This window comes from Fibrivirga algicola (genome assembly GCF_011742925.1).
Lineage (GTDB): Bacteria > Bacteroidota > Bacteroidia > Cytophagales > Spirosomataceae > Fibrella > Fibrella algicola.
In genome coordinates this window covers 1-57671 of sequence record NZ_WAEL01000006.1, presented here as the reverse complement: position 1 = coordinate 57671, position 57671 = coordinate 1, and the positions used below count along the sequence as shown (strand labels likewise).

The window sequence follows — 57671 nt, the reverse complement described above, 5'->3', positions numbered from 1 at the left end:
ACGACGGCAGCCGCGATCAGACAGCCGAGGTGCTGGCCACGCTTCAGCGGCAAAACCCGGCGCAAATTGATGTGCTCAATCTGGCGCAAAATCAGGGTAAGGCCGGGGCCGTTCGGGCAGGGATGCTTCACTCTGTACAGAAGGGGCACGACTACCTGGGTTATTTCGATGCAGACCTGGCCACGCCACTAGCCGCCATAAACGACCTGCGTCTGGTACTCGACAACCATCCCGACTGTGTGTTTGTCATGGGTTCGCGCATCAAACACCTGGGCGTAAACATCCAGCGAAACGCGTTCAGGCATTACGTGGGGCGCATCATTGCCACCATTATCAGCCTCATTCTGAAACTACCGGTCTATGACACCCAATGCGGGGCCAAGCTGCTCCGCCGCGAGGTAATCGGCACTATTTTCCGCGACCCGTTTATCAGCCCGTGGCTGTTCGATGTTGAGTTGTTGGCCCGGTTAGTGGGCTTGTTTGGTCGACCAAACCTGACGGGAAAACTGCTGGAAGAGCCCCTGCAGGAGTGGATCGAACAGGCTGACTCTCGCCTTAGCCCGACGTATATGTTCCGCATGTGGACCGAACTCTATCGCATCTACCGTACCTACAGCCATTTGCGTTAATTGTCCATGATCGCTTCGTTACAGCACCGTTCTCCGTGGCTGGCCTGGTTACTGATTGCCTTGCCTACCCTTCTTTTTGCCGGAATTGCCCTTCGCTTCGTTGAGAACATTCCCTGGTACGACGATGTAGAAATGTTCATCGTCTTCATCCAGGATTTCTACACCGTTGATACGCTTCGGGAGAAGGTGTACTGGCTGCTGGAACCCAACAATGAACACCGCATTCTGTTTGCCAAACTAGCCGCGCTCTTTACCTACATCACCACCGGACATATGAATTTCCGGGGCATGACGCTGATTGGTAACCTGTTTCTGCTCTTTCTGCTCGGCCTGCTATTCACCGTTTTCCGGTCTATGCGTCTCTCAATCTGGGCGTTTGTGCCGGTGCCGTTTATCCTGTTGCATCCGCAGTATTTCATGACCATCAGCTGGAGCATTACCAGCCTGCAACATCCAGTAGTGCTGTTTCTGTCGTGTGCTGTCATGTACCTCCTCTCGCGCAGTGGTCGTAACTGGTTTATCTGGGCCATTCCGCTTCAGATTTTTGCGTCTCTTTCCATGAGCAACGCCCTTTTTGGGTGGCTTAGTGGCGCGATCGTTCTCTGGCGGCAGGGTCACTATCGCCGGTTGGTGCTCTGGGGCGTTCTGGGCGTGGTAACCATGGTACTGTACGTGCAGGGATTCGACAATGCGCAGGGCCACGGCCATAGTCTCGAGTTTCTGTTACAACAGCCACACATGGTTATTATTGGCTTTCTGTCATTTATCGGCGGTTCGTTCGATCTACTGCCGCTGTTACCCTATCAGTGGCGGGGTGTTCTACCCACCCTTGGTGGCCTATTGATGGTTGTTACCGCGCTGTGGTTAGTTAGCCGGATGAGCTGGCCTTTCCGCCGTCGGGCTATCGCCACCGACAACAAGTCGGTTCAGGCCATGAACGAAAACTTCTTTCTGGGCTGCTACGGCGTATTGCTCATCAACGCGGTAGCGGTAGGGCTGCTACGGATGCGCTACGGGTACGGGGTGATGCTGGTGAGTAACTACATGATCTACCCCGCCCTGCTGATCTGTTTGCTGTACCTCAATGGGTTGCTGGAAGTTGGCCAACGATACCGGGCTGTATGGCAACGCGCCGGGCTGGGACTGGGCTTGTTAATCTGGTCGGTATCGTACTTCTGGCACCTGCCCGAAATGCTCTTCCGCCACAAATTCGTGCTGGCCGCCGCTTACAACCAGGAGCATAATGAAATTGGTCTGGGCGGACAGGTAGGTACGTTCCTGGAAGGGTATATCAGAGACGCCCTGGCCGGAGCTGTTAAAAACGGCTATTACGTATTCCCGCCGAATCCGGTTGCTGATTATCCGGTTAGTACTGAGCCGTTGCCTGCTACAGTGCGCGTGGTCAATGAATCGTATGTAATCGAAAGTCCCGGCCTGCCCGAGCCGATCGGTCAGGCATATGCTATTTTCCAATCTGACGAGCGAACGTACCTGGCTCCTACCAAAACTCCCTACCGGCTGGCTACCTTTTGGCTACGCCGCCCTTCACCCGCTCTACAGGCCGAGCTACGTGCCAGTGATCTACGCGCCGGCCTTTACCGAATTGGCTGGGCTCGTTCGTCATCGGCAGGAAAGAGCATTCAGTTCTCCGACAAAGTCATCAACGTAAAATAGTCATTATGCTGCGCCAGTCGTAACAACTGCCAGCGCCTCATAATGACTATTTGGTACCCTGGGTGAACCAGACGATTTACAATAACTCGCCTCCCTTAAAGATATTTTCTTCCTGCGGAATCAACGGGTTCTTAAATACGTCTGCGTTATTGTATGAGTAACGCTCAGGCTCTTTACTGGCTTCTGAACGGTGATGTTTGTAGGCTGTCTGCGACGAGTAATGGCATACGTACGATTTACGCGTCTGGCTTTCGTTCCGGATCGCATCGCCGCCGTGGGCCAGCGCAGCATGCCAGATCAGCAGATCGCCTTTCTTGATCAGCAGTGTTTCACGCGCTAATCCCTTTTCCTGACAGGCCTTATCCAGATAATTGGCAAAATCGTTCGGGTCATTGGTCGACTGGCCATTGAAGAAGATGCCATTGCCAAAGTCAAATTTCCGGATTGTGTGCGAGCCCGGATAGTAGAATAACGGACCAGAATCTGGCTTCACATCTTCAAGTGCAATCCAGGCCGCCGCCAGGTGACTCGGAATTTCAGACACCACGTAGGCAAAATCCTGGTGGGTGGGCTGCTGGCTGCCATATTTGAAGAGCAGGCTTTGCATCGCTACTACCCGGTCGTTAAAAACCGCTTCCAGGAACGTAACAATATGCTTGTGCAGCATAATTTTCTTTCCTACCACCGAGGCATCGTGGAAATCCATGTATTTGATGTACGGGCCGTTCAGCACCGACTGAGGTACATCCTTTACCGACAGTACGGGCGTTTTGGTATACTCAGGCAGGTCGATACGTACTTGCATTTCGTACTTTTCATGCTCGTCAATTACATGTTCAACCTCACCCCAGAGCATATCAATCCACTCCGTTGGAATAGCCTGTTCGAAAATAACGTACCCGTTTTTCTTCCAGAACTCCAGTTTCTCTGCCATGTCGTAGGGAACTGAGTCACCCGGAGCAAACTGTTTGCTGAACTGCTGAATATCGGCTTCCTGCTTATCGATCCAGGGAACAGTTTGATAATCAAACTCTGTGATCTTTTTTGGTGCAGGCTTTATAGCCTCTTTTACAATACTTTTCAGGCGGTTAATAACGCTCATATATAGCCCCGGTTAACGCGTGGGTTCGCGATGTTGACATAAAAAGCTAAATCAAAGGTAAGCAACGGGCCAACGAATCTGATGAAACTATCAGCAACCAATTTTAGCACCGTACTGTTGCAAAAACGTATTGATTACTCTCCTTCGCCAACTTTATGTGGATTGTCCGGCTCGCACTTGAGAAGAAGTATACTATTGCCGTGATGGCGCTGCTCATTCTGATTATGGGTACTGTAGCCAGTCTACAGATGCCCACCGACATTTTTCCCCGCATCAATATTCCCGTTGTTACGGTGATTTGGGGGTACAGCGGCCTCTCAACCAATGAAATGGAGAAGATGGTGACCAACTTCTCTGAAACGTCACTAATCAACAATGTATCTGACATTCAGCGGGTAGAGTCACAAACGTATAATGGTACAGCGGTAATCAAGCTTTATTTTCAGCCAACGGTCAAAATTGAAGAAGCACTAGCGCAGGTGGCCGCCATATCACAGACCATCATTGTGCGCATGCCGCCCGGCACGCAGCCCCCACTGATTGTTCGTTATAATGCCACCGACGTACCCGTACTTCAACTAGGCCTCTCATCGGATAGCCTGACAGAACCCCAAATAACTGATTATTCGGCCACACGCATCCGTCCACAGATGGCGACTGTGCAGGGTAGCCGGATGTCGCAACCCTTCGGCGGACGTACCCGCCAGATTATGGTTGACCTGGAGCCGGAGCAATTGATTGCACGCGGCGTTACACCCGAAGATGTGACCAATGCCGTATCTGTACAAAATCTGACCCTGCCCAGCGGTGCCCTTCGGCTCGACGATCGGGAATACACGGTTCGCCTTAACAGCAAACCTGATGTTATTTCAACGCTTAATGACATCCCCATCAAAGTAGTTGGCGGTGCAACTGTGCACATGCGCGATGTGGCTAACGTACATGATGGATCGGCGGTGCAAACCAACGTGGTGAAGCAGGACGGAAGCCGGGGCGTATTACTGAGTGTGGTGAAAACAGGAAACGCATCGACCACCCGCGTAGTCGACGAGATCAAAAACCGTATCATTCCTACCATTCGTGCGTCGGCCCCGGCAGGTTTAAAGCTGGTTGCCCTCTTCGACCAGTCAATTTTCGTGCGGGCCTCAATCAAAGGCGTCGTGGTGGAAGGTATTATCGCAGCCCTGCTGACGGCAGCAATGATTCTCCTCTTTTTAGGTAGCTGGCGCAGTACCCTTATCGTCGCCATTTCTATCCCGCTATCTATACTTGCCTCACTGACAACACTCTATCTTCTGGGTGAGACACTTAACATCATGACCCTCGGCGGCTTGGCGCTGGCCATTGGTATTCTGGTCGACGACGCTACAGTGACGATCGAAAATATTCACCGAAATGAAGAGCTTGGCCTTCCTCTGCGCGAAGCTATTTTGGAGGGCGCCGCCCAGATTGCTACGCCCACGCTGGTTGCTACATTGACCATTTGTATTGTGTTCGTTTCGGTCCTCTTCTTGGAAGGCCCAGCCCGATTCCTGTTTGGTCCGCTAGCGATGGCTGTAGTATTCGCTATGCTGGCCTCTTACGTGTTATCGAGGACGCTGGTTCCTATGATGGCCGACCTGATGTTGCGAAGCGAACACAAAAAGCACGTGGCGGAGGGCTCAGAGCATGGAGCTGGAGGCGACGGGATTAATGCGTTAGGTGCCCCAACCCATACCCTGAATACGACGTCACCAGTTCGCCGCACGTTCTACGATCGGTTCAACGCCGGTTTTGACCGGTTTCAGGCTGGTTATATGAGCGCATTGACCTGGTCGTTGACCAATCGAAAGACGATTCTGGCTCTTTTTGCGGTGACCGTAGGCATTACCCTAGCCATGTTACCTTACATCGGTCGCGATTTCTTTCCTCGCGTAGACGCCGGGCAGATTAAACTTCACCTGCGTGCTCCGGTAGGCTCACGCATGGAAGAAACCGAACGTCTTGCGGCCGAAACAGAAGCCATTGTGCGAGAGGTTATTCCAGAACGTGAAGTAGCCTCGGTTATCAGCAACATTGGCCTAACGTCTGAGCGCTATAACTTTACATTCACCGACAATGCCGCAGCGGGTGCTGGTGACGCCGAACTGCTGATTTCACTGACCGAAGATCCTAGCCAACCTACCGAAGCCTACATTCACGAACTGCGGAACCGGTTGCGTGAAGAAATGCCTGATGTGACCTACTTCTTCCTGGCCGCCGATATTGTTGGCCAGATTCTAAACTTTGGCCTTACCTCTCCTATTGATGTACAAATCAGTGGTTTCGATCGGGGGAACAACCTGAAGATTGCTCGTGAACTACAGCAGCGTATCGCACAAATTCCCGGTGCGGTGGATGTGCACATACACCAGGTGCTCGACGCTCCCGAAATATTTCTGGAAGTAGACCGTGAACGGGCAGGGCAGTTTGGCCTGACTGAGCAACGGGTAGCCACCAACCTGAACATCTCGTTGAGCGGGACCGCTCAGGTACGTCCCAACTTCTGGCCCGACCCCGTTACTGGCTTTCCTTACCTCATCGCCGTACAAACGCCACCCTACAAACTCGACTCGTACGACAAACTGCTTCGTACACCATTGATTGCTAACCAATCAATGACACCGCAACTGCTGAGTAACGTAGCTACGGTGAAACGCAGTACTACCCCGCAGATCATTAACCGGGTAAACACGCAGCCAACCTACGATGTATACGCGGCCGTTGAACGAACGGATCTTGGTTCAGTTGCTACAGAGCTCAACAAACTGGCAAAAGAATATGAACCTCAGTTGAAGCCAGGCAATAAAATTCTAATTCGTGGTCAGGTCGAAAGCATGGAAAGCGCCTTTAGCCGATTGGGAATCGGTATTATATTCGCTGCTGTTCTCGTCTATCTGCTGATGGTGGTCAATTTTCAGTCATTCCGTTATCCGTTCATCATCATTACTGCCCTGCCCGGTGCTCTATGTGGCATGGTCTGGATGCTCTTTCTCACGCACACTACTTTCAGCATTCCATCGCTGATGGGCGCGATCATGAGTGTGGGGGTTGCCACGGCTAATAGTATTTTGATGGTGAGTTTTGCAAAAGATCACCTACCCGAAATAGGCTACAATGCCTATGAGGCGGCTTTGGAAGCGGGACGTACCCGGCTACGCCCTATTCTGATGACTGCCATTGCTATGATTATCGGTATGTTGCCTATGTCGCTTGGCCTGGGTGAAGGGGGTGAGCAAAACGCGCCATTAGGACGCGCCGTAATTGGTGGGCTCTTACTGGCCACCTTCACTACACTGCTGTTCGTACCAACCGTATTCAGTTACCTGGCCACTAAATCAACGAGTAAAAACGCCAACAAGTAGCGCACCACTCCGTCGGTGGTCTGAGATCAGGTTCTCGTTGACCAGTCATTCGCTCTTTATTCATTCGCTCATGATCTATCATATAGTTACTAAAGCTGATTGGGACCGGCAGGCTGATCAGGCACACTATGAGGCCGCCAGCTTACAAAGCGAAGGCTTTATTCATTTATCGACAAAAGAACAGGTAGCCGGGGTACTGGAACGGTATTACCAGAACGTACCTGACTTATTACTGCTTCAGGTTGATCCGAATAAGCTGGTGCACAGCCTACGCTATGAAGCGGCAACGAACAACGAACACTTTCCTCACCTGTACGGCATGCTTAACAAAGACGCCGTGGTTACGGTGGAAAAAATTAATTAGCCTGTAGCACCGAAGCTCCAGCTTCGGTAGTCAGCTCCACGTGAATTATCTACCGAAGCTGGAGCTTCGGTACTACTTTTTATGAAACGATTCCTTCTTTTCCTGATTCCACTTGGGCTGGTTGCTCTGTTTGTGTTTGTCGGCATTCTGCCTCGAATCAAAAACAATCAGGAACTTCTCGCCGACGCTGATGCCGAACGTACTCGTGAACTGATTGTCAACGCCGTGTCGCTTCAGCAAGGTATGGATTCAACCGGTCTCACCCTGCCTGGTCAGATTCGTCCATTTCTTGAATCACCCATACGTGCCCGTTCGCAGGGATTTGTCAAAAAGCGGATGGCTGATATCGGTAATACGGTGCAACAGGGGCAACTTCTAGCCACGCTCGATGTGCCTGAAATAGAACAGGATCTCGCCCGGGCCCGCGCCGACCTCGACTTGGCGCAGACCAATCTGGCCCGCGTTACCAGCGTAACCCTGGCCGGGGCTGTCTCGAGACAGGATATCGACAATCGCCGCTCGGCGGTAGCCGTAGCAGAGGCTAACTTAAGACGCTTTCAGTCGGTACGTGGCCTACAGGAAATCCGGGCTCCGTTTAGTGGCATTATTATTACTCGTGATGTGGAGGTTGGCGATTTGATTTCGCCCGGCAGCGTCAAACCAATGTATACCCTGGCGCAAATTGACCGGCTACGCGTATACGTGGATGTACCGCAGACTTACTTTCAGCAAATTAAAGTTGGCATGCCCGCTACCGTGACTATTGCTGAATTAAAAAATAGAACGTTAACAGGTACCGTTGCCCGCACATCAGGCTCACTCAATAATGACACACGAACTTTACTCACCGAAGTAGTGATCCCTAATCCCGGCCGCAGTATTCCATCCGGCTTGTTCGCTCAGGTAAAATTCGCTCCACGTGGAGCCGCGCAGGGAAGTATCATGCTTCCAGCTAATGCCTTGAAAATTACACCCAAAGGAGCGATAACTGCGGTCTTAGATGAAAACATGAAAGTTCGTTTTCAACCAATCACACTAGGCCGGGACTACGGTACGGTTATCGAAGTAACCTCTGGCCTTACGGGTAACGAACGTGTAATTACCAATCCGAATGATCGACTGAAAGAGGGCATGAAAGTCAGGCTACGTCAACAAAAAACCAAGCCAGCTCAGGCGTAAAAAGTGGTTTCATGTCCTGGTCTTCAGGCACTTCGCTTTTCAACCATCTACAGACAAAGCGCAGCATTTGACACTTGAGACTTGAAACCATTACCCCCATGAATAAACTGATCATCCTCTTCTTTCTCACTAGCTGTGCTCTGGCGCAAACCAGTCCGCCAGGTGGTGCCGTAACATTGCAACCAGGAGCAGGTACCGTTCAGCCAACGGGTGCCAATGCACCCGAGGCAGCGCCGGCACCCGGGACGTTAACGGGTAACGGCGCCACTCCTGCCGATTTAGCTGCCTCGGGCTTTCAACGATTTAACGACCCGCTACTGACTGACCTGATTCAAACAGGGCTAGCTAATAGTCCAAGCCTTCGGGCGGCTATCAGCCGAATTGAAGAGGCACGCGGCCGGGTACGTGTTGCACAATCGTTTTTACAACCGGCCGTACGGAGTAGCGCCCTGATTTCGACTCAAAGCCTATCTGAACACCGCCCCGTAGCCGTTCCCGTGGCAACAGACAAGTTGCCGCGTTTCCAGCTCAACACCTTTCAATTACTACCTGTTGACGCCAGTTGGGAACTTGACCTGTTCAAACGGATTCGGAGTGGCATTACGCTGGCACAGCAGCAAACCCTCGCCTCAGAAGCTGATTTACGGGCGTTTAGGCTTAGCCTGGCGTCTGACATTGCCCGCACGTACTACCTCATTCGAGCCAACGAATCGGAGCAGGCCGTATTCCTGCGCAACATCGCAACCCGCGATTCTACCCTCGGCATTGTCCGCGAGCGATTCAGAGTGGGCCTGGTCAACCAAATCGATGTGCAGCGTGCCGAAACCGATCTGGCTGGCCTTCGGGTACAGGTAATGGGCCTGCAGCGCTCCCGGGTCGAACTGGTCAATGCCCTGGCTCAGTTGACGGCGCAGGAACCGGCTTCGTTTGGTATTGACACAGGCGCATTACCCGGTACGTTACCCATATTCCCCTACGCAGCCATCACGCCCGACCTGCTCCGCCGCCGTCCCGACCTGCTCCAGGCCGACCGCGCCATTCAGGTTGCCGGGGCACAGGTTGTGTTGCAGCAAGCCAGCATCCAGCCGCGCGTCACACTGGTTGGGTCAGGCGGCTTGCTATCGGGCCAACTAGGCTATGTGTTCGTACCCAGCAGCGCTACCTACCTATTGGGGGTGAACGCTTCAGTCCCCCTGTATGAAGGCCGACGAAACCGCGAGAACGTGGCGTTGTCGCGGCAGCAAATCGCGACAAGCCAGCAAACGTACCTACAGGCCTTTCAAGTGGCTCAACGCGAAGCAGAAACCGCCTTCGATAACCTGACGTACCTGCGGCAGCAGCTCGATCTGCAAAATCAGACACTGGCCCTCGCCCGCCGTACTGAGCAATACAACCGTGAACTGTATATAAAGGGCCTGACAACGTACCTCGACGTACTGGACGCGCAGCGTACGGTATTGGCCAACGAACAGCAATACGTACAGTTGCGCGGTCAGGAGGTACAATACCTGGTTGCTCTGCTTCGGTCAATAGGCGGCGATTTTTAAGCAATTGAAGGCATCACGGACTTTAGGCCGTTTTTAAGCTACAGTAAAAAACGGACCAAAGTCCGTGATACGCTTGATCTGTAAGTAAAATGGGTTCGTTCCTCTCTTTCTCTGGAAACCAGTAACCTTACAATCAACCGCTATGGCTTCTCACGATCTTGATTCACTTTCGGGCGACCGCCGACGTTTTCTGAAGACGTCGGGTCTTTTTACAGGTAGTGCCCTGCTCACTAGTCTGCCGTTTGGCCTATCGGCAGCGGCTAAACCTGGTTATCATACATCTGTTGACGACACCATCAAAGTAGCGTTGATCGGGTGCGGAGGACGGGGTAGGGGAGCCGCTATGCAGGCCCTCAACACCAAGCAGAACATCAAAATTGTAGCCATCGCCGACGCGTTTCAGGACCGGGTTGATATGGCTTACAAAACGCTAACCAGCCGGCCAGACATGGCCCAGAAAATAGACCTGCCCAAAGAGCGTCAGTTTGTTGGTCTGGATGCTTACAAGAAGGCTATTCCGCTGGCCGACGTAGTCATTTTGGCTACGCCGCCAGGCTTTCGTCCGAGTCATTTCGAAGAAGCGGTCAAGCAGAACAAGCATATCTTCATGGAAAAGCCGGTTGCTACCGATGCACCGGGCATCCGGCGGGTGCTGGCAGCAGCCGAAGAGGCGAAGAAGAAGAAACTAAACGTAGTAGTGGGTCTGCAGCGTCATTACCAAAGCAACTACCGCGAGGCAATGAAGCGTATTCACGACGGAGCCATTGGCGACATCATCGGTGGCAGCGTGTACTGGATCAGCGGTGGTGTGTGGAATAATCCACGGCAGCCAAACCAGACAGAGATGGAATACCAGATGCGTAACTGGTATTATTTCAACTGGTTATGCGGCGACCACATCACGGAGCAACACGTACACAATATCGACGTAGCTAACTGGGCGAAGCGCGGCTATCCCGTATCAGCGCAGGGAACAGGCGGCCGTCAGGTACGTACCGGCAAGGAGTTTGGTGAGATTTTCGATCATCACACCGTCGATTTTGTCTATGCCGACGGCACAACGATCAACAGCCAGTGTCGCCATTATGAAGGCACCTACAGCAAAGTGGATGAGCAGTTCCAGGGCACAAAGGGTCGTATTGATTCCTTCAACGGCAACAAGACCATCCTGAAGACCTTTAAAGGGCAGCCGCTTTATGCCCATGCGAGCACTAAAACAGATATCGACCCCTATCAGGTTGAACACAATGAACTCTTCGCGGCTATCGCTAAAGGCGAGTACAAATTCGCCGATGCGGAAAACGGCGCAAAAAGCACGATGACGTCGATTATGGGCCGGATGGCGACCTACTCAGGCAACCTGGTGAAGTGGGACGACGCCATCAACTCGCAGATCGATCTCTTCCCCGATACCCTCGCCTGGGATGCCAAACCTAAACTACTCCCCAACGCCGACGGGTTCTATCCTGTAGCCGTGCCGGGCAAGACGATAACGGTATAAGAGTAAGGGAGAAACGAAGAAAGGGAGCTTTGCGCGGAACTTGAAACGTGCAAAGCTCCCTTTCTTCGTTTCTCTTTCCTTGAAGAATCATTCCCCTTCCCAGGCTGATGTCCAGTAATATTGCCGGAACAGCCAGCCCGATGCGAGCAGATTCACGACAGCCAGCACCCAGATTGGAATGCGGAACATGACGAGCAGAAAATAAGCAATCAGCATGATATACAGGTACGTCATCGTCCGATCGGGCGTACGGTGTACGCGCAGCAGCAAACCGTGTTGCAGACTAAGTAAACTCACGCCAAAGGTCCATGCACCGAGGGATTGCCACAGGGGCTGGTCAGTCGGCAAGTGATAGAGTAGGAGCAGGACTTCGGGGAGTAGAAGCAGCGCAAACTGCCCCGCGTAGTTCGCCCAGCGTTGCCAGTTAGGCATGGGCATATTACGGTAGATCGACAGCCAGCGGTGTTCGAAGCGGTAATGTTCATACACCACCGTGGCGTGGCCCAAACCAACCAGCAATGCTCCCAGACCAATCAATCGAAGGTCATAGTCGGGTGTTCGGAAGAGGTTAATCCGATAGTGGTCGGTGGCGTATAGCTTCAGAATACCGATCCAGACAAGTCCCGTACCCAGCTTAGTTCGCCAGAAGAGCGTTGCCTCCTGATTGACCAGATGTCGCAAATAAAACAGGCCATACGGCGTACGAACGTACCTACGCAGCCTGTTGCCCCAAACAGCCCACCGACTTACCGGATTTGGATGGCGCAGCGCGTATTCATACCAGAACAGACTGCCCGCCCAGATCAGTAACAAACTACCGGCGAGGAATCCAACAGCCCAGACCTGTTTTTCCTGGAGCGCAACTCGCCCTACAAATAGTGCATAAGCCAATGCTGGGCCCATTAGCATGAGTTGCGTCACGCCCAATCCTGCCCAGCGGCCAACAGCCGGAAACAGCCGCAGGTGAAGGAGCACGTCGTAGCGGCTGATCATACTAACGGCAAAACGCGTAGCCAGCAACGTGTAGGCTAGCCAGACAGCGACATACAACCCCAGCACAACAGCCGATGAAACAGCGTAGGTTGCCAGCGCAATGTGATCACTTCCCCGCATAAAGCCCCCCGCTAGCAGACCAACCATCCACAGTAATCCCGCCTGTTGCCGGTAAAAGGGATAGACCAGCGTTTTAGTCAGAACAGTGTAAACAGATCTGAATTGACTCAGCCTCATACGGTGGCGGGTGTTACAGTTTCATCAGCTACCTGCCAAATGGAGTCGATTGGTAGTTGTGCCGTTTCCATCGCCTGATGAGATGATAGCAAAAAATTCACCCCGGCAAACCGGGCTTTATGAATCAGATCGGCCACCGTTTGTGTAGCTGCCACATCAAGCGTAACCAGGGGTTCATCCAGTAAAATCAGCGTAGGCTGGCCCAGGAATGCCATAATCAGCGACGTTTTCTTGAGCATTCCGCTCGAATACGTACTCACGGGCGTATGCTGATACGTTCCTATCCCAAAAGCATCAATCAATACTTCGGCTTGGCCGGCGGGAGCCTGTTTGGCATTAGCCACCCACATAATCAACTCATGGGCAGTCAGGAAAGGCGGGAAGGTTGGTTCGGCTTCGGCGTAATTGACCTTCAACCGATACGCTACGCCATCAAGCCGACTGTCCAACTCGTTCAGTCTCACCGATCCTTCGTGAGGCAGCATACCGGCAATAGAACGAAACAGCGTAGTTTTTCCGGCTCCGTTTGGTCCTTTCAGCCAGTGAATGCCCGGTGGTAACTGCCAGTTAGGAATGGTTAGAATGGGCCGTTCCCCGTACGATTTCTGGAAATTGTGAAGATGGAGCATAGGGCGTAAAGATTGGTACGGCTTTGCTGAGGGCATTGTGAAATAGGATGAGCGGGGAAGTAGCTATAATCAGCGCTTCTTTTACTCGTACTAATGACCAAAACGCTACGTAGCTCGGTGGTAACTCTGTGTTAAAGTTTGTTTTACCCCTTTTTCTCTCTGATCCAGACTCTTGCTTCGGGAAACGTGCGCTGCAATCGCTTTCGTTGGCCGGGCCTAGCTACACTGAATACCTTCGTTAACGCATCAGCATACGTACCTGTGGGCGCCTGAACGGTGGCCTGCACAAAGTGCCGCAGCCCCAAACCTGTTTTCGGATTCATGATGTGTGAATACCGTCGACCGTTGATATCCAGATGCCGCTCTGTATCGCCGGAAGTGGTGATGGCAGCATTTTTCAGATAAATGACCGAGTCAGCCTCAGCTCTGGCGTGGCCCGCGTCGGCGTGGCTACCTTTGGGCAAGCCAATGCGCCAGCCTTCGGGCTGTGTAGGTGGTGGATCACCAACCAGAATATCGCCGCCAATATCGAGCAGGAAAACGTAGATACCGTGCTGATGAAGCACTTTCTGCGCTTCATCGATGGCGAATCCCTGCCCAATTCCACCCAGATCGAGCCGCATACCGGACTTCCGTAACCGTACTGACTGACTACCCGGATCCAGTTCAATGTAGCGCCATGAAACAGCCCGGCGCGCTTTACGACGTTGGTTTGCATCCGGAAAGGCAAACTCGCCCCGGGTACGCTGTCGCACCGCCCGTCGCCACAACTGCGACAACGGCCCAATTGTCGGGTCATATCGTCCACCGGACTGCCGGGCAATGGTTTTGGCCTTCATCAGCACGTCGAACAGCGTCGGAGAAACATGTACCCAGCGGCCCTGCCCACTCGTTTCCGACAATAAGTTCAATTCCGACCCGTCCAGGTAATCGCTCATAATCTGGTTCAGCGTATCCATACGTGCCGAAACAGCCTTGTAGGCACGTTGTGCGGTCAGGCTGTCTGGTGCATACAGCGTGACGATGAACGTCGTACCCATCAATCCACGGCGAAAGCTATACGGCTGGTTTGTCGACACGTTGGAATATCCTTGCGCCGCATTAATCGTGAGCGTCCGCTTCCGGCTCAATAGAGAATCCTGTACATAGGATTCATTTTCCGAATGTCGACCTATCAAATAGCTATTGGTCTGTGAATTGTGGTTATCCAGCGTGTATCCACCCGCCATAAATACGTGGTCCTGGCAGCCTAACAGGGGATAACCCATCGCGGCCGCCCTTACAGAGCGACCACCTAGAACAAGGTTCACCACAATTAACAGCCAAAGTTTCCCCAAAAAACGTAACGTCATAGAATCAAACCCTCCGTAAATGCGTTTTCTACTTTGCAGATGGGGCATACTTGCATGACACCAAAATTAGCCCCACTTTCGCGACCCGTTTTTTCATTAACCACGAACAAATTCTTTATGCGCTGACCGCAGGGATGAAGACGTACTACGACCTGATTGACCAGACTTTTGAATTCCCAACCTTGGAGTTCAACGTCGAGAACAACCACCTGTTGTTCAACAATGTACCCCTGATGGACATTGTAAAGCAGTATGGCACCCCGCTTAAACTGACGTACCTGCCGAAAATTTCGGAACATATTGATCAGGCTAAGTCGCTGTTTAAGAACGCGATGAAGCGCTATAATTACAAAGGCAATTACACGTATTGCTATTGCACCAAGTCGTCGCACTTCCGGTTTGTGCTCGACGAGGTGCTTAAAAACAACGTGCACCTCGAGACCTCATCGGCGTTTGATATTCCCATTATTCGGGAGTTGTACCGGAGCGGTAAGATCAACAAGAGCACATACATCATCTGCAACGGCTACAAACGGCCACTCTACACGCAGTATATCAGCGAGCTCATCAACGAAGGTTTCAACGTGTTTCCTATTCTGGATAACCTGAAGGAAATTGAAGCCTACGAAGACTCGGTAACGGCCGAATCGGTGAATCTTGGCATCCGAATTGCAACGGATGAAGAACCAAACTTCGCGTTCTATACGTCGCGGCTTGGTATTCGCTACAGCGACATCAACGAGCTGTACAAGAGCAAGATTCAGAATAGCAGCAAGTTCAAACTGAAAATGTTGCACTTCTTCATCAATACGGGCGTGAAAGACAGCGCGTATTATTGGAGTGAGCTGAGCCGGTTCATGTACAAATACTGCGAATTGCGGAAAATCTGCCCGGACCTCGACAGCATCGATATCGGCGGCGGATTACCCATCCAGACCTCGTTCCAGTTCTCGTACGACTACCAGGCCATGATCGACCAGATCGTGGAATCGATTCAGTGGATCTGCAACAAGAACAACGTACCTGTGCCGCATATCTTCACCGAGTTCGGTTCGTATACGGTAGGGGAGAGTGGCGCCGTTATATACAAGGTGATTGACCAGAAACTTCAGAACGACAAGGAGTTGTGGTACATGATCGACGGTTCGTTCATCACGCAACTGCCCGACTCGTGGGGCTTGGGACAGAAGTACATTATGCTGTCAGTGAATAACTGGGATAATCCCTACCAGAAAGTAAATTTGGGTGGGCTTACCTGCGATTCGCACGATTTTTATAATACCGAAGTACACTCGGCTGATCTTTACTTACCTATTTTCGATCAGGAAACGGAAGATCAATATGTGGGCCTGTTCCACACGGGTGCGTACCAGGAATCGCTTGGCGGATACGGCGGCATTCAGCACTGTTTGATTCCGGCACCACAACACGTCATTGTCGACAAAGACGAGGAAGGCAACCTCCGCACGCGCCTGTTTGCGCCGGAGCAGCACAGCGAGTCGATGTTGAAAATATTGGGCTACACGCCTACCAATTTACCGCAGCCAACTGAACTGGAAGCTGCACAGGCAGCTGAAGAAGCAGATGAACTCGCCGAATTACAGCCTGAATTAGTGAAAGAAGAGAATTAACCAAATCAAACTCATGAAAAAGGTAGTGATCTTAGCGAGTGCCGTACTGTTGCTCTCAATGGGTGCCTGCGCCCGCAAAGGCGTTTGCCCGGCCTACGGAAGTGCCAAGCAAGCCAAGCCCGCCGTTACACGGGCAGCGTAATAGCCGTTTACAAACGGAAAAAGGTGACTGGATCGATCCAGTCACCTTTTTCCGTTTGTAGCCTTCGTATGATATACCTTGGTTATCAGCAAAAAACAAAACTTGACTTTATTTATTTGCCCTAATTCTCTTCGGAGTAACGACTTCCACTCTATCCTTTGAAAAAGTACCATATTCCATCAAGAAGAGAGCAGTAGCTGCACTAACGAAAGTTATTAGCATTAGAAGCATGTATTTCTTCCGATTTTCCATTTCTCTTTCATTTGGTCAAACCATAAAATTAGTTTAATTCTTTCTAGAGTTCGACCAATCCAGCAAACCACTAAAGGTAATCAGTATGCATGCATACTATTTTTGAAAATTTCGTAGTTTTGTCTAACTGAACAACTAGCTGTTGGGCAGGCGACATCCGCTATGAAGAAAGAGAAAACCGTTGATTTTCACCTGAAGTGGGGTTGGCACGCCATTTCCAGGATGTACAATGCCCACGCGGCCCGGTTCGATCTGACGATGGCTACGGGGTACGTGCTACTCAACATCGACGCTGAGCAGGGTACACCCGCTACCAAGATCGGCCCGCTACTAGGCATGGAACCACGGAGCCTGGTCAGGATGCTGAAAACGCTGGAAGAACGCGGCCTGATTCGGCGCGAGACTGACAAGTCAGACAAGCGGTTCGTGCGCATTTACCTCACGGAAGAAGGCAAAATCAAACGCGAGATGGCCCGTGAAGGCGTTATCGAATTCAACAAGATGGTTCGGGAGAAAATACCGCTCGATAAGCTGGTTGTTTTCTTCGACGTCATCAAGGAAATCAACCTGATTGTGGAAGAAGAAAACATCAAACTAAAAGCCAGCAACGCCCCAATCGAAGACGTTCTATAACTATGCATTAGTACGCGGATTAAACAGATCTAAAAGGATTCGCCGAAACGGCAGGACGTACATATTTTGGCTTGAAGTGGATGCTGGCTGACGTAAGAGCAAACCAGCTTCCATCCAAAGCCGGGCAAACACTTACTGACACACGGTATCCGCGTGCCATAAACCCATATTAATCTGCCAACACCCTTCTCATGGAAGCAACACTCGAAAAACCCAAAACAACCCAGAAGAACCGTAGCATCCGGCGTGTAGCCGTGCTTGGCTCGGGCATTATGGGGTCGCGCATTGCGGCCCATTTCGCCAATATTGGCGTCGACGTTCTGCTGCTCGATATGGTTCCGCGCGAACCGAACGCTGCTGAAGCCGCCAAAGGACTGACCACTGACAGCCCAGCCGTTCGGAACCGGATGGTTAGTGATGCCTGGCAGGCCACGTTGAAAGCTACACCTGCCTCGCTCTACAGCCCCAAATTTGCCGATCGCGTGAAACTGGGCAATTTTGACGATAACCTGAAAGACATCGCCAGTTACGACTGGGTGATTGAGGTGATCGTGGAGCGACTCGATATCAAACGGTCATTGTACGAGCGCGTTGAACAGTTCCGCAAGCCAGGTACGTTGATTACCAGCAATACCTCGGGGATTCCAATGCACCTGCTGGCCGAAGGCCGTAGCGAGGATTTCCGTCGTCACTTCTGCGGTACCCACTTCTTCAACCCGCCGCGTTACCTGCGCCTGCTCGAGATCATTCCTGGCCCCGATACCGACCCCGCCATCATTGATTTCCTGATGAGCTACGGTGATCTATATCTGGGTAAAACCACGGTTCTTTGCAAAGACACACCCGGCTTCATTGCTAACCGGCTCGGCATCTACGCTATGGTGCAGACCATCCGCGTAGCCGAAGAAATGGGCCTCAGCGTGGAGGAAGTCGACAAGCTAACCGGCCCAGTGGTTGGTCGGCCTAAGTCAGGTACGTTCCGGCTGTCAGACGTAGTGGGTCTGGATACGACCGTCAACGTGGCAAGCAATCTGGTAAAACTGGAGTACGACGAGTCGCATAAGGCGTTTGAACTGCCGTCGGTGATGCAGAAGCTGAGTGATAACAAATGGCTTGGCGACAAAACCGGTCAGGGTTTCTACAAAAAGACAAAAGATGAGAAAGGAAAGACGCTTATTCTGGCGCTGAACCTAAAAACATTTGCCTACGAACCCTCGCAGAAAGTAAAGTTTGCTACGCTGGAGAGCACCAAAGCTATCGAGAGCCTGCGGAAGCGGTTTTCGGTTCTGCTGGCCGGCACCGACAAAGCGGGCGAATTCTACCGCCGCACCTTCTCCGACGCTTTTCAGTACGCCACGAACCGGATTCCCGAAGTAGCCGATGAACTGTTTAAGATCGATGAAGCCATTAAAGCGGGCTTTGGCTGGCAGATGGGCCTGTTCGAAACCTGGGACGCCATTGGGTTGCAGGCCGGTATCGATATGATGGAAAAGCTGGGCACAAAGCCTGCGCAGTGGGTCTACGACATGGCCGCCAGCGGTGCTACCAGCTTCTACAAAACTGAAAAGGGCAAGAAGCAGTATTACGACATCACAGCGAAGGCCTACAAGACCATTCCGGGCACCGAGTCGTTCATCATTCTTGAAAGCCTGAGCGACAACGTGATCTGGAAAAATGCCGGATCAGCCATTTACGATCTGGGCGACGGCATTATCAACCTCGAATTCCGGTCGAAGATGAACACCTTCGGCGCGGAAGTGATCGAGGGCCTGAACAAGGCGATTGCACTGGCCGAGAAAGACTTCCGTGGTTTGGTGATCGGTAATGAATCGACCGAGGCGTTTTCGGCGGGGGCTAATCTGGCGACGCTGTTCATGTTTGCGCTGGAGCAGGAATACGACGAGATCAACCTGATGATCTCGCAGTTCCAGCAGAGCATGATGCGGGCGCGGTACTCGTCTATTCCGGTGGTGGGTGCGCCTCACTCACTGGCCTTGGGCGGCGGTTGCGAACTGAACCTCCACTGCGATCGCGTGGTGGCACACTCAGAAACGTACATGGGTCTGGTGGAAGTGGGCGTGGGCCTGATTCCGGCAGGTGGTGGCACCAAAGAAATGGCCGCCCGCTGCTCAGACCTCTACCAAACCGGTGACCCCGAGCTCAACATCCTGCAAGCCGCCTACATGAACATAGCCACGGCGAAAGTGTCGACCTCAGCGCAGGAAGCCCGCGAGATGAATTACCTGTTGCCCTCAGCGCAGATCGTGCTGAACCGCAGCCGTCAGATCGCCGAAGCTAAGCAGGTAGCTATTGAATTGGCGGAGAATGGTTACACGCAGCCAAAACAGCGGAATGATATTCGGGTGCAGGGCAAAACCGGCATCGCGCTGTTTAAAGCAGGGATCACGGCTATGAAAATGGGCCGGTTCATATCAGAACACGATCTGAAAATTGCCGATAAGCTAGCCTACGTTATCTGCGGCGGTGACCTGAGCTCTCCGCAGAACGTAACAGAAAAGTACCTTCTCGACCTGGAGCGCGAAGCCTTCCTATCGCTAACCGGTGAAAAGAAGACGCTGGAGCGCATCCAAAGCCTGCTTCAAGGTGGTAAGCCTCTGCGGAATTAGTACGCGGCCGACGCGAAGTTAGACTTGATTTACACGAATTGTAACGAGAAATGCCGTTCCTACTTAGGAACGGCATTTCTCGTTTTTGACTCACTATTTTGCTGTCGAAGAGACTAGCGCAAAGACCTTGCATATCACCACATAGCAGGTGCGTTACTCTTTCGCACCGGTGAAGGTTATGGCGGTTTGCGGATCGTTGGCGTTGGTCTGAACGCGCAGCACAAGGGCTTGCCGCTCCATGCCGTTGGCATTGAAAGCGCGGTCGGGTTGGACGGTGCCTAGTACCTGACCTTGCTGCGACAACTGGATGCTGTTGTCGGCCATACGCTTCAGTTGCAGGTGCGTAAACGTTTGCGCTTTCGTTGCTGGGTACTTGGTCAGGTACGTGAGCGTTACAGCAGCATCGGTTTCGGGCGTCAGCGTGGCCGTGGGCATTTTGTCGGGGGGGAGCGCAATGCAGAGGTAATCCAGGAAGCCGTTGGTCAGGTACGTACCTGACACCTCGCTCGCCAACGTTGGCGCAACGTCGTTGCTCCGGCCACAGGCGGCCGTAACTAGCAGTAAGGTGCTGAAAAGTAAGGCTTGTTTCATAGAGGCGCTGCGTTCAACTACAAGACGCAAGGTACACGCCAAACGTTGTAATTGCCTTCATTTTTTTATGTAACCGACTCACCGTTAAGCCAAACGCATCTTAAAAAATGTGAATAGAGAGTCGGTACCTATTCGGCTGGTTTCATTAGAAAGGTGGCGATCTTTCCCTCTGCGTCGCGGCTGATATAGAAATCAAGCGTGGCCAGCGCGAAGGTAGCTTTGTACTTGGCAATACCTTCTTTGATACTTATCGGTTCGGCGGCGGTCCATTTGCCCAGTTGACCAGTTACCTGTGAGGCGACCTGTTTCATCATCTCAGGTGAAATCTGGCTTTTAAACGCTGTACCCATCAAGGCATACAGTGAATCAACTTTTTGTTCATTCAAAAACCGCTGAGACAGTTTCGTGAGTGAATCCAGCTTCATCATCTCGGGCGAAGGAGCCGTTTTAGCGGGCGACGTTTGAGCGCTGGCCGAAACAATCAGGCCAATTAGCAGGGCGGCAGTAGCAAAGAAGCGTTTCATAAGTTGTTTTGTGACTTGTTGGGCCGTAAAGTAGGTTGAATAGACAAACTGGCCAAACCGATAGTTCTCTAAGCGGACAGTTCACCTGATGAGCGGGGTTTTCAGGCAAGCTATCGATTGCTTGTGTACTGAACTCATGCCAGCAGTTGGCCGATGTCTCTTCGGTTCCGAAAGTCGGGACTATTGTATTTTTTCCAATCATTTCACTTACTCACGTAGTATGAAAAAGGTAATCGCTTTATGCTCAGCTATCCTGATGGGCTTTAGTGCCCAGGCACAGGAATTCAAACCATTCAAAGTAAACGTATCAATCGGTGCTGCTATTCCTAGCGGTGGTGGTGGTGTTCTGTTCGCAGTTGAGCCTAAATATGGCTTCAGCGACCAGTTTGACCTCGGTCTGCGTTTAGAAGGAGCCGGTATGGCCCGTAACGTAGTTGTAAGTGGCAACTCGACATCGGGCGACGCCAAATTTGCCGGTTCATACCTGTTAACTGGTAACTACATGCTCTCAACAGAGGGTTTCCGTCCATTTGTTGGAATTGGCGCGGGTCTGTTCGGCATTGGTAGCACAGGGGTTGTCGTAAACTCAGGTGGTCAAAACTACAACGGTACTATTTCAGCTGGTAACGTTTTCGGCGGTATGGCTCGGGTAGGTTTCAAAACCGGTCACTTCGTTCTGGGTGTTGAATACAACCTGGTGCCAAACACGAGTTCGATCGTTTATGACGACAAGGGTGTTAATAAACTGGGTACGAGCGTTGAAAGCAAAAATTCATATGTTGGCGTGAAGGTTGGCTTCGATATTGGCGGTGGCCGTCGGTAGTCAGGTACGTTCTTAACAAGAAAGCCCGTCAGATACACTCTGACGGGCTTTCTTGTTTTATGCACTGCGTTCACCGGTTCATTGTCAAGTTGCCGGCAGCATTGTAGCGTAGCTCTTCCTCGGCGAGCATCAGACGCACAGTTAGAGTCAGGTCGTTTTCGTCGGTTTTGCTGAAGTAACCAGACAATTGCCGGGGTGACACGCCTCTGTCTTGCGATAAGGTCACGTACTGACGTACCTGCTCACGTACCTGTGGGTCAGGCCCTGCTTTTTTCTTTGCTTTCAGGCAGTTGTCACACACGCCACAGGCTGCGTCTGTCTGTTCGCCAAAATAGTTTTGCAGGAGACGGGTCCGGCATTGGGTTTGGTGCCGGGCGTAGTCGACAGAGGCCTGGGCTTTAGCTATAGCATGCTGACGCCGTTTTTCTAGCCCCTGCACATCAAACGGAAGCTGCCGGGCATCTTGCCGGGGGGTCAGGTACGTTAGCTGGGGCTTGTCAGTCTGTTTTTCGTAAATGATCACCTCTCGCTCGGCCAACTGCGTCAGCAATTGGATAATCTCGTTTTCTGAGACCATGAACGCTCGTGACAGGTTCCCCTCCGAAATGGGCAGGAAGTCGGTGAAGAGTTCACCACCATACATACGCAGCAATAGCTTGATAAATGGATCGAAACGGGGATTCATGACCTGGAACTCATAGATAGCCCGGTTATCCATGTTGATCACCACCCGAGATGGCCGGAAATAGGCTTCACTCAGATCGATATAACCTGCCATTTGCAGCTGCTTCAGGGCATAGTGCGTGTCTTGCGGGGGTAGTGAATACGTTTTGGTGAACTGAGCCAGGTCGAAATCAAACGTGGCGAATTCACCACTGCCTACAGGTACCTTCGTGTAGTTGGCCAATGCCTGATAGGTACGTCGAATGAGGTCGACAGACGGGTACTGCTGTTCAGTTTGGAACAGAACATGTTCGCAATCGGCTTCGGTATAGAGCAAAACAGCGTACGCTTTCTGCCCGTCTCGTCCGGCGCGGCCTGCTTCCTGGTAGTACGCTTCCAGGGTATCGGGCGGGTCGAGGTGGATCACAACACGCACGTCGGGCTTATCGATTCCCATTCCGAAGGCGTTGGTCGAGACAATAACGCGGGTGTGGTTGTTGATCCAGTCTTCCTGTTTTTGTGAGCGTTCGGGCGTGCTGAGGCCTGCATGATAGAAATCGGCAGATATCCCCTGCCTCACCAACCAATCGGCGATGTACTGCGTTTGTCGCCGGCTGCGAACGTATACGATGCCAGTGCCGGGTACGTTAGTCAGGATCTTCAGCAGACGGGCTTCTTTACCTTCTTCCAGCATGGCTGAGTAAGACAGGTTGGCGCGCGCAAATGTTTGCCGAAATACCTGATAGCCGGCTCTGAAATCCAGTTTGTCCACAATCTCCCGTTGCACATCCGGTGTGGCCGAGGCTGTCAGGGCTACAGTAGGAATGGTCCCTGTACCCTCTTCAGAGAGCTTATCCCTAAACTCAGCGATCTGTAAATAGGGGGGACGAAAGTCATGCCCCCAAGCCGAAATACAGTGCGCCTCGTCGACGGCAAGCAGGCAAACGGTCATTTGCCTGGCCCGTTCAATCATAATTTCGGTACGTAATCGCTCGGGCGAGACATACAAAAACTTCAGATTTCCGTAAATGCAGTTATCGAGAATAGTGTCGATTTCGCGATAATGCATGCCCGAGTGGATCGCCGCCGCCGGAATGCCGCGCCGCCGAAGCTGAAACACCTGGTCCTTCATGAGGGCAATGAGGGGGGTAACCACAATACAGACCCCATCCATACCCAGGGCAGGCACCTGAAAACAGATCGATTTACCACCACCCGTAGGCATCAGTACCAGCGCGTCATGTCCATCAAGTAAGGCATTCACAATGTCTTCCTGCAATGGCCGGAAAGCCGAGTAACCCCAATACGTTTGCAACAGTTGTGGCGCAGTCATACGTATTACAAAAATAAGCGTACCTCACCGGCTTTCGGTAAGACAATTGGGTAGTGTTGTTCGTTTATGAGAATAAACCGCGGTTCGCCGGTTAGAAAAGCTCTGTACTATGGAAAAAGTTGTAAAGACCGACGAAGAGTGGCGTCAGATACTAACGCCTGAACAATTTCGGGTAGCCCGACAGAAAGGCACCGAACGGGCATTTACCGGTGCGTACTGTGAATCGAAAGAGCCGGGTACGTATGCCTGCGTTTGCTGTGGCACCCCACTCTTTGAATCGACAACCAAATTTGAATCGGGTACGGGCTGGCCGAGCTTCACCGAACCGCTTCAGGCAGATGCCATCCGGCTCGAAAAAGACTACAGCTACGGTATGTATCGGGTGGAGGTGCTTTGCAATATATGCGACGCTCACTTGGGTCACGTGTTCGACGATGGACCGCCGCCAACGGGCTTGCGCTATTGCCTTAATTCTGTATCTTTAGTATTAATCAATCCTTCTTGACTCTGACCCAATATTACGTATATGATGCATCAATACGCATTGCGTTTGCTGGTAGTGCTCTTGCTGGCTGGTAGCTCGTTAATGGCCCAACAACGGACGTCTACAGCTCGTACCAAGCCGTTGACCACTTACGAAAGTTTCGCCCTTCGAAACAGAGTCGCCAAAGCGGATCCGATCATTTGCTATTCGTCGGCCGAAAATGTCTTCACCCGCATTGGACCGCCCGCTGGTTTCAATGATGCGCGCGCTCGCCGGGCGGCCACCTCAACGTTTATTGTTCAATACATCGGGTACCCCGACAGTGCCAGAGCAGCGTTTCAGCGAGCAGTCGACATTTGGTCTACCCTGATTGTTAGCCCTGTACCAATTCGGATCAAAGCAACGTGGCGTTCACTGGGGACGGGCGTACTCGGCAGCGCCAGCCCGGCAACGTATATTGGTGCACCTGACGGTTCGCAACGGGCTACCAGCTATTACCCGATTGCGCTGGCTGAAAAAATTGCCCGCCGCAACATTAATCATCCTGACTCAGCTGATATTGTTGCTAACTTCAGTAGCACCAACACCTGGTACACAGGCCTCGACGGTAATCCCAAGTCTGGCCAGTATGATCTGGTCACCATTGTACTGCACGAACTAGGCCACGGTTTAGGCTTTACGGGTGGTATTCGGGCCAGTGCGTCAAGCCAGGAGGGAGGCATCGCGCTGCCAACTGTTTTTGACACCTACATAGAAAATCAGTTAGGTACAAAAATTCTCAATACGACTATTGCTAACAATGCATCGAGTCTTTTCACCCAGATTACCGGTCAAAACCTGTTTCTAAACGGACCAATTCTGCAGCAACGAACAGGTGGACGGGCTAAACTATACGCCCCAACTACCTACAGCACAGGGTCGAGCTTGTACCACCTCGACGAAAACACGTATCGGGCAGGTACGCCCAATGCCCTGATGACCCCTTTTGTGGCTGCTACCGAAGTAGCTCAAAATCCGGGACCTGCAGTACTGGCATTTTTCGAAGATATGGAGTGGAAAACAACCTCACTGCTTCATACACCTGTTTCTGATATTGAAACGACGACTGGCGTAACATTTACGGCCCGGGTTGTCAGCGATACCGTGCTGGGGTCAGACCCACCCAAGCTTTTTTACCGCACGGGCATCCCTACCACCGGAAACAGCGCGTATAAGCAGGTAAATATGGTCCGGCAAGGTACAACTGACACTTACGCGGTTACGTTGCCTCCCAGCGAAGTTCCGGGCCGCACAGTGTACTATATACAAACCCAGGACGCTGGTGGTCGTACGTTTACAAACCCCGGCAAAGACAATCTTGGTACAACGCAGTACTACTACTCGTTTACGGTTGGTGCCGATGTAGTGCCACCTACAATTGTTCACTCGCCTGAGCAAACCGTTTTGCTGGAAGCAGAGGTAGACACATTATTGATTTTAGCTAAAGTCACTGACGACCGTCGCCTTCTAAACGCAGCCCGCACGAAACAGGGGGTAGACACCGTGTACATCGATTACCGGATCAATGGAGTTGCCAGAACGCCTATTTCGATGACACTGGCTAACTCGGATATAGTACCCGACAGCACTTGGTTTGGCCTTATTCCAATTGCTGCCCGTTCGTTGAAAGCTGGCGACGTACTTAGCTACCGCATCATTGCCCGTGATATATCTGCTGCCCGCAACCAGGCTGTTAGTCCGGCTACTGGTTTCTACTCGGTTAGTGTAGTGGCTCCGCAGACCACAGTTAGATCGCAATACATCAATGACTTCAACTCGGCCACTGCCGGTGCCGATTTTGTGGGCGATGGGTTTAGAATTGAGCAGCCAACGAGTTTCAGCAGCGCCAGCATCAACTCCGATCACCCATACAAAAACGGAGCGAACATATTCAGTGAAAGCAATTCCACCTACACGTTGCTTGCCCCGATTCGAGTAAAAGCGAACCCTGACAGTAGTCGTATTCAGTTCGATGAGATTGTGCTGGTAGAACCAAGCGATCCGGGGTCAGTTTATGGCGATGATGGCTTCTACGACTATGTGATTGTTGAGGCCAGCAAGAACAACGGACAAACCTGGTTGCCGCTGGTAGACGGATATAATATCAATGACAAAGCGGAATGGATCACGGCCTGGAATTCGAGTTCAGCTGCCGGTTTACCCAACGAAACCAATTCAACAGCAGTTGGTCGGCCTGCGCTTTTGAAGCCACGTACTATTTTCATTCAGGCATCGGGTAATTTTGCAGCTAACGATGTTATCCTGATCCGCTTCAGGCTGTTTTCCGATCAGCTTGTACATGGCTGGGGCTGGCAGATCGACAACCTGAAAGTGCAGGTGGCTCCACCACCACCAATTCTGGCCACCGAGCCGTTGCCGCTGGCCTCCTTCTCGGTCTATCCGAATCCCGCCAACGGATCGGTCCGGGTACATGCTGAGCTATCGCAAACTGCTACCGAAGGCATCATGACACTGAGTGGCCCTAGTGGCCAAACGTTACGGCAGTTGCCTATTGCCGTGCGAAACGGCAAACAGATCAGTGAGCAACTCGACGTAAGCCAGCTGCCTGCCGGTATGTATTTCCTGCAATTGAATGCAGGCGATGCCAAACAGGTTAAAAAGATAGTAGTAACCCATTAGGGTAACCGTACCACGGACTTCAGTCTGTTTCGTCCATTTAAAAACGGACTGAAGTCCGTGGTACAGCTCAGACTATAGTGTTCAAGTACGTTTAAGCGTATTTTGACCCTATATTCTGAGCTTTTTTCGTTCTGGAACTGATGTCTCCTTATATCCTTGTTTTTCTGGGTGGTGGTTTGGGCAGTGTACTTCGCTACATGCTGGGGAAAGCTATACCTGCTGATGCGCTGGGTACGTCTTTTCCACTCAGTATCCTTACGGTTAATATTCTGGCATCGGTTGTATTAGGGGCGACAATTGGCTGGGTAGCCGGCCGTCCCGAAGCCGAACCCTGGCGCCTGCTGATCGGGGTTGGCCTATGCGGTGGGCTCAGTACGTTTTCCAGCTTCAGCCAGGATAACCTGCTATTGCTGCAACAAGGAAGGGTAGGGGTTGCCTTTATTAACATTAGCCTTAACGTAGTTGGTTGCCTGCTGGCTTCAGCAGTCGGCTGGTGGCTCACCACTAAATGAGTATGCTAGCAACTACGAAAGACGACTTGATCTGCATGCACATCATGACTATCCGTCAGGCAATAGCTGCACTAGCTTACCAATCACAGACAAGCAAACGGCCAATTCATTCCTTATTGATTTTACTTTTGTGCATGATTTCGTCGACCAATACCCAGGCCCAGGAGCTAACGAGACAGTTACACGATGCCCACGATACGTTCAAAGACTCGTCTTTTACGCACCGACGATTTAAACACCGCGACATTGTGCCGATTTTGCAGTTGCTGGGTGGCCCATTGTCGGTCAGTCAGGTAGGTACGTCACTGGAAGGTCGCAGTATTCATCAAGTGCAGGCAGGGACAGGACCAATTCCGGTGTTACTTTGGTCGCAAATGCACGGCGACGAGGCTACGGCTACTATGGCCCTGTTCGATATTTTTCGATTTCTACAGGCTTCCAACGACGGGTTCGATGAGTTTCGTCAGACCATTCTGGCCAATACGTCGCTTTATTTTGTGCCCATGCTGAATCCGGACGGAGCCGAACGATTTCAGCGACGTACCTCAGCTGATATCGACATGAATCGGGATGCGCTGCGGTTGCAATCACCCGAGTCGGTGCTGTTAAAGCGCTTGCAGCAGACGCTAAAGCCACTGGTTGGCTTTAATCTACATGATCAGAACCCGCGCTACAGCGTGGGCAACTCAGGTAAACAGGCCGTCGTTTCGTTTCTGGCAACCGCGTATGATCCCGCTCGGCACGTGAATGAGGTCAGAAAGCGGTCGATGCAGTTGATTGTGGGTATGAATCGGGTACTTCAACAATTTATTCCCGGTCAGGTAGCCCGCTACGACGATGAGTTTGAACCGCGTGCCTTCGGCGACAATATTCAGAAGTGGGGCACAACGTTAATACTCATCGAGTCGGGTGGGCAGGTTGGCGATCCCGAAAAGATGAGCATACGCCGACTCAACTTTGTGGCTATTCTTACAGCTCTGTACGCTATTGCAACCGAGTCATACATAGCCGAAACTATAACCGACTATCAGGCTATTCCTGAAAACACCCGCAGCCTGTTCGACCTGCTGATTCGCAACGCAACGGTGATTCGTAATGGAAAACCGTACACTATCGACCTAGGCATTAATCATTATGAAGTAAATACTGACTCTGCCCGCGGCTTTTACTACCGTAGTCAGATTGAGGATCTTGGCGACCTATCTACTTTTCACGGCCTGACAGAAGTCGATGCCACTAGCCTGACGTTTGCACCTGTCCGTGTACACGCTACTTCACTAGATTCGCTTGGCGACCTGCGCAAGCTGGATTTGGCGGCCCTTCGGGAAGAGGGAGTCGTTGCGTTCAGGCTACGCGGGAAGCTTAAAAAAGATACAGTACCAAAATTCCCAGTTCACGTAGTATCGGAAGGGAAATTACCAGGTCGCTCACCTCTTATTGGGCAGTTACCAACCTTCTTACTGAAGCAGGGTAGCAAAATAAAGTACGTTTTTATCAACGGGTTCAGCGACGAATTAGCTGGTAACGGTGTAGCTGAGTAAGTCTACTTCCTCGTCATAAACCAACAAAAAACCCCGCCAGAATGACTCTGACGGGGTTTTCTATAGTTAACTAAAGCGTAATTTAACGTACCGCAAAACCACCAGCGCCGATTTTGAAACCTTCGCTATACAGTTCAACGGTGTATTTACCTGGCCGGTAGGGTGTACCCCGCGTATACAACAGTTCTACATTCTTCCCATTCCGGTCATAATCCACAGTCTGTTTAACAGTGTAAACCATTTCGTCGCCACCCGACTTGAACGTACCTGAACCATTGGCCATATCAGAAATTACGGCTCCATCAGGGTCCAGCACACGGATAAACACATCTTTGGGTTCCTCCTGCGTGATTGGGTTGTCGGCAAGCGCATACACTAGTTTGATCTTGTCAAGACGTTTCGCCTTGTACGCATCGTCTTCTTTCTCTTTGCCTTTCGGATTCACAGCCAGCACTTTAATGTTCTGCGCTTTGAGTGCAGATGCCCGCGTTACCTTCGAGGCAAGCTCCTGATTTTGCGACGCCACAACGGCCACTGTATCTTCCAGTTGTTGACGCCTTGTTTTCAGGCCTACGTTTTCTGTGTTCAGCGTCTGGTTGTCGACGGCTAATACTTCTTTTTCACGCTGAAGGATGGCGATAGCAGTATCCTTTTCAGCCAGATATGCCATGTATTCCTGAATCTTGAGCTCATACTTAGCAATATTTGCCCGAGACAATTTAGCTCCCCTCGACAGGGCTACTTTATCGGCTTCAAGGTCGGCTTTTACCTTTTGAAGTTCCGTTACGTCACCGCCTAACTTCTGTACTTCAGCGATTTTAGCGTCTAAGGCGGTCGAAATCGAATCAAGCTTTACGCGGGTGTTCGATAACTCTTCCACGCGCTCTGCAATTGTCACTTCCTGGGTTTCAGTTACCGTTTTCTTGTCGAAATACAGGTAGCTTGTCACTCCTGCCAAGCCCGTCATTAGTATAAGGGCGGCTAGAAGTGCTCCGTTTGCCTTTGGCTTCTGCTGATTACTCTCCATAAGATAGTACGAATTTTTAAAATGAAACAAACACGAACTAGGGTATTAGGTAGAGTATGTCTATAGAATTGCAGTTTTCGATTAAGCGATATGGACATAACGTAAAATGAGTCAACATAGTGCACGAGGTTAGCAAATGGGCTGACGAGTAAGCAATTGGGTACGTCGGATATCCCGGTTTGGTTGTAGTTTTGACTGTTATACCTTTTCGGTGTAACCGTATAGTTGCCTACCGTAAAGCCATGCTTGCAAAAACTTTTGGCGCAGCCGTTTATGGCGTAAACGCCACCATTATTACCGTTGAAGTGACAGCCGGACAGGGCATGAAATTTTTCATGGTCGGCTTACCCGACAGTGCCGTAAAAGAAAGCGAACAACGCGTTGAATCATCGCTAAAGTACTGTGGATACCGAATGCCGCGCCAGAAAGTAGTCGTTAATCTGGCCCCGGCCGACATTCGGAAAGAGGGGTCCGCCTACGATTTGCCCATTGCTCTCTGTGTATTAAAAGCGTCTGAGCAGGTCAATTTCGAGAAAGAGCTTGACGAGTACGTCATTATGGGCGAACTCGCTTTAGACGGCACATTACGTCCCATAAAAGGGGTATTACCTATTGCTATTGAAGCGCGAAAAAAAGGGTACAAAGGTTTTGTATTACCCGTTGAAAACGCCGAAGAGGCCGCTATTGTCAACAACCTCGACATCATTCCGGTCGAAACAATGATGGATGCGCTCGAATTTTTTGAGGGCAAAAAAGCCATTGAGCCATTGGTCGTCGACACCCGGGATCTGTTTTTCAGTAGCCAAAACGCATACGATGCTGACTTTGCGCACGTGCAGGGGCAGGAAAACATCAAGCGGGCGATGGAAATTGCTGCCGCCGGTGGGCACAATGTTATCATGATTGGGCCACCCGGTGCCGGCAAAACCATGCTGGCCAAACGGTTGCCCACCATTCTACCCCCCATGACGTTGCAGGAAGCGCTGGAAACGACCAAAATTCACTCCGTAGCAGGCAAACTAGGGTCAAAGGCCACGCTGGTCTCGCAGCGGCCCTATCGGGCGCCACACCATACCATATCAGACGCAGCACTGGTAGGAGGGGGGAGCTTTCCACAACCCGGTGAGATATCGCTGGCCCATAATGGGGTTCTTTTTCTGGACGAACTACCGGAGTTTAAGCGATCGGCCCTGGAAGTGATGCGGCAACCGCTCGAAGACCGCAAGGTGAGCATTTCACGGGCAAAATGGGCTGTGGAGTTCCCGGCCAATTTTATGTTGATCTCAAGCATGAATCCCTGCCCCTGTGGCTACTACAACCACCCCGACAAAGAGTGCGTGTGCGGCCCCGGTGTAGTGCAGAAATACCTGAACAAGGTAAGTGGCCCCCTGCTCGACCGGATCGATCTACATGTAGAGGTGACGCCCGTTTCCTTTGATCAGATGACAGGTAATCGGCCCGCCGAAACCAGTGAAGCCATTCGCGAGCGCGTAATCAAAGCGCGTGAACGGCAGATAAAGCGGTTTGAAGGTCACGATGGCATCTATTCCAACGCCATGATGCCCTCTCAAATGGTGAAAGAAGTCTGCGAAATTAACCAGGCGGGGCGCATTTTGCTTAAGACCGCTATGGAACGCCTTGGCTTGTCGGCCCGCGCCTATGACCGTATCTTGAAAGTATCCAGGACAATTGCCGATCTCGCCAACACAGACGATATCCGGATCGAGCACTTGGCTGAAGCCATTCAATACCGTAGCCTCGATCGGGAGAACTGGGCGGGATAAAGGTGACACAACTAACCAAAACAGACACGGCCCGCTCACATTTGACTATGAGCGGGCCGTGTCTGTTTTGGTTAGTTATATCGCTTTGGGCCGCTACCTAACCGAGTCAGCGGGGGTGGTGGGGGTCGGCGACCCGTTCTTTTCAGCTTCTTTCGCGGCTTTGGCTTTGGCCTTTTCCTGTTTCTTGAAATAGCCCCGGAACAGGAAATTGCTCTTTAATGCTTCAAGGTTTTCATCGAGCTTCTTAGTACTGCTGTTCAGGTTACGAACTGTACCGCGAATATCATTTCCGACCGACAGGTCGCTGGTCAGCACACCGAGGGCGCTGTTTCCATTTTTGAGCTTCTCGCTGGCCTGTTTCACATCAGCAACTACATCATTGGCTGATACAGAAGCCCGTTGTAGGTTAGCGGTCGACGCCCGAACACTACGCATGATGGCCGTGTCTGATACCAAATCATTCGCTAGCGTACCTGGGCGGTTCAGCTTCGCCGTGTAAACAGTCAGTGAATTAGTCATTTTAGCGGCATTATTGGATGCCGTCTGTAGTCCGTTCATTGTTCCCCGGAACGTCTGCACGATCGTTGTATCATTCAGCAACAGACCAGCCAGACCCCGTCCATTTTTAACCCGGTTCACAATGCTCCCAATGTCGGTCGTAATTTTCAGCAGGTTACGGTTAGTTATCTGTAAGGTGTCAATGATTGATTCCATGCTGAGTGCTTCCCGAGCCCGTAGTTGATCACCTTCTTCTACGGGCGGTGATTTTGGCGAACCACCCACAATGACAATCAGTTTGTTCCCGATCAGTCCGTCAGAACCAAGGGTTGCCTGAGCATCTTTCCGAATGTATTGAGCCGACTTTTCTTCAATGTTCATGTCGACCTCTACCTTCGAGGCACCCACAAAGCTGATGCGCTTGATGGTGCCGATTTTTACGCCCGAAAACCAAACGTTATTGCCTGTTTTCAAGCCGCCAACGTCGTTGAATACGGCCTTAATCTGGAGCGTAGATACGAATCGTTTTTGCTGGCCACCCAAGAACAGAATGCCCGCAATCAGAATGGTTAGACCAATAAGTACAAATAGGCCGACTATTACGCCACGTCGATTTGATTTCATAAAGTTGTGTGTTGACTAGAACGCGGGTGAAGCATATTAATGCTTGCACTTATACCTCAGATGAACTTGATTGAACACAAAGCCATGTACATTAACTCAAACTGCGGTATCTGCTCCCCCATTGTTATTCAGTGAAATTGTAGTGATAGAATTGTTTAACACGTTCGTCGTCGGTAGCAAATACCTCGTCGAACGTACCCACCCGCTGAAACTGTCCGTCGAACAGCATAGCGATTCGGTCACCAACGGTTTTAGCACAGGTGAGATCGTGGGTAATGATGATTGATGAAGCCCCGTGGCGCTCCTGTACTTCGTTGATTAGGTTATTGATGTCCGTACAGGTTATTGGGTCAAGACCCGCCGTAGGTTCATCATATAACATTATTTCGGGCTTCAGGATCAGCGTACGGGCAATACCGATTCGTTTACGCTGACCACCCGATAGCTCAGATGGTACCTGATTGATAGCCTGTTTCAACCCTACGTCGTCAAGAGCTTCTTCGACCTGCCGGTTTATTTCGGCGCGCGTCAGGTTGCGGACATTACGCACCAGCGGAAACTCCAGGTTTTCGCGGACTGTCATACTATCGTACAACGCACTATTCTGAAAGGAGAATCCAACCTTCAGACGAAGCTGATCAAGGGCAATAGAATCTAGCGCAGTAACGTCTTCATCTAGCACCTTTACGGTTCCCGAATCGGGCTTTAACAGGCCGACCAGTACCTTGATCAATACTGATTTACCTGTTCCGGAACGACCCAGCACGACCAGGTTTTCTCCTTTGTATAGATCCAGATCAACCCCGCGCAAGACGTAGTTATCGCCAAAGGCGACATGCAGGTCTTTTATCTGAATAACTGATTGTGGCATAGCTAATGGAGTGGTTTACCTACATATCCCGGATGGCTCCGACAATTTGTAAGGCGAGTAATTCTTCGACAAATACCAGAAACATCGAGGTTACCACCGACGCATTGGCTGCTTTACCAACCCCTTCTGTGCCTTTTGATGAATTATACCCCTGATAGCAGCCAACCATACCGATGGTAAACCCGAAAACAATCGATTTAACCACCGACGAGAAGATATCAAGGAAGGTAATGGTGTTGAATACTTCGCTGATAAAGGACCGCATACTGGTTGCTTCATTCCCACTTACATTGAGGAATGACCCCAGCAGACCTACCGCAATAGCGTACATCGTAAGCACCGGAATCATAAACGTGGTGGCCAATACCCGACTGACTACCAGAAATTTGAACGGGTTGGTAGCCGACACCTCCATGGCATCTATCTGCTCGGTTACCCGCATTGAGCTTAATTCAGCTCCAATGTTTGAGCCTACGCGCCCGGCTGCAATCAGCGAAGTCACCAGCGGCCCAATAGCCCGCACCAGCGCAATGGATACCAGCGAAGGCAACCACGAGGTAGCACCAAACTGCGCCAGTGAAGGACGCGACTGATTAGTGAATACAATACCGGTAATGAAGCCCGTCAGGGAGATTAGCGGGAGCGAACGCACCCCCACCTCGTAGCATTGCCGGATTATTTCACGCCCTTCGTAGGGGGGGAGTACGACCTCTCGAAAGAAGCGGCCCATAAACGTGAATATGTTGTACAGAGACAACAGTATCCCGTCGAAGCGCTTACTTAGAAATGGACGTTCAGTGGGTTGCGAAGAGGAATTCATTCCAACTTGTTAAAATATTGTGGTGTAGTGCTGAAGAAGTAAACGATTCATCAGCCTAGTAGTTTAAATAGCCTACAAACCGGGAAATTATTTTGGCTTTTAATAATGATTGAACGATTTGCCACAATTAAATGTATCAACATTAAATACAGTTGAAAATAAAAATAACTAAACCATGAGCACACTCATTAATGGCCTTCACCATGTAACCGCAATAGCTGGTGATACACATCGCAACGTAGACTTTTACAGGACTGTATTAGGGCTCAGGCTTTTGAAAAAAACGGTCAACTTCGATGCCCCAGATGTATACCACCTCTACTACGGCGACGAAACGGGTTCACCAGGCAGTATCTACACGTCATTTCCTTACGGAAACATTCCGCGTGGCCGTAAGGGAGCTGGTCAGTTAACATACACCGCATTTTCCGTGCCCGTTGCAGGGATGAGCTTTTGGCTCGATCGGTTGCATCAATTTCAAATTGCCTACGCCGGACCAAATAAACGGTTTGACGAAATGTATGTTCGCTTTGAAGACTATGACGGAATGGGTATCGAACTGGTTTTCAATGATGCCGACACCCGACCTGGTTATACGAACGGACAGATCGCGATTGAGAGCGCCATTCGTGGTTTTCATACCGTAACCCTGGAAGAGCTAAAGCCCGACCGGACAGTTGAGTTGCTGACCGGTATCATGCAGCACCGCCTTGTGGCCGAAGAAGGAGACTTGTTCCGCTACGAAGCTGGCACCGGGGGATCGGGCAGGTACGTTGATATTCGCGTGTCGTCTAATCCGGTTCGCGCTTTTCAGGGTGCAGGGTCTGTTCACCACGTTGCTTTTTCAACTGATAGTGACGAAACTCAGTTAATCATTCAGGAGCAACTAGCTGAAGGAGGGTATCACGTCACGCCCGTGCAGGATCGTAATTACTTCCACAGTATTTACTTCCGTGAGCCAGGTGGGGTATTATTCGAAGTAGCGACTAACCCACCTGGTTTTGCCATCGACGAGTCGCCTGACTCACTGGGTACGTCGCTGATGCTACCTTCACAATATGAGGCACGTCGGGCTCAACTAGAGAGCGTACTGCCAGTCATAAACTAGTTTTAATTCACACTTGCGCAGTTGGTTCGGTGCGTCTTTGCCCCCTGTGCGGGATTAGGACGCGCCGAACCAACTGCGCAACCCCAAGCAACAACAAACGTCAAACTTGCCTTCCCATGATTCACAATCCCAATAACTTTCTCACTGCCGGTGTACCGCTTGAAGAGGCAAAGCGTGTCATGGTCATGGTGCATGGACGAGTAGGTTCAGCGCGTGATATATTGTCGCTGAGTCAATACTTGAAGGGTGACGATATGGCTTTTGTGGCACCGCAAGCAACCGATAGCACCTGGTATCCGTACTCGTTTTTACAGCCGACCGAGCGTAACGAACCATACCTATCATCGGCACTGACAACCTTAGAGATGATCAGGGCGCGTTTACAGGCAGATTATAACGTTAAACTACCACAGTTGTACTGGCTTGGTTTCTCGCAGGGAGCCTGTTTAACACTTGAGTTTCTAGCGCGAAACCCGGCGGTGTATGGCGGCATTTTTGGGTTGAGCGGCGGGGTAATTGGACCAGATACAACACCACGCGATTATCCGGGTACGTTCGGTGGAACACCGGTTGTTTTAGGTTGTAGTGACCCTGATGCGCACATTCCGAAGGCGCGTGTGTTGGAGACAGAAGCTATTTACACCCGGATGGGAGCTACCGTGCAAACACGAATCTATAAAAATGGTGGGCATACAATTAACGAAGATGAATTATCTTTGGTTAATACCGTATTAGTGGCCAAGTAATTCTGGCCAGGCACTTAACTACTAGTTGTTATGAGTCAATTCATGGTCGAGTTCTCGCTGGCTAACATGGACGCGGCCTTTATGGCCAAAGTACCAGAGCAACGGGCCAAAATAAATGAGCTGATGGAGCAGGGGCATATTCTGTCCTACTCGCTGGCGGCTGACCGTTCTAAATTATGGTGCATTGTCAACGCCGACTCAGAGCTGGATGTGCTGGAAACCATCGCCAGTTTTCCGCTGATTGACTATATGAAGCCTGAGATTTCTGAGTTGATGTTCAACAACGTGGTGTCGCTACGGGTACCGATGTTTTCCTTGAACTGATTTTTCAAACCTATAAGGTCTTCTGAGACCTTATAGGTTTTTTTATGTCCATGCTTTTCTACCTACGCCGCTATTTCCTGTTTGTCTGCCTGTTACTGGGTACGTCGCTGTTAACTGATTGCCAGCCCCAAGCGAAAGAAACACAGGCTACTGAACAGCAATCGCATAAGAAAAAACATCGGAGAAAACACCAGGATCGCGACTACAGGCAGCGTGATGACCAGCCACGTACCCAGCAATACCAATCTGAAAAGGCTGTTAGAACAAGCACTGGTACACGTTCTCAGACTGGGCAGATTCCGCAGAAAGTGTATGATGTGCTGGTCTATGTGCGCGCTAACAAGCGGGCTATGGATGGGTACGTTGGTGGCCGCCGATTTGGTAATTTCGAGAACCACCTACCCCGGTCAGACACAGATGGAAAACCTATTCAGTATCAGGAATGGGATGTTAACCCTAAAGTGCAAGGCCGTAACCGGGGTACCGAGCGCCTGGTCACCGGCTCAGACGGCCGTGCCTGGTTCACAAACGATCATTATAACACGTTCACGGAAGTGAAATAAATAGGTTCGCTGTTCATCGTTTATGATTTGGCGTTGTTTTGCTGGCCAATGAAGCAACATCAAATCGTAAAGGATAACCAGTACCCCCCCTAAATTATGGCTGCTAACTTCATTCTGTCTTCTTCTGAGTCTGCACTGGCCGATCGGTTTCCAGATCATTTCATTGCTCACATCGACGGAAGTAAGGCACGAACACTCCGGCAATTTTATGATCAGATTGCCGATGCCCTGGAGTTTCCCGATTTTGGCAATAACCTGGATGCGCTCAACGACGCCCTGAACGATTTGCAATGGCTGGAAGACGAGAAGATCGTTCTCTATTTTACCAATACCGATCAGTTGATTAGCCAGGAACGTGATCCGAAAAAGATGGCCTCTGTACTTGCCATTCTAGAAGCAACGGCCGAAGATTGGAAATGGATGGCCGATGATGAGACTGACCTTGCCGACAAGAAGGAATTTTCCGTCGTTTTTGAGACAAGTCCCCGGCTTCAGGCATTGATGGAACAGGAAGGTATTGCGTTTGAGACAGTCGGATAGAAACGACTCCGTGACACGGAGTTAAGTTCGTTGGTCGACGCAGAAAAATGCAGACTGCAGTCCACATTACGGCAACAAATCAGCTTGTTTCGCTGTTCTTTTTATGCCGCCGGGTTTTATCGCCCGGCGGCTTTTCGTGTTCTCGCAGACCTGATTTTACGCTTTGACAACGACTGCTCTTTTATCGCTTTACGCCGACGATCCGTTTATTAACATCCTCGCGCAACCGCTGCTTAACCGCAGCAAAACTGACCCTACCCGCATTCAGGTAAAAGGCATCACAGGGAGCCTCGACGCTGTTTTAGCAGCTACGCTAACGAAACAAACCGGCGGCAATCACCTGTTTGTTCTGACTGATAAAGAAGAAGCCTCGTATTTCTTCAATGACTTGCAAAACCTCCTTGGCATTACAGAAGCCACTGATCGCGACCGGGCTACTAACTCGGTCAGCACGTCAGGCAATGTGCTGATGTTTCCCATGTCGTATAAAAAGCCTTACCAGTACGAGGAGGTTGAGAACGCCAACGTGCTCATGCGGGCCGAGGTACTGAACCAGGTAAACATTGGTAACAGGCAGAGCAACGGAATGCCACCCGGTCTCATTGTAACGTACCCAGAGGCGTTGTTTGAGAAGGTAATCAACCGGCGCTCGCTAAAGGCCAATACAATGGCTGTGCGCGTTGGAGACCGGCTCGATCCCAACTTTATTTCGGAGATGTTGCAGAGCTACGAATTCGAGAAGACTGACTTTGTCTATGAAGCTGGGCAGTTCTCGGTTCGGGGGGGGATCATCGACGTGTTCTCGTTCGCTTCTGAGTTTCCGTATCGCATTGAATTGTTTGGTGATGAAGTCGAAAGCCTGCGCCATTTTAACCCGGAAACCCAGCTATCGACCGATCGTCTTGATCTGATCAGCATTATCCCGAACGTACAGACGCGCCTCACACAGGAATCCCGCGAATCATTTCTGGACTTTTTGCCGAAGGAAACCTGCTTATGGTTCAAAGACATTGAGTTTGCCCTTGAGATTATTGAGAAATGCTTCGAACGCGCTGAGCAGAGTTTGGAACAGATAGTAGGGGCGGGGGGCAACATTCAGGTTGTCGATGATCCGGAAACGCTGTTTGAAACCCGGCGTGCTTTTCTCAATCAGGTGAAAGGGTTCACGACCGTCGAGTTTGGCCGTAAGTTCTATTTCAAGTCTGAGAACAAGCTCGCTTACCCGTCGAAACCACAGCCTTCGTTCAACAAGGATTTTAAACGTGTAGCCGAGGCACTAAGCGATTATCAGGGCAAAGGTTTCACTAATATTATAGTGGCCGAGTCGTTCAAGCAACTTGAGCGACTGAAAACCATTTTCGATGAGGTCGACCCATTTTTAAAGTTTCAAACACTGCAAGTCGGTATCAAGGAAGGCTTCGTCGATGATACGTTGAAAGTCGCCTGTTTCACCGATCACCAGATTTTCGACCGGTACTTTAAATACCGGGTTCGTGACAAATTCAGCAAATCGAAGGCACTCACCCTTCGTGAACTGAAAACCCTGCAACCAGGTGACTACGTGACACACGTCGATCATGGCATTGGCCGGTTCGCGGGTATGGAGCGTGTCGATGTGGGAGGCAATGAGCAGGAAGCGATCCGGCTCATTTACCGTGACAATGATATCCTACTGGTAAGCATTCACTCGCTCCACAAAATCTCTAAATATAGTGGGAAAGAGGGTGGACCACCAACGATGAGCAAACTTGGCTCTCAGGAGTGGGATCTTAAGAAATCGAAAGTTCGCAAGCAAGTCAAGGACATTGCCCGCGAATTGATTGCTTTGTACGCAAAAAGGCGAAATGCGCCTGGCTATCGGTTCTCCGATGATTCTTTTTTACAAGCTGAATTGGAATCATCGTTTATTTATGAAGACACCCCCGATCAGGCAAAGGCAACTGCCGATGTCAAGAATGACATGGAAAAGCCGCACCCAATGGATCGGCTTGTGTGTGGTGACGTTGGCTTCGGAAAAACAGAGGTAGCTATTCGGGCGGCGTTCAAGGCGGTAACCGATAACAAGCAGGTCGCCATTTTGGTACCGACTACCATTCTGGCTATGCAGCATTACCACACGTTTAAAGATCGGTTAGCTAACTTCCCCGTCAAGGTCGGTTATATCAACCGGTTTAAGACAACGGCGCAGATCAAGGAAACACTTCGGCAAGCCGCCGCTGGTGAACTTGGTATCCTGATTGGTACCCACCGCATCGTGAACAAGGATGTCAAGTTCAAAGACCTCGGTCTGTTGATCATCGACGAGGAGCAGAAGTTTGGCGTGAAGACAAAAGACCGGCTGAAGGAGATGCGCGTGGAAGTTGACGTACTCACACTGACTGCTACACCGATTCCGCGTACACTCCACTTCTCATTGATGGGCGCGCGTGACTTGTCCGTAATTGCTACGCCGCCACCCAACCGTCAGCCGGTAACGACCGAGACGCATCCTTTTAGCGATACTTTGGTACGCGACGCCGTTAGTTACGAATTGCGCCGGGGTGGACAGGTTTTCTTCGTGCATAACCGGGTGAGCGATATCGAGTCAATTGGGAACATGATCAAACGTCTGGTGCCCGATGCCCGAATTGGCGTGGCTCATGGTCAGATGGAAGGTGATCGGCTGGAGAAAGTTATGACCCGCTTTATTGAAGGTGAAACAGATGTACTCGTTTCCACGAATATTATTGAATCAGGTCTGGACATATCTAATGCCAACACAATTCTGATTAATCAAGCGCAGAACTTCGGATTATCGGACGTTCACCAAATGCGCGGTAGGGTGGGGCGGTCGAACAAGAAAGCCTTCTGTTATCTGCTCACACCGCCTGCTTCTGTTTTATCATCAGATGCCCGCAAACGGCTGCAAACGCTGGAGGACTTCTCTGATTTAGGCGAAGGCTTCAAGATTGCCATGCGTGATTTGGACATTCGGGGAGCTGGTAACCTGTTAGGTGCCGAGCAAAGTGGTTTCGTAAATGACCTTGGTTACGAAATGTACCATCAGATTCTGGACGAAGCCGTGCAGGAACTTCGTGAAACCGAGTTTAAAGAACTGTTCATGGATAGCCCGGATGTGTTCAAACCCCTGTTGCCCGATACTGTCATTGAGACTGACCTGGAGGTGATGATTCCGGAGTCGTATGTGACGAACATCTCTGAGCGATTATCTTTGTACACCCGCCTAGACAGCATTCAGAACCAGATTGAACTACAGGCGTTTAAGAAAGAAGTTTCCGATCGATTTGGTCCTGTTCCACGGGGAGTCGAGAATTTATTTAAAATGGTGTCCGTTCGCTGGAAAGCTGAAGAGCTACACCTTGAAAAACTGACACTTAAGAATACGATTTTGAAGGGAACCTTCGTTTCTTCCGAGAAAGACAGTCGAGCTGATAGCTTCTTTTCATCAGACCGCTTTGGCAAGGTAATTGACTACATCAAGGCGCACCCCAAAGAGTGCTCGCTTAAAGATGTCAAAAACCGACTGATCTTCACCCATCAGAACGTGACTAACATCGATCAGATGGACAGAATTCTTGAAAAACTGACAAATTAAGAAGTAAGACATGAGATGATAGAGATTAGAAATGCCGTATGTGAGAAGGACGTTGCCTTTTACAGGTTATCGATCTATTTCATCCCGCTTCTTGTCTCTTAATTCTTGCCTCTCCAATTTAAGCCTGCACACAATACACAACAATGATTCAGAAGTATCACCTGCAACGCGCGGCTTACGTGCTTCTCGCCACAGTGGTCATGGCGGCTTGTAAGTCCAAACACCCGACGAGCGTTAAACCGGGTAAGACAAGTACGGCAACGGGCATTGCCTACAACCAGAAAGAAGGCTTTCAGGTCAAGAAGTTTGCTGGTCCTAAAGCGGGTCCAAACCTTGTTTTCATTGAGGGAGGTCGCTTTACCTTAGGCGCACTGGAAGAGGACGTCATGAAATCGAATGACAACCACGAGCGGACCGTTTCGATTCAGTCATTCTACATGGATGAAACGGAGATTGCCAACATTCACTACCTCGAGTATCTAGATGCTATTCGCCGTGATTCATCAGAGGAAGTATACAGCCGTGCTCTGCCTGATACGACAGTATGGGCAAACCCACTTTCATTCAACGACTCGTACGTAACCCAGTACCTGCGTTATCCGTCTTTCCGCTATTATCCGGTGGTAGGCGTATCGTGGGTGCAAGCTAATGACTACTCTGTTTGGCGTACAGGCGCTGTAAATGCTGAGCTGTATAAGAGTGGCAATGGTAAAGCGAAAAGCGGAAAAGGGTTCTCGCTCAAGCGTAAATCGAAAGCAGCTGACCCTGCTGCTGAAACCGTACAAGGTGCCGAGACAGCCACTGCTGCTGCTAAGCCCAACCTCGAAAGTGGTCTTATTCTCCCTGATTATCGCCTCCCAACGGAAGCAGAGTGGGAGTATGCTGCTAAAGCTTTGATCGGTACACAATACGTTGACGAGAACCAGTCGAACCAGCGGATTTACCCTTGGGATGGTTCATCAGTTCGTAACCCGAAGAAAGGTCGTAAGCAAGGTCAAATGCTGGCGAACTTCAAGCGGGGTCGTGGTGACTATGCTGGTATCGCCGGCCGCTCGAATGATGGTGCTATCATCACACAGCAGATTTACGCGTACCCTGCCAACGATTTCGGTCTTTACAACATGGCTGGTAACGTAAACGAATGGGTGTACGACGTATATCGGCCAATGACATTTCAGGTTGAAAATGACTTGAACCCAATCCGTCGGAATGGCTATCTCGATGAAGCCAAGAACTACGACAGCAAGGGTAATAACTCACTTATCGATGACAAGCTACGAGTTTATAAAGGAGGTTCATGGAGCGACGTAGCTTACTGGCTAGCGCCAGGTACGCGCCGGTTTATGGATCAGGACTCAGCCACAGCCACGATCGGTTTCCGTTGCGCCATGATCGGCGTTGGTCGGAACAAGTAGTTACAGCACATAGCTTATTTTGCTTCAGGCGGCCACTCGTTATCGGGTGGCCGCTATTGTTATAATACCTATTGTTGCGGCACCAGCGGCACGCAACTGAGCGATGCAGGCCTCTAGTGTGGCTCCGGTGGTCAGCACATCATCCACGATAATTACGTGTTGTCCCTGCACCACAATGGGCTTCATCACTTTAAATACGTTCGCCACATTCGTCCACCGGTCAATCCGGTTTTTACGGGTTTGCGACGAAATAAACTGGGTACGTTCCATTACGTCTGGACGACTCACAATCCCCATACTCATTGATAACCCCTCGGCAATCCACTCGCTCTGGTTATAACCGCGCTGCTCACGGCGTAGTGAGTGAATTGGCACCGGAATAAGCATGTCAGCCTGCATCGGTAATCCGTTCAACTCAGCTAGTTCTTGCCCGTACCATTTTCCTAGCTGTAAACCCAAATCGCGTTTACCCCGGTATTTCATCTGGTGAATCAATCGTTGTACAATGCTCTTCTTTGTAAAGTAGGCGTATGCACATACGTAGTCTACCAGTACACGGCCACCAAATTTGTGGAGCAGCACTGATTGTTCTTCTCCCGTGTTTAGGTGTGGAAGCTGCATTCGGCAGGTTGAGCACAGGCCTTTTTCCTCACCATACAGCATTGCCTGGCAGCCCGCACAAAGTGTTGGGTAGAAGAGATAAATAAGGTTCTCAAAAGCTGATCGAATAAACGGAAGCATCTTCATTCTTCGTTTCATTTACACACGCTAACTATATCAGTTATTGGCGCTTATAAATCTGTTATAGCATTACTTACCCATATCCTGCTTTGCTGGAAATCCCGTAATTTTAATCAATCATTACCAACTTATTATGCGTACCAACATTGCTTCATCTACCCTTGATACAGATTGGGAATTGTTACTCGACAAACTTGACCAATTGGTTGGGAAACGGCCGGCAGATTTAAATGGTGTGTTGTTTCTGATTGGTATGCAGGAGCTTGGTCGGGGACCTAAGCGGTTCTCAAAAGAGCAGAAGCAAGACTTACTACATGTTGCCGTTTGTACTGTGCTTAGCCAATCTGGCTATTACGCACCTACTGGCCTGGATAAGGATAACTGGCCGCTCTTCGACTTATTGAAACCATTACCTTCTGGCGACATTCTTGCTCAGGAAGACTTATTGAAATCACACGTGTTGCTCTATTTTGACCCGATGCTCAACAGCTAAACTATGGTTACCCAATCTTCTTTCTCCGCATTAACTCAGCAGATCGACGAATACAAGCGCCGGTATTTCCAGAATCAGCTGATCAAGGGCTCTCTGCTCTTTCTGGGCATCTTACTGGCAACGTACCTGCTCTTGAATACAGTTGAGTACTATGGCCGCTTTAGCACGCCTGTTCGCGCGTTTATGCTATTCAGTTTCATCGGCCTGTTTCTGGCAGGTACGTATGGCTATATTATCAAACCTTTAATGGGTTTGTATGGACTTCGCAAACCTATATCCGATGAAGTAGCTGCTCACCAGATTGGACAGTTCTTTCCTGAGATTGGCGATAAGCTACTGAATACCCTTCAACTCCGTAGCCTCACCTCTTCACAAAGCGACCTGCTGAAGGCGAGTATCGAGCAGCGGTCAAGTCAGTTGTTGATCACCCGTTTTTCGTCGGCTATCCAGCTAAATAAGAACCGTAAGTTCGTCAAGTTCGCGCTGATCCCTGCTGCGGTAATTGGTGGCATTTTGCTACTCTATCCTGCGTTTTTCACCAAGAGTTCGTCACGGATTGTACAGTTCGACAAGGAGTTTGTGGAAGAAGCGCCTTTCCGATTTATCCTTGATTCGAAACGGCTTGAAGCGTTTCGTAATGAGGATTTTACTCTTAAACTTCACCTGGAAGGTGATGCTGTTCCCGACGCCGTGTATTTAGTGTTAAACGACACACGTTTTAAGTTGGAGAACGTGGGCAAGAATGCGTATGCCTACACATTCGATAATGTGCAGCGTGACCTTGATTTTCGAGTATCAGCGGCAGGCTTCAACTCGCCCACGTATCAACTCGAATTACTTGACAGGCCTTCTGTTCTCTCGTTCGATGTGTCACTAACGTACCCGGCTTACTTGGGAAAACCTTCTGAGCAGCTAGCCAATGTGGGTAATTTGCTGGTACCAGAAGGCACATCCATCCAATGGAAATTCCTGGCTGATCATGCCGATTCGCTGGCTGTTCAGTTTGCTCCAGGTGGTACCGTTCGGGCTTCACAGGTTGAGGATAATGCTTTTGGTCTTACACATCGAGCAACTCAGTCAGGTACGTATTCATTGAACTTAATGAATCGCCACGCTCGGAATGGGGGAGACCTAACCTATTCAATACAGGTGATTCCAGACCGTTTCCCACAGATCAATCTTCAGAAAACGCAAGACTCAGTCACCTATAACTACATTGGCCTTTACGGTCTGATTACCGATGACTACGGCTTCTCAAATCTGAAACTGGTAGCAACCGTATCCAGGGCAGATGGGGCTACTAAGCAATCGTTTACCCGGCCAATTCCGATTACCGCCTCTACCACGTCGCAGAATTACGTCTATAACTGGAGCCTGGATAGCCTAAAGCTTCAGCCCAACGACAAGCTCGACTATTACGTACAGGTCGCGGATAATGATGGCGTACATGGCCCTAAAACGACCCGATCGTCAGTTATGACTTTTGCAGTGCCCTCCGTTGATCAACTGCAACAGCAGGTAGAAGAGTCGGCTGAAAAAACGGAGCAGCAGATGGAAGCTGCTATGAAGACAGCACAAGCTATCAAGAAAGAACTAGCCCAGCTTGAGGAACGGATGCGTACGAAGAAGTCGTCGGACTTTCAGGACAAAAAGCAGCTTCAGGATATTCTTCAAAAGCGCGATGAGTTGATGAGCGAGATCGAAAAGCTTCAGGAGCAATTCAAGAAGACAAATGATACGCAGCAACGTATGAATCCGCAGCAGCAGGAAGCTATGAAGCAAAAGCTGGAGCAACTGCAAAAGCTATTCGATCAAATGCAGGACCCGGAATCGAAGAAGCTATACGACGAGTTGAAGCAGATGATGGAGAAGAAACAGGATGAACGCTCATCTGAACTCATGAATAAATTGAACCGAAAGGAGCGAAACTTAGAGAAAGAGCTTGACCGTGCGCTTAAGATGTTCAAGCAAATGCAGCAGGACCAGAAAGCAGAAAACGCAATTAAGGAACTTGAAAAGCAGGCTGAGAAGCAGGAAAAACTTGCTGAGAAGAACGAAAAAGAAGAGGCTAAGAAAGACCCCGCTGCTCTAGAGAAACAAAAGGAAGAGCAAAAGAAAGCAGAAGAGGATTTCAAAAAGCTTCAAGAGCAACTCGATAAACTGAAAGAGGACGCAGAGAAAGAGAAGCTTTCTTCGCCTGATACACAGGAAAAAGAGCAGCAGGATATTGAGAAGCAGATGGAGGAATCGAAAAAGGAACTCGATAAGAAGGAGCAGAAGAATGCTGCCCAGTCTCAGAAGAAAACAGCCAAGTCGATGCGTAATATGGCCAAATCAATGGCTGAATCGATGGAAGGCATGGATATGAAGAGTATGTCCGAAAACCTTGATGATCTACGTAATCTGCTGGATAACCTCATCACACTCTCTTTCACGCAGGAACGTCTGATGCGCGACTTTAAAAGCATGAGTCTACAGGACCCACGTGTACTCAAGCTATCACAGGAGCAGATTCGGCTGCAGGATAACGCCAAAGTCTTAGAAGATAGCCTAAACTCACTAGCTTCACGTGAGCCCCAGATTCAACCCTTCGTTACGCGCGAGCTGACTAATATGCGCTACTATATGGATGAAAGTTCACGGTTCCTCAAGGAACGTAGACTCAGCATGGCATCGGCCCGTCAGCAGTCGTCCATGACTTCTATCAACAACCTGTCGCTTATGCTGAATGATGCATTTAAGCAAATGCAGGATCAGATGAACGCGATGGCAATGCCGGGTAAAGGAAAAAGTAAAGGAAAGAGTAAGGGAGAGCAGCCATCTCCCGGTATTGGCGAGAAGCAACAGCAATTAAATGAACGTATCCAACAGCTATCTCAAGGCGGCAAACAAGGACGTGCTTTGTCAGAAGAATTATCTCGTCTAGCTGCCGAGCAGGGGGTACTTCGCGACATGTTAAAAGAACTGCAGGATAAAGCAAAAGGTACTGAAGCTGGAAAGCAACAGGCTGAAGAAGTACAGGATCTTATGAAAAAGATGGATGAGACCGAAACGGATTTGGTTAACAAACGCATTAACCCAGCCGTCAATAATCGACAAAAAGACATCTTGACTCGTTTGCTGGAATCGGAGAAAGCACTACGTCAACAGGAGGAAGATCCAAAGCGGCAGGGCGAAGCAGCTAAACAACAGAAGATCAGTCAACCAACATTTTTCATACCTGATTCGCAAAGTCGATCTCGCCAAGTTGAAGCGTTACGAACTGTTTCGCCCGCTTACAACTTATTCTATAAGCGTGAGTCGAACAAGTATTTGCAGAAGCTCACCAAGTAGTCGAGGCAACTTTTTAAGTTTTCGTGAAAGTTTCCACGTGGAACATTTTTAAATTTTCACTGATGTTTAATGAATATGATGTCATCGTTGTAGGCGCGGGGCATGCAGGCTGTGAAGCTGCACATGCCGCAGGAACTATGGGTTCCAGCGTCTTACTGATTACGATGAACATGCAGACGATTGCCCAAATGTCTTGTAACCCGGCCATGGGTGGCGTGGCAAAAGGCCAGATCGTCCGTGAAATAGATGCGTTAGGCGGGCAATCAGGTATCATCAGCGATAAAACGATGATCCAGTTCCGCATGCTCAACAGATCAAAAGGTCCAGCAATGTGGAGCCCTCGTTGCCAGAGCGACCGTCAATTATTTGCTCAGGAATGGCGCGATACGTTGGAACGAAACCCGAATGTTGATTTTTGGCAAGACACGGTAGATGCCGTCCTTGTAAAAGACGGGCGGGTAACGGGCGTTCGCACAGCCATGGGTGTAGAGGTGAAAGGTAAATCGGTTGTCCTAACCAATGGCACGTTTCTCAATGGACGGCTATTCATCGGTGAAAAAACCTTTGGGGGTGGACGTACCGGCGAACGCTCTGCAACCGGCCTCACAGAGCAATTGATTAATCTGGGATTCGAGTCGGGTCGAATGAAAACCGGCACGCCACCACGCGTAGACGGACGCAGTCTGGACTATACGAAGATGGAAGAACAGCTCGGGGACGAGAACCCAGGCAAGTTCTCTTATAGCAATACTCCTGCATTGACCAAGCAGCGGTCGTGTTGGATTACCTACACAGATGGAGCCGTACACGACGTATTGAAAGAAGGCTTTGAGCGATCACCTATGTTTACGGGTCGTATCAAAGGATTGGGACCACGTTACTGCCCATCGATTGAAGACAAGATTAATCGATTTGCAGATAAAGACCGGCACCAAATCTTCGTGGAACCTGAAGGTTGGAACACAGTAGAAGTATATGTCAATGGCTTCTCAACCTCATTGCCAGAAGATATTCAATACCGTGCACTGACCAAGATAGCCGGGTTCGAAAAAGCTAAGATGTTCCGTCCTGGGTACGCGGTGGAATATGACTTTTTCCCGCCAACACAACTAAAACAAACGCTTGAAACGCAGTTAGTTGAGAATCTTTTCTTTGCTGGCCAGATCAACGGAACGACCGGTTATGAAGAAGCGGCTTGTCAGGGATTGATGGCGGGTATAAATGCTCATCAAAATTCACACGAATTAGCCCCATTTACCATTAGTCGGTCTGAGGGATACATCGGCGTTTTGATCGATGACCTGATTACGAAAGGTACTGAAGAGCCATACCGCATGTTTACATCGCGAGCTGAATTTAGAACGTTGCTTCGTCAAGATAATGCTGACCTACGACTGACCGAAAGAGGGCACGCTATCGGCTTAGCAGACGACAACAGGCTGAATGTGATGCGGCTCAAGAAAGCAGGCATTGAGCAATTGACTACTATTTTCCGGCAGGCAAAACTACGTCCCGAAGAAGTAAATGACTGGCTTACGGCTAGGAACTCGGCCTCTCTACGCGAGAAGTCAGTTGTGTTAAGCTTAATCAAACGCCCCGAAATAGATGCTGCAGATGTACGTCAATTGCTGGACATGATTGGTGCATCAGGGGAATTTGTGTCCAGTTCATTCAGCACTGAAACGATCGAACAAGCGGTTATCGAAATCAAGTACGACGACTATTTGAGCCGCGAACGCCAGAATGCGGAGAAGCTAAGGAAATGGGAAACCTTGGAGATTACGCCCATGTTCGATTTCGACAAAGTGAAAGCACTCTCGTTTGAAGGGCGTGAAAAGCTTAAGAAACTAAGGCCTCAGACCATTGGTCAGGCTACTCGGATAAGCGGTGTGAGCCCATCCGATATTTCTATATTGTTGGTTTACATGGGTCGCTAATCGTGGAAGAATTAAAAGAATGTCCGGCATGCTCAGGTACGTCATTTACCCCGTACCTGACTTGTCAGGATCAACTAGTTAGTCAAAAGCAGTTTGCAATTCAACAGTGCAGTACATGCCAGTTGCTATTTACCAACCCTCGCCCAACAGCAGCAGAAATTGGCTCTTACTACAAATCTGACACATACATCTCCCACGATGATACTCAGAAAGGCCTGGTCGACACAGTATACCGAACTGTTCGTTCTTATGCACTGAACCAAAAAGAAAGCTGGATCAGATCTATGAACGGTGGGGTAGGGGCACTGCTCGACTATGGATGCGGAACCGGTGCCTTCATTAGAGAATGCCAGGAGAAGGGTTGGACAATTACAGGTTTCGAACCAGATGCAGATGCCCGTCGATTAGCAGCCGAGCGAACTAGCCAAAAAATCTTAAAAGATTCGAGTGAGCTCCAAAGTTTGGCTAACCTTGACGTTATTACGTTATGGCACGTGCTTGAACATGTAGCCGACTTACATGAGACACTGGCAATGCTGGCTAACTCATTACGGTCTGGCGGTCACTTAGTGGTAGCAGTGCCTAATCCGGCGTCCAAGGATGCAGCCATATACGGTTCAAATTGGGCCGCTTATGACGTACCCAGACATTTATATCATTTCACGCCCGATGTTTTGACAGGATTAATTGAAACGTACGGTCTAAAACTCCAAAAGAGACTGCCTATGCGCTTTGATGCCTACTACATCGCTATGCTAAGCACAAAGCATCGAGATGGAAAAATCAATTACGGTGAAAGCGTTATAAACGGGTTGCGTTCAAACAAGGCGGCTGCCAGGACAGGTAATTATTCGAGCCTCACATATGTATTCAGGAAATAACAATAAAATGAAATCAGACGCTTACCGAACGCCCTCATTGTGGGGCGTTTTCTTATTGCTGTGCATTGCCATTTTTGGTAGCAACTGTGCTCAGATAGCCCAACCCCCAGGAGGCAAGAAAGATACACTTGCGCCCAAGTTAATCGATAGTAACCCAAAAATGAGGGCGAAAAACGTAAAGCCAAAGCAAGTCGAACTATTCTTTGATGAGTATATCAATGTCGAAAACCTCCCTCAAAAAACAATTATCACGCCTGGCAGTGGCATGACATTCGATTACCGCGCCAAGCCTACCAGTGTAGTGCTGATCTTCAATGAGCCACTAAAAGACAGTACTACCTACACAATTAGCTTCACGGATGGAATTAAGGATGCCAGTGAGCGAAACCCAGCTACCAATTTAAAACTGGTATTTAGTACAGGTAGTCAACTAGACTCCTTAAGCCTGAGTGGAACGGTGTCTAACGTTACAACGGGAACCACAGTCGAAGGAGCACTTGTAGGGCTTTATTCTCCCCAGGATACTCTGGATGCCCAGCGAACAAAGCCAGTTTACTACACGAAAACGGATACGTCGGGTCGATTCATTATCGAAAATGTAAAGGCAGGAACGTATGACGTATTATCGTTCACAGACAAAAACAACAACTTTCTCTTCAACCCGAACGGAGAAGATATCGGTTTCTTGAAAGATCGGGTAAAGCTCGATAAATCAATAAACGGCCTGACTATCGAGCTATTTGACCAGAATACGACGCCAACACGAATTCAACGGACCGACTCAAGATCAGACAGTTATACACTCAATTTAAATAAAGGCGTCGAGACATATTCCGTAAGATTCAGGGATGCTAAAGACAGTCTTCCTTCTATACAGCCTGCTGTAAACCAGATTAAATTCTTTCGGACTAAGGAGACTACTGACACCTTGTCTATTTTACTTACGGCAGTAGATTCCCTGGGAGCGACAAACACGCTGAAGCACACGATTAACTTTCGCCAAAAGAGCAAACGCGAAAAGCCTGAAGATTTCACGTTTAAAGCCGAACCCACGCCCAACGATGCAGTAGAACCAACATTCACTTGGAAATTACTCTTCAACAAGCCAATCGAAAGAGTCAATAATAAGCAGATACAGTTTTCAATTGATAGCCTAACCACAACCGATCTAAGTTCATACACATCGACAATAGGGAAACAGCAGACCGAACTTGAAACACGGATAGCGACTAAAGGACGCAAGTTCGTTCGGATCAAGCTGGCCAGAGATGCCGTTCAGAGTGTATTGGGTGATACGATTACGGCTGCAACTATAACGTACCCAATTCTTGACCCCGAAAATTATGGTGTTTTACGCGGACAGATAACCACGACGGAGCCTAACTACATTCTTGAGTTGATTGATGAACGCAAAACGGTGATTCAACGACTTAAGAACAGAGCTACGTATGAGTTTAAAAACATCAAACCAGGAAAGTACAGGTTGAGGTTGATCATCGACACGAATAACAATGGAATTTGGAACACGGGACGTTATGAGTTCAGAGTGCCAGCAGAGCCAATCATCTATTACCCGGGTACGTTGCTAATCAAACAGAACTTTGAAGTGGAAAGTATCAACTTGACCTATTAGAAAAGGTCAATAAAAACTATATTTTTCGCCGATTTCCTGTGGAGAATAGCGTGGAAAACCCTTGACAATGTGTGGATAACACCAAACACAGAGAATCATGAATGTGGATGAAAGAAGTCTTCTTAACAATTCGTTGTTATCCACAGTATTGCATGTGCAGAAGATGCCTGTTTTGAACGCCCATTGAACAAGTTATGCGCTTAATTTTATGTGGACATCAGTAGTCCACAAATACACGTTGGCTTATGGATGGAAATGTTGATAACTTGTAAAAATCAGGATTAGAGCCAGAGAGACGGTGGAATACGTGTAAACAGTAGTGGATAACTCTCAAAGATTATACACACTCAACATAAATTTTAGTGGACAACCCATTTGTACACTTATGCACAGGGCTAATAGAGACATTAAAAGGGTTTAGAAACCAAAACTATAAAATGAAAAATAGGGCTTGTGGAAAGATTTTGCTGGGTTTCCTGCTTTTGGTCAGTCAGCTGAGTCAAGGGCAGACAGAGCAGGACTTGGCTGATGAATACTTCAAAAATGGAGAATTTGAGAAGGCCGCTGCAGAATACGGGAAACAGGTCCGTAAGAATGAGGAGAACGGGGGACCAGCCTGGCAAACCGTGTACAGGTATATTGCCAGCCTGAAAAAATCGAAAAAAGCAGATGAAGCTGATCGACAGCTGAAAAAATGGGCAAAAGCGGACGGCAATTTGAAAGCCTATGCGTTGCTCCTTACAGGGAGCAGTGCGCAGGAAACGGGTGACACGCTGGCCGCTAAGAAGCAGTTTAGCCAAGTGTACGATCTATGGAAAGGCGACCCAATGAAAGTGGCCAGGGCTGGCGAATTGTTTGAGGAGGTAGGAGCAACGGATTGGGCGATTCAGGCCTATCAGAAGGGACAACAACTTACAGACGATCCAACCTTTCATGCAGAGGACTTAGCGACGCTCTATCGCGCCAAAGGCGACACGAAGCGGTGGATTGAAACACTACTTCCCCTTGCCCAGAAACCAGATCAGCGAGAGCGGGTACAGGGCGCTTATCAGGGACTAATTAACTCAAAAGAGGAGCCTCTGCTCGAGCAGGTATTGTATGATCGTGTACAGAAAGAACCGGAGTCGATCGCCACAAACGATATGCTGACTTGGTACTACCTGCAAAAGCAGAAATTTAGCCGCGCACTCCTGCAAGAAAAAGCAATGGATAAGCGGTTGAAATTGTCAGGAGCCAAAGTATTTGAACTAGCTGGCTTAGCGATGACCAACCACGAATACAAAACAGCAATCGACTCATATGAATACATAATCCAGACATATCCACAAGGTACGTTCTATCCCTATGCCCGACGCATGATTATAAACGCGCGTGAGGAGCAGGTCAAAAACACGTACCCAATTGAAAAGACTGAGATTCGGAAGCTCATTCAAGATTACCAGCGTGTATTGAGTGATGTGGGTATAACAGCCAAAACGCTGGACGCGCTGCGAAACTCGGCCAATCTGTACGCTAATTACCTGGATGAGAAAGACTCTGCTCTGGTAATGCTGGAAAAAGCGATCACTATGGGGAAAAGTGATCCTCAATTTGTGGATAAGTGCAAATTAGACAAAGGAGATGTATATCTCCTGAAGAACGAGCCCTGGGAGTCAACGTTATTATATTCTCAGGTGGAAAAATCACAGAAAGACGATTTGATGGGATATGAAGCTAAACTTAAGAACGCCAAGCTTCATTACTATCGGGGTGATTTTACACTGGCCAAATCGGTACTGGATGTACTGAAAATGGCGACAACACGAGAAATAGCCAACGATGCTGAACAGCTAAGCATGTTGATACTAGACAACACAGGCTTAGATAGCACGGAGGCAGCCATGCGTGACTACGCAGCTATTGACTTGTTGCTTTTCCAAAACAAGTTGGACGAAGCAACCAATCAGGTGAATGTAATGCTGAAAAAGTATGAAAAACATACCCTGGCCGATGAGTTGATCTGGCTTCAGTCAAAAATCTATGTGCGTGAGGGAAAAATAGATGAGGCAATCGCTAATCTTAAAACGATTGTTGATAAATATCCACTTGACATTCTGGGCGATGATGCCCTGTATGAAATGGCCAAATTGACCGACGAGCGCAGGAAAGATAAAGTAGAATCGCTGAAGCTATATCAGCAATTTCTAACAACGTACCCAGGCAGCTTATTCGCTGCCGATGCACGGAAGCGGCTTCGGCAGCTACGTGGCGATGCGATTAACTAGAAAACGGAGGCGCATTACTCGATATGACGTAGCTAAACGACAATGCCCCGATCTGTTAACAGATCGGGGCATTGTCGTTTAGGTGGTAGAGCTAAACTAGCTGCAGCAATGATTCTTTAAAGGCGGCGAAAGTAGCTGGAATAGCAGCAGCCTGTTTTGTACGATTTGCAAGGGTAGCTAATCGTTCAGGCACATCAACTGAATGTCCAAAAATAGTATCCACAGCGGGGCTAAATTTAGCCGGATGAGCAGTTGCCAACGCAATACCACAGTTATCCACATAGGAATGTTGATAACTTTCCAAGCCTAATAGGCCTACTGCAGTATGGGGACAAGCAATGTAATTGTATGAATCTCGTAAGGCCAACATTTCATCAACTGTTTGAGCATCAGTGAAATGAAAGCCAGAAATGAGTTGATTAATATGGTCAAAGTCATCATTGAATAAACGCTGAAGACGAACGAAATTGCTTGGATTACCAACGTCCATAGCATTTGACAGCGTTGTTAATGAATCGATAGGTGAATAGAGCCCAGACGTTAAATAGTCAGGAACAACCTTATTCATATTGGTAGCGGCTACAAACGCTTGAACAGGTAAGCCCATGCGCCAGGCAAGAACGCCGGCACTAAGATTACCGAAATTTCCGCTGGGGGTAGAGAATACAACAGGAGCATGGTCAGCACCTAGCTGAGCCATAGCTCGGAAGTAATAGAAGCTCTGTGGAATTAATCGAAAAATGTTGATTGAGTTAGCTGACGATAGAGAGAAGGCAGAAGTTAGATCCTCATCGAGGAAAGCAGCTTTAACCATAGCTTGACAATCATCGAAAGATCCATCAACTTCAAATGCATGAATGTTTCCACCGAGCGTAGTTAGTTGCTTTTCCTGCAGCATACTCACCCGGCCTTTAGGGTAGAGAATGGAAACACGAACGCCAGGTACGTTGTGGAAACCCATTGCTACGGCGCCACCTGTATCACCAGACGTAGCTACCAAGATATGTACTTCTCTGGAGCGCATACCTGAATAGATAGACATAAGGCCCGCCATAAATCGGGCACCAACGTCTTTAAATGCGAGGGAAGGGCCATGAAAGAGTTCCAGCACGTACTTACGGCCAGCTTCTAATTCGACAAGCGGTGTGTCGAAAGGAAAGGCATGTGTAACCAACTCCTCGATCTGAGCATTGGTTAGTTCCTCATGGAGCCAAAGCTTAGTGAGTTTGTATGCAATTTCAGCAAGCGACTGGTTTAGGATACTATCAAGAAAGTCAGCCGGTAGCTGAGGAATCGACGAAGGCATATATAAGCCTTTATCCTGAGGAAGGCTGTTAAAAAGCGCTTCCTGCACAGAAACAATATTGGCTGAATTATTCGTGCTGTAGAATGTCATGAGCAGAGAAAAGCAAAAAAGAGATTGCAAGTTAGCCGTAAAGTACCTGAAACAGAAAGCAAAGCTTCGATCTACTAAGTAGGCTGAAGACGCAACTGAACACATAAAGGGGTTGGATTTGTTAAGTTTGCAAGAGACAAACTATCGACAATGACAAACGGAATAATCGGGGTACCGCATCCCATGAACGAACCAGTAAAGGAATATCGAATTGGTTCGACAGAGCGCACTGCCCTGCAAGAGGCCCTGAAACTAGCGAAAGCAAGCGAAAAAGAGCTGCCAATGTGCATCAATGGAAAAGCAGTCTTTGGCAGCAAAAAGATAAGGGTTTCGCCCCCACATGAACATGCTCACACACTTGGCTACATTCACGAAGGCGATGCTTCACACGTAAACCAGGCCATAGAGGCAGCACTTGCCGCTCGGGAGAGCTGGGCGGCTATGCCGTGGGAGCAACGTGCCAGCATTTTTCTGAAAGCTGCTGATCTCTTGGCGGGACCTTACCGGGCAACGATCAATGCTGCTACTATGCTGGGACAGTCTAAAAACGCGTACCAGGCTGAAATTGACTCTGCTTGTGAGTTCATCGATTTTCTGCGGTTCAATGTGCATTACATGACCGAGATATACGCCCAACAACCTTATTCGCCACCAGGCGTATGGAACAGATTGGAATACCGGGCACTGGAAGGATTCGTATTTGCGCTAACCCCATTTAACTTCACAGCGATAGCCGGAAACTTACCTACATCAGCCGCTTTGATGGGCAATGTAGTTGTCTGGAAACCCGCCTATACGCAAGCCTATTCGGCGCAGGTGATCATGGAGGTCTTACAGAAAAGTGGTTTACCCGACGGCGTGATAAACCTGATCTACGTTGATGGCCCGGAAGCTGGTGGGGTAATCTTCAAACACCCCGATTTTGCAGGCATTCACTTTACGGGTAGCACTAGCGTGTTCCAGACTATTTGGCAGGAAATCGGGAAAAACATAGGTACGTACAAAACCTATCCTCGTGTGGTGGGCGAAACTGGTGGTAAAGACTACATACTGGTGCATAATACGGCTGATGTAACGGAGTCGGTTGTCGCCATGATACGGGGTGCATTTGAGTATCAGGGACAGAAGTGTTCCGCAGCCTCAAGAGCCTATGTACCGAACAGTTTGTGGCCGGCTATTAAAGCTCAATTGCAGGAGGAACTCGCTAAACAAACAATGGGAAGCGTAGAAGATTTCAGCAACCTGTTTAATGCGGTAATTGATGCAAAATCGTTCAAGAAGATTACAACATACATCGACAAAGCCAAGGCTGATGGTGAAACGATCATAGCGGGAGGGAATTACAGTGACGAAATCGGGTACTATATTGAACCAACAGTTATAGAAGTATCCGATCCAAAGTACCAAACAATGTGTGATGAACTCTTTGGGCCTGTACTGTCCGTATACGTCTATGACGATACAAAGCTCGATGATGTAGTGAGCCTAATTGACACAACATCGCCCTACGCGTTAACGGGAGCGATATTGGCTAAAGACCGACATGTAATAACAGAACTGACGGCAAAGTTGGTGAATACAGCGGGTAACTTTTACATCAACGATAAGCCCACTGGGGCTGTTGTTGGCCAGCAACCATTCGGTGGTGCACGGGCTTCAGGCACTAATGATAAGGCGGGCTCAGCTGTTAATTTGATGAGATGGGTATCAATGCGAACAATTAAGGAGACCTTAGTTTCCCCAAGATCAGTGAGTTATCCATTTATGGAAAAAGTTTTTTAAATTATTTTCAGTACAGGGCTTGCGTAAAGGCAAATGTCACCCTACCTTTGCAGTCCCAAATCGATAGAAACAGCGCACAACGGTGAGCGAGTTTATCAAACAGGGATCAGTTCTTTGGCGTATTGGCAGAATAGTAAAGCACAAATCGTGCTAGAAACATAGTAGTTACTTTCGAGTAGCTACGCACATATTTACGATGGAGAGTTTGATCCTGGCTCAGGATGAACGCTAGCGGCAGGCCTAATACATGCAAGTCGGACGGGTAGCAATA

Annotated in this window: 44 protein-coding genes and 1 rRNA gene (1 of these 45 running past the window's edge); 32 read left to right on the top strand and 13 right to left on the bottom strand. The window is 49.6% G+C overall.

Annotated elements, in window-relative coordinates; genetic code table 11:
* Both F7231_RS16485 and F7231_RS16480 read left to right on the top strand, forming a co-directional pair.
* Nucleotides 1-629, top strand: the 3' portion of a protein-coding gene (locus tag F7231_RS16485) for a dolichyl-phosphate beta-glucosyltransferase (protein ID WP_166692749.1). Its footprint begins 115 nt before the window's first position; the window shows 629 of its 744 coding nt (coding positions 116-744); its start codon lies off the left edge, out of view; the stop codon is at nt 627-629.
* A gap of 6 nt (nt 630-635) precedes the next feature.
* Nucleotides 636-2303: a hypothetical protein gene (locus F7231_RS16480; protein ID WP_085411618.1), complete on the top strand. Its 1668-nt coding sequence runs from the start codon at nt 636-638 to the stop codon at nt 2301-2303.
* A 76-nt stretch (nt 2304-2379) separates the two neighbouring features.
* Here the strand turns inward: F7231_RS16480 and F7231_RS16475 are convergent, their stop codons facing one another.
* Nucleotides 2380-3405: a phytanoyl-CoA dioxygenase family protein gene (locus tag F7231_RS16475; protein ID WP_085411617.1), complete on the bottom strand. Its 1026-nt coding sequence runs from the start codon at nt 3403-3405 to the stop codon at nt 2380-2382.
* Between the two features lie 155 nt (nt 3406-3560).
* On the opposite strand from F7231_RS16475, the gene F7231_RS16470 reads away from it, so the two are divergent.
* From F7231_RS16470 to F7231_RS16450, 5 genes are all read left to right on the top strand, one after another.
* Nucleotides 3561-6788, top strand: coding sequence for an efflux RND transporter permease subunit (locus F7231_RS16470; RefSeq protein ID WP_166692748.1), 3228 nt, complete (start codon nt 3561-3563; stop codon nt 6786-6788).
* 70 nt (nt 6789-6858) lie between these two features.
* Complete coding sequence (locus F7231_RS16465; protein WP_085411615.1) at nt 6859-7152, top strand: DUF952 domain-containing protein; 294 nt, start codon at nt 6859-6861, stop codon at nt 7150-7152.
* Between the two features lie 81 nt (nt 7153-7233).
* Nucleotides 7234-8331 (top strand): efflux RND transporter periplasmic adaptor subunit, encoded by a 1098-nt coding sequence (locus F7231_RS16460; protein ID WP_085411614.1) that lies wholly within the window; start codon nt 7234-7236, stop codon nt 8329-8331.
* A 98-nt stretch (nt 8332-8429) separates the two neighbouring features.
* On the top strand, nt 8430-9878 hold the full coding sequence (locus tag F7231_RS16455; RefSeq protein ID WP_166692747.1) for an efflux transporter outer membrane subunit: 1449 nt from the start codon (nt 8430-8432) through the stop codon (nt 9876-9878).
* A gap of 142 nt (nt 9879-10020) precedes the next feature.
* The gene (locus F7231_RS16450; protein WP_085411612.1) at nt 10021-11379 is read left to right on the top strand and encodes a Gfo/Idh/MocA family protein; all 1359 of its coding nucleotides are present in this window, start codon (nt 10021-10023) and stop codon (nt 11377-11379) included.
* A gap of 87 nt (nt 11380-11466) precedes the next feature.
* On the opposite strand, the gene F7231_RS16445 is transcribed toward F7231_RS16450, so the two are convergent.
* The 3 genes from F7231_RS16445 to F7231_RS16435 form a co-directional block, all read right to left on the bottom strand.
* Entirely contained in the window at nt 11467-12609 is a 1143-nt protein-coding gene (locus F7231_RS16445; RefSeq protein WP_166692746.1) for a hypothetical protein, read from the bottom strand.
* The gene (locus F7231_RS16440) at nt 12606-13238 is read right to left on the bottom strand and encodes an ABC transporter ATP-binding protein (protein WP_166692745.1); all 633 of its coding nucleotides are present in this window, start codon (nt 13236-13238) and stop codon (nt 12606-12608) included. Before F7231_RS16440 ends, F7231_RS16445 begins: the two co-directional genes overlap by 4 nt.
* 143 nt (nt 13239-13381) lie before the next feature.
* A complete protein-coding gene (locus F7231_RS16435) occupies nt 13382-14590 on the bottom strand; it encodes an FAD:protein FMN transferase (protein ID WP_229370043.1) in 1209 nt (402 codons plus the stop codon).
* A 134-nt stretch (nt 14591-14724) separates the two neighbouring features.
* On the opposite strand from F7231_RS16435, the gene F7231_RS16430 reads away from it, so the two are divergent.
* The 4 genes from F7231_RS16430 to F7231_RS16420 all read left to right on the top strand — a co-directional run bounded on the left by F7231_RS16430 (nt 14725) and on the right by F7231_RS16420 (nt 19875).
* Nucleotides 14725-16221: a type III PLP-dependent enzyme domain-containing protein gene (locus F7231_RS16430; RefSeq protein WP_166692744.1), complete on the top strand. Its 1497-nt coding sequence runs from the start codon at nt 14725-14727 to the stop codon at nt 16219-16221.
* Nucleotides 16222-16234: 13 nt separating this feature from the next.
* On the top strand, nt 16235-16363 hold the full coding sequence (locus F7231_RS27660; RefSeq protein WP_262889681.1) for a hypothetical protein: 129 nt from the start codon (nt 16235-16237) through the stop codon (nt 16361-16363).
* Between the two features lie 414 nt (nt 16364-16777).
* Nucleotides 16778-17248 (top strand): MarR family winged helix-turn-helix transcriptional regulator, encoded by a 471-nt coding sequence (locus F7231_RS16425; RefSeq protein WP_085411607.1) that lies wholly within the window; start codon nt 16778-16780, stop codon nt 17246-17248.
* A gap of 191 nt (nt 17249-17439) precedes the next feature.
* Nucleotides 17440-19875, top strand: coding sequence for a 3-hydroxyacyl-CoA dehydrogenase/enoyl-CoA hydratase family protein (locus F7231_RS16420; RefSeq protein WP_166692743.1), 2436 nt, complete (start codon nt 17440-17442; stop codon nt 19873-19875).
* A gap of 153 nt (nt 19876-20028) precedes the next feature.
* Here the strand turns inward: F7231_RS16420 and F7231_RS16415 are convergent, their stop codons facing one another.
* Nucleotides 20029-20466, bottom strand: a complete 438-nt coding sequence (locus tag F7231_RS16415; protein WP_166692742.1) for a hypothetical protein — start codon at nt 20464-20466, stop codon at nt 20029-20031.
* Between the two features lie 128 nt (nt 20467-20594).
* A complete protein-coding gene (locus tag F7231_RS16410; protein ID WP_166692741.1) occupies nt 20595-20990 on the bottom strand; it encodes a DUF3887 domain-containing protein in 396 nt (131 codons plus the stop codon).
* Nucleotides 20991-21210: 220 nt separating this feature from the next.
* Between F7231_RS16410 and F7231_RS16405 the strand changes: the two genes are divergently transcribed.
* On the top strand, nt 21211-21813 hold the full coding sequence (locus F7231_RS16405; protein ID WP_085411603.1) for a hypothetical protein: 603 nt from the start codon (nt 21211-21213) through the stop codon (nt 21811-21813).
* Between the two features lie 70 nt (nt 21814-21883).
* Here the strand turns inward: F7231_RS16405 and F7231_RS16400 are convergent, their stop codons facing one another.
* On the bottom strand, nt 21884-23809 hold the full coding sequence (locus F7231_RS16400; RefSeq protein WP_085411602.1) for a RecQ family ATP-dependent DNA helicase: 1926 nt from the start codon (nt 23807-23809) through the stop codon (nt 21884-21886).
* A gap of 109 nt (nt 23810-23918) precedes the next feature.
* On the opposite strand from F7231_RS16400, the gene msrB reads away from it, so the two are divergent.
* The 4 genes from msrB to F7231_RS16380 all read left to right on the top strand — a co-directional run bounded on the left by msrB (nt 23919) and on the right by F7231_RS16380 (nt 29025).
* Nucleotides 23919-24314 carry a peptide-methionine (R)-S-oxide reductase MsrB gene (gene msrB, locus F7231_RS16395; RefSeq protein ID WP_085411601.1) on the top strand — a complete coding sequence of 132 codons (396 nt, stop codon included), beginning with the start codon at nt 23919-23921 and terminating at the stop codon, nt 24312-24314.
* Between the two features lie 21 nt (nt 24315-24335).
* Nucleotides 24336-26972 (top strand): T9SS type A sorting domain-containing protein, encoded by a 2637-nt coding sequence (locus F7231_RS16390; protein WP_166692740.1) that lies wholly within the window; start codon nt 24336-24338, stop codon nt 26970-26972.
* A 140-nt stretch (nt 26973-27112) separates the two neighbouring features.
* Nucleotides 27113-27484 carry a fluoride efflux transporter CrcB gene (gene crcB, locus F7231_RS16385; protein WP_166692739.1) on the top strand — a complete coding sequence of 124 codons (372 nt, stop codon included), beginning with the start codon at nt 27113-27115 and terminating at the stop codon, nt 27482-27484.
* Nucleotides 27485-27618: 134 nt separating this feature from the next.
* Nucleotides 27619-29025 carry a M14 family zinc carboxypeptidase gene (locus F7231_RS16380; RefSeq protein WP_229370069.1) on the top strand — a complete coding sequence of 469 codons (1407 nt, stop codon included), beginning with the start codon at nt 27619-27621 and terminating at the stop codon, nt 29023-29025.
* Between the two features lie 82 nt (nt 29026-29107).
* Here F7231_RS16380 and F7231_RS16375 read toward each other — a convergent pair whose 3' ends face one another.
* Nucleotides 29108-30052 carry a DUF8428 domain-containing protein gene (locus F7231_RS16375; protein WP_085415032.1) on the bottom strand — a complete coding sequence of 315 codons (945 nt, stop codon included), beginning with the start codon at nt 30050-30052 and terminating at the stop codon, nt 29108-29110.
* 242 nt (nt 30053-30294) lie between these two features.
* Here F7231_RS16375 and F7231_RS16370 point away from each other — a divergent pair, with 242 nt between their 5' ends.
* Nucleotides 30295-31836: a YifB family Mg chelatase-like AAA ATPase gene (locus F7231_RS16370; RefSeq protein WP_166692738.1), complete on the top strand. Its 1542-nt coding sequence runs from the start codon at nt 30295-30297 to the stop codon at nt 31834-31836.
* 93 nt (nt 31837-31929) lie between these two features.
* Here the strand turns inward: F7231_RS16370 and F7231_RS16365 are convergent, their stop codons facing one another.
* The 3 genes from F7231_RS16365 to F7231_RS16355 all read right to left on the bottom strand — a co-directional run bounded on the left by F7231_RS16365 (nt 31930) and on the right by F7231_RS16355 (nt 34649).
* Nucleotides 31930-32958, bottom strand: coding sequence for an MlaD family protein (locus tag F7231_RS16365; RefSeq protein ID WP_166692737.1), 1029 nt, complete (start codon nt 32956-32958; stop codon nt 31930-31932).
* Between the two features lie 124 nt (nt 32959-33082).
* A complete protein-coding gene (locus tag F7231_RS16360; RefSeq protein WP_166692736.1) occupies nt 33083-33829 on the bottom strand; it encodes an ABC transporter ATP-binding protein in 747 nt (248 codons plus the stop codon).
* A gap of 19 nt (nt 33830-33848) precedes the next feature.
* Entirely contained in the window at nt 33849-34649 is an 801-nt protein-coding gene (locus tag F7231_RS16355) for an MlaE family ABC transporter permease (protein ID WP_085411595.1), read from the bottom strand.
* 175 nt (nt 34650-34824) lie between these two features.
* Between F7231_RS16355 and F7231_RS16350 the strand changes: the two genes are divergently transcribed.
* The 7 genes from F7231_RS16350 (at nt 34825) to F7231_RS16320 (ending at nt 42940) form a co-directional block, all read left to right on the top strand.
* Nucleotides 34825-35757, top strand: a complete 933-nt coding sequence (locus F7231_RS16350) for a ring-cleaving dioxygenase (RefSeq protein ID WP_166692735.1) — start codon at nt 34825-34827, stop codon at nt 35755-35757.
* A gap of 116 nt (nt 35758-35873) precedes the next feature.
* Nucleotides 35874-36503: an alpha/beta hydrolase gene (locus tag F7231_RS16345; protein WP_166692734.1), complete on the top strand. Its 630-nt coding sequence runs from the start codon at nt 35874-35876 to the stop codon at nt 36501-36503.
* Between the two features lie 30 nt (nt 36504-36533).
* Entirely contained in the window at nt 36534-36827 is a 294-nt protein-coding gene (locus F7231_RS16340) for a muconolactone Delta-isomerase family protein (RefSeq protein ID WP_085411592.1), read from the top strand.
* A 50-nt stretch (nt 36828-36877) separates the two neighbouring features.
* Nucleotides 36878-37390: a guanyl-specific ribonuclease gene (locus F7231_RS16335; RefSeq protein WP_085415031.1), complete on the top strand. Its 513-nt coding sequence runs from the start codon at nt 36878-36880 to the stop codon at nt 37388-37390.
* Nucleotides 37391-37486: 96 nt separating this feature from the next.
* Nucleotides 37487-37930, top strand: a complete 444-nt coding sequence (locus F7231_RS16330; protein WP_166692733.1) for a barstar family protein — start codon at nt 37487-37489, stop codon at nt 37928-37930.
* Nucleotides 37931-38093: 163 nt separating this feature from the next.
* The gene (gene mfd / locus F7231_RS16325; RefSeq protein ID WP_085411590.1) at nt 38094-41525 is read left to right on the top strand and encodes a transcription-repair coupling factor; all 3432 of its coding nucleotides are present in this window, start codon (nt 38094-38096) and stop codon (nt 41523-41525) included.
* Between the two features lie 143 nt (nt 41526-41668).
* Complete coding sequence (locus tag F7231_RS16320; RefSeq protein WP_085411589.1) at nt 41669-42940, top strand: SUMF1/EgtB/PvdO family nonheme iron enzyme; 1272 nt, start codon at nt 41669-41671, stop codon at nt 42938-42940.
* Nucleotides 42941-42979: 39 nt separating this feature from the next.
* Here the strand turns inward: F7231_RS16320 and F7231_RS16315 are convergent, their stop codons facing one another.
* On the bottom strand, nt 42980-43561 hold the full coding sequence (locus F7231_RS16315) for a ComF family protein (protein ID WP_166692732.1): 582 nt from the start codon (nt 43559-43561) through the stop codon (nt 42980-42982).
* 253 nt (nt 43562-43814) lie between these two features.
* Between F7231_RS16315 and F7231_RS16310 the strand changes: the two genes are divergently transcribed.
* From F7231_RS16310 to F7231_RS16285, 6 genes are all read left to right on the top strand, one after another.
* Entirely contained in the window at nt 43815-44174 is a 360-nt protein-coding gene (locus F7231_RS16310; protein WP_166692731.1) for a hypothetical protein, read from the top strand.
* Between the two features lie 3 nt (nt 44175-44177).
* Complete coding sequence (locus F7231_RS16305; RefSeq protein WP_166692730.1) at nt 44178-47507, top strand: DUF4175 family protein; 3330 nt, start codon at nt 44178-44180, stop codon at nt 47505-47507.
* Nucleotides 47508-47569: 62 nt separating this feature from the next.
* Nucleotides 47570-49444 carry a tRNA uridine-5-carboxymethylaminomethyl(34) synthesis enzyme MnmG gene (gene mnmG / locus F7231_RS16300; protein ID WP_166692973.1) on the top strand — a complete coding sequence of 625 codons (1875 nt, stop codon included), beginning with the start codon at nt 47570-47572 and terminating at the stop codon, nt 49442-49444.
* Nucleotides 49445-49446: 2 nt separating this feature from the next.
* Nucleotides 49447-50325: a class I SAM-dependent methyltransferase gene (locus F7231_RS16295; RefSeq protein WP_085411585.1), complete on the top strand. Its 879-nt coding sequence runs from the start codon at nt 49447-49449 to the stop codon at nt 50323-50325.
* A 7-nt stretch (nt 50326-50332) separates the two neighbouring features.
* On the top strand, nt 50333-51958 hold the full coding sequence (locus F7231_RS16290; protein WP_166692729.1) for an Ig-like domain-containing domain: 1626 nt from the start codon (nt 50333-50335) through the stop codon (nt 51956-51958).
* A gap of 362 nt (nt 51959-52320) precedes the next feature.
* Nucleotides 52321-54222: a tetratricopeptide repeat protein gene (locus F7231_RS16285; RefSeq protein WP_310589340.1), complete on the top strand. Its 1902-nt coding sequence runs from the start codon at nt 52321-52323 to the stop codon at nt 54220-54222.
* 91 nt (nt 54223-54313) lie between these two features.
* Here F7231_RS16285 and thrC read toward each other — a convergent pair whose 3' ends face one another.
* Entirely contained in the window at nt 54314-55618 is a 1305-nt protein-coding gene (gene thrC / locus F7231_RS16280) for a threonine synthase (RefSeq protein WP_166692728.1), read from the bottom strand.
* 150 nt (nt 55619-55768) lie between these two features.
* Between thrC and pruA the strand changes: the two genes are divergently transcribed.
* Both pruA and F7231_RS16270 read left to right on the top strand, forming a co-directional pair.
* Nucleotides 55769-57400, top strand: coding sequence for an L-glutamate gamma-semialdehyde dehydrogenase (pruA, locus tag F7231_RS16275; protein ID WP_166692727.1), 1632 nt, complete (start codon nt 55769-55771; stop codon nt 57398-57400).
* Nucleotides 57401-57593: 193 nt separating this feature from the next.
* A 16S ribosomal RNA gene (locus F7231_RS16270) occupies nt 57594-57671 on the top strand; the annotation flags it as partial.

Coding starts and splice junctions, on each gene's coding strand:
- F7231_RS16375 (WP_085415032.1), bottom strand. CDS start 30,052: ATGGAGAGTAATCAGCAGAAGCCAAAGGCAAACGGAGCACTTCTAGCC.
- F7231_RS16435 (WP_229370043.1), bottom strand. CDS start 14,590: ATGACGTTACGTTTTTTGGGGAAACTTTGGCTGTTAATTGTGGTGAAC.
- mnmG (WP_166692973.1), top strand. CDS start 47,570: ATGTTTAATGAATATGATGTCATCGTTGTAGGCGCGGGGCATGCAGGC.
- F7231_RS16390 (WP_166692740.1), top strand. CDS start 24,336: ATGATGCATCAATACGCATTGCGTTTGCTGGTAGTGCTCTTGCTGGCT.
- F7231_RS16400 (WP_085411602.1), bottom strand. CDS start 23,809: ATGACTGCGCCACAACTGTTGCAAACGTATTGGGGTTACTCGGCTTTC.
- F7231_RS16305 (WP_166692730.1), top strand. CDS start 44,178: ATGGTTACCCAATCTTCTTTCTCCGCATTAACTCAGCAGATCGACGAA.
- F7231_RS16360 (WP_166692736.1), bottom strand. CDS start 33,829: ATGCCACAATCAGTTATTCAGATAAAAGACCTGCATGTCGCCTTTGGC.
- F7231_RS16355 (WP_085411595.1), bottom strand. CDS start 34,649: ATGAATTCCTCTTCGCAACCCACTGAACGTCCATTTCTAAGTAAGCGC.
- F7231_RS16445 (WP_166692746.1), bottom strand. CDS start 12,609: ATGAGGCTGAGTCAATTCAGATCTGTTTACACTGTTCTGACTAAAACG.
- F7231_RS16480 (WP_085411618.1), top strand. CDS start 636: ATGATCGCTTCGTTACAGCACCGTTCTCCGTGGCTGGCCTGGTTACTG.
- F7231_RS16290 (WP_166692729.1), top strand. CDS start 50,333: ATGAAATCAGACGCTTACCGAACGCCCTCATTGTGGGGCGTTTTCTTA.
- F7231_RS16405 (WP_085411603.1), top strand. CDS start 21,211: ATGAAAAAGGTAATCGCTTTATGCTCAGCTATCCTGATGGGCTTTAGT.
- F7231_RS16345 (WP_166692734.1), top strand. CDS start 35,874: ATGATTCACAATCCCAATAACTTTCTCACTGCCGGTGTACCGCTTGAA.
- F7231_RS16465 (WP_085411615.1), top strand. CDS start 6,859: ATGATCTATCATATAGTTACTAAAGCTGATTGGGACCGGCAGGCTGAT.
- F7231_RS16310 (WP_166692731.1), top strand. CDS start 43,815: ATGCGTACCAACATTGCTTCATCTACCCTTGATACAGATTGGGAATTG.
- F7231_RS16460 (WP_085411614.1), top strand. CDS start 7,234: ATGAAACGATTCCTTCTTTTCCTGATTCCACTTGGGCTGGTTGCTCTG.
- F7231_RS16350 (WP_166692735.1), top strand. CDS start 34,825: ATGAGCACACTCATTAATGGCCTTCACCATGTAACCGCAATAGCTGGT.
- F7231_RS16320 (WP_085411589.1), top strand. CDS start 41,669: ATGATTCAGAAGTATCACCTGCAACGCGCGGCTTACGTGCTTCTCGCC.
- F7231_RS16455 (WP_166692747.1), top strand. CDS start 8,430: ATGAATAAACTGATCATCCTCTTCTTTCTCACTAGCTGTGCTCTGGCG.
- F7231_RS16425 (WP_085411607.1), top strand. CDS start 16,778: ATGAAGAAAGAGAAAACCGTTGATTTTCACCTGAAGTGGGGTTGGCAC.
- pruA (WP_166692727.1), top strand. CDS start 55,769: ATGACAAACGGAATAATCGGGGTACCGCATCCCATGAACGAACCAGTA.
- F7231_RS16440 (WP_166692745.1), bottom strand. CDS start 13,238: ATGCTCCATCTTCACAATTTCCAGAAATCGTACGGGGAACGGCCCATT.
- F7231_RS16370 (WP_166692738.1), top strand. CDS start 30,295: ATGCTTGCAAAAACTTTTGGCGCAGCCGTTTATGGCGTAAACGCCACC.
- F7231_RS16340 (WP_085411592.1), top strand. CDS start 36,534: ATGAGTCAATTCATGGTCGAGTTCTCGCTGGCTAACATGGACGCGGCC.
- F7231_RS16475 (WP_085411617.1), bottom strand. CDS start 3,405: ATGAGCGTTATTAACCGCCTGAAAAGTATTGTAAAAGAGGCTATAAAG.
- crcB (WP_166692739.1), top strand. CDS start 27,113: ATGTCTCCTTATATCCTTGTTTTTCTGGGTGGTGGTTTGGGCAGTGTA.
- F7231_RS16430 (WP_166692744.1), top strand. CDS start 14,725: ATGAAGACGTACTACGACCTGATTGACCAGACTTTTGAATTCCCAACC.
- msrB (WP_085411601.1), top strand. CDS start 23,919: ATGGAAAAAGTTGTAAAGACCGACGAAGAGTGGCGTCAGATACTAACG.
- F7231_RS16420 (WP_166692743.1), top strand. CDS start 17,440: ATGGAAGCAACACTCGAAAAACCCAAAACAACCCAGAAGAACCGTAGC.
- F7231_RS16470 (WP_166692748.1), top strand. CDS start 3,561: ATGTGGATTGTCCGGCTCGCACTTGAGAAGAAGTATACTATTGCCGTG.
- F7231_RS16330 (WP_166692733.1), top strand. CDS start 37,487: ATGGCTGCTAACTTCATTCTGTCTTCTTCTGAGTCTGCACTGGCCGAT.
- F7231_RS16335 (WP_085415031.1), top strand. CDS start 36,878: ATGCTTTTCTACCTACGCCGCTATTTCCTGTTTGTCTGCCTGTTACTG.
- F7231_RS16380 (WP_229370069.1), top strand. CDS start 27,619: ATGATTTCGTCGACCAATACCCAGGCCCAGGAGCTAACGAGACAGTTA.
- F7231_RS16315 (WP_166692732.1), bottom strand. CDS start 43,561: ATGCAGCTTCCACACCTAAACACGGGAGAAGAACAATCAGTGCTGCTC.
- F7231_RS16415 (WP_166692742.1), bottom strand. CDS start 20,466: ATGAAACAAGCCTTACTTTTCAGCACCTTACTGCTAGTTACGGCCGCC.
- thrC (WP_166692728.1), bottom strand. CDS start 55,618: ATGACATTCTACAGCACGAATAATTCAGCCAATATTGTTTCTGTGCAG.
- F7231_RS27660 (WP_262889681.1), top strand. CDS start 16,235: ATGAAAAAGGTAGTGATCTTAGCGAGTGCCGTACTGTTGCTCTCAATG.
- F7231_RS16410 (WP_166692741.1), bottom strand. CDS start 20,990: ATGAAACGCTTCTTTGCTACTGCCGCCCTGCTAATTGGCCTGATTGTT.
- F7231_RS16365 (WP_166692737.1), bottom strand. CDS start 32,958: ATGAAATCAAATCGACGTGGCGTAATAGTCGGCCTATTTGTACTTATT.
- F7231_RS16450 (WP_085411612.1), top strand. CDS start 10,021: ATGGCTTCTCACGATCTTGATTCACTTTCGGGCGACCGCCGACGTTTT.